Genomic DNA, 56,746 nt, shown 5'->3' with positions numbered 1-56,746 from the left:
AAGCGGCTAACGGGACCTACTATTCTGAACACCGCCTTGGTAGGTGCGATTCGCCGCAGCCGTAATCGAACAATTGCGGTAATGGCGGGGATCATCTCGGCATGGCTTGGCTTGTCACGTTACGCCAAAGAACGGCTAACGGGACCTACTATTCTGAACACCGCCTTGGTAGGTGCGATTAGCCGCAGGCGTAATCGAACAACGATGCGCCAATCACGGGGATCATCTCGGCTTGGCTGTCACGTTATGCTAAACCGCGGCTAACGTAACCGACCACTCGGCGCTGTGATTTCCCCCGTAGATCGCCATTTATGGCGACAAGCTCACAACCGTTCACCACCCCCCATCAATCCCCCCAAACAGCGTTAAAAACTGCTTTTGAAGTGCTCCAGCAGCAGGCGAATTTTGGGCGATAAATGCCGATTGTGAGGGTACACCGCCCAGATCCCATCGTCAGGCTGGCGAAACGGCGCAAGCACCTCGACCAACTGCCCGGAGTTAAGGTGATCGGCCACGTAATAATCCGGCAGCTGCACCAACCCTAACCCCAACAACCCCGCATCCAGCAGCGCCTTACCGCTGTTGCAACGCAAGCTGCCGCTGACCTTAATGCTGCGCGAACGCTCCCCTTGGGCAAAACGCCAATGCTCAATGTTGCCCACCAAGCAGTTGTGCTGGCTAAGCTCCGATAAGCTATGGGGTTCGCCGTGGGCGGCCAGATAACTGGGGGCGGCACACACAAACTGGCTGCGTTGCCCCAGCTTGCTGGCCATCATGCTGGAATCCTGCAACTGACCCAAGCGGATAGCCAAATCGAAGTTTTCATCCACCAGATCCAGCTTGCGGTTGCTGAGGTGCAGCTCCACTTCCAGATCTGGGTACTGCAAACAAAAGCGGTTTAACGCCGGAGCAATGGCTTGTTCGCCATAAGTAACCGGCGCAGTTACCTTCAGCTTGCCTCTGGGCGTGGCCTGCAGATTGCTGATCACCCGCTCCGCTTCTTCAAGCCCTTCTAACAGCGGCTTGCAGTGCTGGTAATACAGCTGCCCCGTTTCAGTAACGGTGACGCGCCGCGTGGTGCGGTAAAACAGCTTGGCGGCTAAGCGCTGCTCTAAGGCGCTCACTTGGCGGCTGACTTGCGCGGTTGAGATCCCCAACCGTTTGGCGGCCGCGGTAAAGCTCTCGGTTTCCACCACCGCGATAAATTCGCTGATCCCATCCCAATTAAACATCTATCTTTCCTGTATTCGTACGCACACCACCCTGATTATTACACCACAGTAAAAGTAATTTACCAATCAAGGTCATTATCATTGTGCCTGCCATCAATATAATGGTCGCCATTGAAGCAACCCCCGTTGCTTACCAGTTAACTGCATGAGGAATTGTTGATGACTGCTCAAACCCTTAAATCGAAAGCAATGGTTGCATGGGCCGCTGGCCAACCACTGAAATTAGAAACCGTTGATGTTGCACCACCCAAAGCGGGCGAAGTTCGAGTGAAGATCATCGCAACCGGCGTATGTCACACCGATGCCTTTACCCTGTCTGGTGACGATCCAGAAGGGATCTTCCCATCCATCTTGGGCCACGAAGGCGGCGGTGTGGTTGAGTCCATCGGCGAAGGCGTTACCAGCGTGCAAGTTGGCGACCACGTGATCCCGCTGTACACCCCGGAGTGTGGCGAATGTAAATTCTGTCAGTCTGGCAAAACCAACCTGTGCCAGAAGATCCGCGAAACCCAAGGCAAGGGCCTAATGCCAGACGGCACCAGCCGCTTTAGCATCAACGGCGAGCCAATCTTCCACTACATGGGTTGCTCTACCTTCAGCGAATACACCGTATTGCCAGAGATCTCGCTGGCGAAGATCAACAAAGAAGCGCCACTGGAAGAAGTGTGCTTACTGGGTTGTGGCGTTACCACTGGCATGGGCGCGGTAACCAACACCGCCGATGTAAAAGAAGGCGACACCGTGGCGGTATTCGGCTTAGGCGGCATCGGTCTGTCTGCCATTATCGGCGCTAAAATGGCCAAAGCCGGTCGCATCATCGCCATCGACATCAACGAATCTAAGTTCGACTTGGCCACCAAGTTAGGCGCAACCGATTGCGTTAACCCAAAGAACTTCGACAAGCCAATTCAAGAAGTAATTGTTGAGATGACCGACGGCGGCGTCGACTTCTCGTTTGAGTGTGTTGGTAACGTGCACCTGATGCGCAGCGCCTTAGAGTGCTGCCACAAAGGGTGGGGCGAATCCGTGGTTATCGGCGTAGCCGGTGCTGGCCAAGAGATCTCTACCCGTCCGTTCCAGCTGGTCACCGGCCGCGTATGGAAAGGCTCTGCCTTTGGTGGCGTAAAAGGCCGCTCTGAATTGCCAGAGTACGTTGAACGTTACATGGCGGGCGAGTTCAAGCTGGATGATTTCATCACCCACACCATGAGCTTGGAAGAGGTGAACGACGCCTTCCACCTGATGCACGAAGGTAAGAGCATTCGTACCGTACTGCATTTAGATAAGTAAGCCCGTACTTACCATTAGCGCCCCAGTCTTGCTGGGGCGTTATTGTTTCAACGGCCATGTTTTCAGGAACCCCCATGCAAGACATTACTCATTTGTCTGCCGCTAAAAGCTTTGGCGGCTGGCACAAGCAATACCAACATCGCAGCCGCGCCGTAAACGGCGACATGCGCTTTGCCATCTACCTGCCACCGCAAGCGCAAACCCAAGCGGTGCCAGTGCTGTACTGGTTATCGGGCTTAACCTGCAGCGACGAAAACTTCATGCAAAAAGCCGGTGCTCACCGCATCGCCGCCGAGTTAGGCATCGCCATTGTTGCCCCAGACACCAGCCCCCGTGGCGACCACGTGGCTAACGACGACGGTTACGACTTAGGCCAAGGCGCAGGCTTTTACGTTAACGCCACCCAAGCGCCGTGGCAGCAGCACTTTCAGATGTACGATTACGTCGTCAACGAGCTGCCTGCTTTGATCGAAGCTCAGTTTCCCGTAACCCAGCAACGCGCCATCGCCGGCCACTCCATGGGCGGTCACGGTGCATTAATGATCGCCCTGCGTAATCCCGAACGTTACCAATCGGTTTCGGCGTTTAGCCCAATCGTAAATCCTTCGGATGTGCCTTGGGGTCAAAAAGCGTTCACCGCTTACTTGGGCGACAACCCCGCCGCATGGGCGCAATACGACAGCTGTAAGCTGATGGCCGCCAGCGCCAATCAGACGCAACTGCCCGCCTTGGTGGATCAGGGCGACGGCGACAACTTCTTGCCCGAGCAGCTGCAACCACAGGCGCTGCAGCAGGCTGCCGAGGTTAGCGGCTACCCACTAACGTTGCACCGTCACGACGGTTACGACCACAGCTATTACTTTATCGCCAGCTTTATCGAAGCCCATTTGCGCTTCCACGCAAGCCACTTAGTAACAGCCTAAGCGCCATCGGTTCTGCCCAAAACGCTGCCTTAACGGTGGCGTTTTTTTATGCTAACTAAGCCGCAACGCGCACTTCTTGCTCGCTGACCGTTTTTCCTCCACCTGTAATTAACTTTCATAATGCTCTAGCCTTAGCGGCAGATACAGCAACTTTGTGTAATTTAGTTACACGCACAGCGACGGAGCAGAAGATGGATAAGATTGTGGTGATTGGCGGCGGCGCCGGCGGCATGGAGCTGGTTAAAAAGCTGGGCAACAAGCTGGGTAAGCAAGGCAGTGCCGAGATCACCTTGGTTGACGTCAGCAGCCATCACATCTGGAAACCGTTGCTGCACGAACTGGCTACCGGCAGCTTGGATGAAGGGATCAACGCCATCGACTACCAAGTGCATGGTGCCCACAACGGCTATCGCTACCAGCAAGGCAGCCTAATTGGGCTGGATAAAGCCGCCCGCAAAATTACCCTGGCGCCACTGCTGGACGCCGCCGGACAACAAGTGTTGCCCGCCCGCGAACTGAGTTACGACTACCTCGTGCTGGGCATTGGTGCCGTAACCAACGACTTTGGCACCCCTGGCGTGCGCCAATACAGCCATTCGCTGGATCTGATCAGCAGCGCCATGAGCCTGCGTGAACGCATTAAAACCCTGTTTATCCAACACGCCCACGGCCAGCGCAGCGGCCGTTTGAACATGGCCATTGTGGGCGCCGGTGCCACCGGGGTCGAGATGTCAGCCGAGCTGCACCACATGGCCAAAACCCTGCGCGACTACGGCTACAACATCAGTGACGATCTGCTTAACATCACCATCGTTGAAGCGTCCGATTCGGTGATGCCTACCCTGCCCAAAGCCAGTTTGCGCCAAGCGGTGCACAACAAGCTGCTGGAGCTGGGCGTGACCGTGCGCACCAACACCTTTGTGACCGAAGTACGCGAAGCCGGTTTGGCCACCAAAGATGGCACCTTTATCGATGCGGATCTGATCCTGTGGGCCGCTGGGGTAAAAGCCCCAGAGGTGATGCAAGAGCTGGGGCTCGACATCAACCGCGCCAACCAAGTGCTGGTGCACGGCAATGGCCGCAGCCACAGCGACGAACGTATTTTTGCCTTTGGCGATTGCGCTGCCGTTCCTCAGCCCGATGGCAGCTTTGCGCCACCACGGGCGCAAACCGCACGGCAGATGGCGCTGGTGGTGGCCAACAACCTGATCAGCCTGCACCGCGGTGAATCCACACCACTGCAAGAGTACGTTTACCAAGACTTAGGGTCGATCGTAAACCTGTCGCGCTTTTCAACCGTCGGCAATCTGTTCTCTTGTTTCCGTGGCGGATTAGCGGTGGTGGGTGGCCCGGCTCGCTTTGTGTACGCGTCGCTGTATCGTCGCCATCTGTGGACCATGCACGGCCCTGTCAAAGGGGTGTTCATGCTGGCGCTTAACGGCATGCAGCGTTATCTGCGCCCCCAGTTGAAGTTGTGGTAACCACGGCCATGACCTTGCTTATCGCTGCCGAACAACCGCCGCCCAATGGGCGGCGGTTGCGGTTTCCCCCTGCGGTTGTCCTGCCTTACTAGCTCGTTGCTTATTATTACCATTTGGTAAAAGTAATTTGCAAAAGGGGGCGATTATCATCTTCCACCACATCAATATAATGGCCGCCATCAAACACGAATTGGCAAAGGCAGATTGATGAGTTGGTTGTTCCTGTTACTTGGCGTTGCCGCCGAAGCCCTATCCCATGTGGCACTGAAGGCCACCGATGGCTTTAGTCGGCCGATCCCGGCCGCACTGGTGTTGGTTGGCCACTTATCCGCCTTTCTGTTTTTAAGCCAAGCGATGAAAGGGATGCCCGTGGGCATTGTGCATGCCCTGTGGGCGGGCTTGGCTATCGTTGCCGTTACCCTGATGTCAACGCTGATCTATCGGCAACACCTTGATGCCAATGTCTGGCTGGGCATGCTGCTGATCGCCGCTGGTGTGATGCTGATCAACCTCAGTCACGGCCACTAAGCCACTCGTTCCCCCCTATTTCCTGCCAGCAGGCACACTCTTATTGGATCCTATTATGAAAAAAATCGTCGTTGTCGGTGGTGGAGCCGGCGGCATGGAACTCGTCAAAAAACTGGGCAACAAGCTGGGTAAAAAAGGGCGAGCGCAGATCACCTTAGTGGACGTCAGCAGCCACCATATTTGGAAACCATTGCTGCACGAACTGGCCACCGGCAGCTTAGATGAAGGGGTGAACGCCATTGACTACCAAGTGCATGGCGCCCACAACGGCTATCTGTTTCAGCAAGGGGCGCTAACCGGGTTAAACCGTAACACGCAAACCATCACCCTAGCGCCGTTATACAACAGCAACGGCGCAACGGTATTAACCGAGCTCGAGCTGGAATACGATTATCTGGTGCTGGGCATTGGCGCAGTCAGTAACGACTTTGGGATCGATGGGGTCAAGCAGCATGCCTATTCGCTGGATTTAACCAGCCAAGCCATGACCCTGCGCGAACGGATCCAGCACCAATTTATGCAGCACGCCAACGGCCAGCGCCAAGGGCAAATGAAGATGGCGATTGTGGGGGCCGGTGCCACTGGGGTCGAAATGGCCGCCGAAATGCACCACATGGCTCATGCCCTTAAAGGCTATGGCTATAACATCGACGAACAGCTTCTGCAGATCACCCTGATCGAAGCTTCGGATTCGGTTATGCCCGCCTTGCCTAAATCCACGCTGCGCCAATCCGTGCACGACAAGCTCTTGGAAATTGGCGTGAGCGTACGCACCAATACCATCGTCACCCAAGTGAATCCACACAGTGTGCACACCAAGAACGGCGAATCGATCGACACCGATTTAACCCTATGGGCAGCTGGCGTGAAGGCACCAGAGGTGCTGGCCAGTTTGGGTCTAAAGGTAAATCGCAACAATCAACTGTTGGTGGCTGATAATGGCCAAAGCCACAGCGATGCTCGGATCTTTGCCTTTGGCGACTGCGCCGCGGTGCCCCAAAACGATGGCAGCTTCTTACCGCCACGAGGGCAAACGGCACGGCAGATGGCGCTGCTGGTGGGCGATAACCTGATGGCGCTATTACGCAACCCGCAAGCGCCGTTAAAACGCTACGTTTATAAAGATCTGGGCAGCTTTGTTAACTTGGCGCGCTTCACAACCGTCGGCAATATGTTCTCCCATTGGTGCGGCGGCTTGCAGGTGGCCGGTGCGCCAGCACGGCTGGTGTACGCGTCGCTGTATCGGCGCCACCTGTTAACCATGCATGGGCCAATCAAAGGCAGTTTGATGCTGCTCAGTTGCGGCATCCAATCTTGGCTGCGCCCCCAGCTGAAGCTGTGGTAACAGCAAGTGCTCCGCCGCCACGCCACAACGTTGCAGGTTGACGCCTGCGGCTAGAACCGTGGCCAGAGGACAGCTGCACCCTGCAAACACAACCTAAGGCCACCCATTTGGGGGTGGCCTTTTCTTAGGCTGTGTCTTCGTTAATTGTTGAGCCAAATTCACATGGCCGCACCACACCGAACCAAACCACACCCAACCACACCCAACCACACCCAACCATAAACTCGTTGGATTACGCCTGCGGCTAATTCAACCTACAACAGCCGCGTAGGTCACGTTAGCCGCGCTTTTCGGCGTAACGTGACAGCCACACCAAACCCAACCACACCAAACCACACCATAAACTCGTTGGATTACGCCTACGGCTAATTCAACCTACAACAGCCGCGTAGGTCACGTTAGCCGCGCTTTTCGGCGTAACGTGACAGCCACAACACACCACACCAAACCCAACCACACCCAACCATAAAATCGTTGGATTACGCCTGCGGCTAATTCAACCTACAACAGCCGCGTAGGTCACGTTAGCCGCGCTTTTCGGCGTAACGTGACAGCCACAACACACCACATCAAACCCGACCACACCAAACCCAACCACGCCAAACCATAAAATCGTTGGATTACGCCTGCGGCTAATTCAACCTACAACAGCAACACCTTGCAAAAACAACAAAGGCCACCGATTTCGGTGGCCTTTGTTGTTAATACTGCTAAAAAACCGCGGCAACCGCGCAATCCTTGCAGGGATCAATTGCGCCGTTGCCTTAGCGTTAATCGCTAATCCTAGTACAAGGGTTTAGTACTTGGTCTTGGTCAGATCACAGCGGATCTTCGCGCCGCGCAGCGCCGGGGTGTTTGGCGTAGCGGCGGATTCACACAGGCGAGTGGTGCCGTAATCGTTGCGCTTATCGTGGGCATTAGAGCGCGCCCATACCGTCACAATCGCCTTTTGTTGTGGCTGCGCGTGGCAATCGGCACCGGCGTATTCAAAGGCGTGAATGGTGTTGGGGTGGAAGTAGATCAAGTCATCTTTGCTTGGGGAGGTGGACGCCCAAAACAGGTGTTCGTTGGCCATGCCGGCGTCGAATTCCACTTCACGAATGGTGTCGGTTTCGCTGACGGTCTGCACCAGTGGGCTGTTTTCCCGCAGGGCGAAGTTTTTAAACTCGTTGGTGCAGGCGGGTTCACGGATGGTGTAGTAGATCTCGCTGATGGCGTGGTTATGGTAGGGATAGAACGAGTCGATCCGCTGCGCCACCATACCCACTTCGGCCCCCACTTTTTCGTCGTTAATGGAATCAATGCGCAGCAAGCCCCAATGACCTAACACTTCGGCGTAGGCGTAGTTGCCACGGGTTTTATCGAAGTTGCGCTGATTGCGTTCGGAATCGGCGGCGTACATCGGGAACCACCCCACCGAAGCCCACAGGTTTGGCAAGGCGTTGGCGGACACATCAAACGGAAAGGCTTTCGGCATCTGGATGTCGTCGCCGGTAACCATCTTGCTGAAGTTTTCGCTGAAATTGGCCCCAAACTCACGCACCTGATCATTGGTGTTTACGCGTTGAAAGAACTCGCTAAAGGTGGTGCGGTTTAGCCACTTGGCCACCGCCGAGCTTTGCTCCAGTTCACCACCGGGGCTGTAGATCCAGTCCACATCTTGGCGGGCACCAAAACACTGTTTGGCTTTGTCGGCGTTGTTGATGATGGCGTAGATGTGCTTCACCATCAGCTGCATATCGCGCTGATCCATAATGCACATGTACTGCGGCCCGTGCAGATCGGCGGTGTTGGTTTGCACCATGGTGTTATCAGAATTCCGGCAGTTGCCATCGGTGCTGGAAAGCGCTACTGCATAGCCTTCCAAATACTGCAAGGTTTCTGCCCACAGGGTATCCACCAGCGGCTGCTCTGCGGCGCTGTAAGTTTGTGGTTCGCCCAAGCAATGAAACTCGGCGTTGTTGATTTCGTTGGCGTCCAAAAAGTCAGGAATGTCCGCCGCTAGGGTGCTAGCACTGCACAGTAGGCTGGCCAGAATTAGGGATTTTTTCATCGAATTAATGCCTTTTTTCGTAAAAAAAAGCACCACGGTTGCGGCCGTGATGCCTTTCTTCAATGGGTGCTTGGGTTACGCCATAGTGAGGATGAATGCACTGTTGTTAACGCAACCCTAAACCCACTATCACTGCTTATGTTCAGCAAATTTAAAGGTGTGACAGCTGTTGCACATTGGCGGCTTGGCTTGGTGCTCACCGTGGCATTCGGTACAAGGCACCTCTTTGCCGTAGTGCAGGTTGTTGTGCGGGTTTTGCAGCACTTCATCACCGGCGCGAGCGGTAACCTTGGCCAGCTCGTCGATGTCGTGGCAGCTGTCACAAGCCTGATCCGATGGCCGCACACGCAGGCCGTTGTCGTGGCAAGAATCACAGCCCATGTCGTAGTTCATTTGGTGGTAATCGCGGCCCAGTTTCGGCCCCATTTTTACCAAGCTGTCACTGGCTTGCAGATCCGCCGCTTGGGCACCAAAGGCGAGGCTTAGCACCGCCGCCAGAGTCAATAATTTCTTCATAATGAGATTCCTCTAGATCGGTCAGTTAGGCTTGCATGATGCTGCGAGAGGCGGTCATGCCCATCACCACACACTCTGGGATAGAACAGCTACCCAAACGGCTAACCCCATGCACCCCACCAGTTACCTCGCCTGCGGCAAACAGGTTCGGGATCGGCTTACCGGTGAAGGAATCCAATACCTTGGCTTCTTTGGTGATCTGCACCCCGCCTTGGCAGTAGTGCACCTTTGGCCATAAGCGCACCACGCTAAATGGCGCTTGGATGTACTTGCCTTTGGCTTTGCCCATGTTCTTGCCAAACTGCTCGTCAACGCCGGACTTAACGTACTGGTTGTACTGTTCGATCTGCGCTTGCAGCGGCTTCAGCGGCACGTCAAAGTGCTTAGCCAGCGCTTCCAAGGTGTCGAACTTCCAACCCACACCGTACTTCAACACCTTCTTGGCGTTCGGGTGCTGCTTGGCGTGTTCCCAGCTGGTGACCATGATTGGGGGCAGCGGCTTGCCTTCGGCATCGCGACAGTTCAATTCGGCATCGGCACGGGTCTTACGATCGGCGATTTCGTTCATGAAACGCTCGCCGGTCATGCGGTTGATGGCGATGGAGTGAGGGAAGTTGAAGATCGAGTAGTTGGACACGTAGCCGAACCCGCCTTCATCAGGGGATGCCCACGGGCCGGATTGGATGTGCGCCATGTGCACTGGAATGGCGCCTAAACGGAACATTTCGAACATGCCTTCGCCGGTGGCGCCTTTGGCGTTGGTGCAGCCTACTTCGGCGGTAAGGGTTGGATCTTGCGCCATCCGCAGATTCACGTTCTGGGCAAACCCACCGGTGGCCATGATCACGCCGCGAGTGGCGCGAACAAAGAACTCGGTGCCGCTGTCTTCTTCGCCGAAGTAGTAGCCCCGCTTCAGTTTGATCCCTTCAACCTTGCCATCTTTATCCAACACAAAGCCATCAAACTTAATGCGATTGATGGTTTCTACGCCCTCTTTGCGTGCTTGTTTCAGCAGTGGCTGAGTAATGCCCGCGCCGCAAGACACCGAGGTTTGGTAGGTGCGCGGTACCGAGTGACCGCCCAGTTGCTGCAGGTACGGATGGAACTCAGCACCGGCGTCGATGGCCAGTTGCAACCCTTCCATGGCGTGCTCTGCCACGTGACGCAGCAGGCCTTCATCGGCGATGCCACGGCCCGCTTTCATCTGATCAGCCACCATGCGTTCAACCGAATCTTGCACGCCCTTCTCTTTTTGCATCGGCGTAGCAGGCGCCGCATACAAGCCGCCGTTGATGGCGGAGTTGCCGCCAAATACCGGCATCTTTTCAAAGATGGTTACGTTGTTCGCACCCTGGCGCTTGGCTTCAATGCCCGCTGCCAATCCAGCAAAGCCAGAGCCAATAATGGCGATGTCTACGGTTTTGTCCCACTTAACGCCATCAGAGCGCATAGAGGAAGCCAACGCTGGTGCAGCCATCGGTGCAGCAGCAACCGCGCCGGCAACACCCAGCCCTTTAAGAAAGCGGCGGCGCGCTTGTTGTGTGTTATTTGTCATATCATCATCACCCTATCTGTTAGAGATGGGGCCATGATAGAAATGGAATCGATTCCAAACTGAGGCCGAACGTAAGACGGTGACGATGGCCAGTAACCACATGTTTAAAGTGGGTTTTCACTCTAAAAGATGGCCGTTTTCTGCCATCAACAGCAGCAATCCGTTGCCACTGACAGGAAGATTCATACCCAGTAGGGGGTATTTGATGGCGTCATCCCGATCTGGAACCCATTCCAACAATCGCTCCGATTGGCGCGGCACAACGGGGCTGGCCAATCCCCTGTTGATCCACGATAACCCTGTTCGCGCCTTAAGGTGATCAGCCTGCTGCGGCTTGGCCGCGGTATTAGTGGCCGATTTGCGACAGATACGGCAGCAGTTGCAACCGCACCGCATCGGTTACGTCGCTGTGCCAAAAGCCCAGCAAGTAAGCCAACAGCGGCAACCCAAACAGCAAAATCAGCAACAGCGCCGCGATCCCAGTGGCCGACAACCGCCAGCCCCAGCGAGTAGATAGGCCCAAGGCCGCTGACTTAGGGCAAGCAGACACGCAGCGCATGCAGGCTTGGCATTCGTCGCTGCGAATGTTGATCTGCTGATGCACCTCAATCCGCGCAGGGCAAGCTCGGCTGCACTTGTCGCAGTTCATCCCTTTGCTGTTCAGGCAGTGGTTGTCGTTCCGGCGAATTTTCAATGGGCTGAGAAAACTCAATAAGCCCAACCCCGCCCCGTAAGGGCACAGATAACGGCAAAAGGCTTGCTGCTGCCATGCCGCTAGCGCCAAGATCAGCGCAATCACAATGGCGGCAATCACGCTGGGGCTGGCGAAGAACATGCCCATTTTGGCGTCGGCAATTTGGTGGTAGTTGCCCTCAAGATAATGAGGCAGCGACGCACTGGGCATGCTAACCATGATGTAACCCAAGCCCAGCAACAGCAGGTATTTCAACATACGCAGCGGCCAATCCAGCCACGCTGGGGGCAGCGCGTCACCACGGATCACCTTTTTACGCAGCCGATACAGATAGGTGCCGCCCAACCCCAGCGGACACGCCCAGCCGCAAAATGCCCGCTTGCACAGTACGCCACTTAACAACACGGTAAACAGCATCACCGCCGCCGCAGGGTGAGCGCCATCCCACAAGCCCAGGGTTAATATGGCTTTGATTTCGATGCCACCGGCGATGGGCAAGAAGCCATCGACCACATCGGGGCGGATCAAGTAGCCGCCGTAGCCGTTCAGTAACAAGGTGTGGTATGCCACGTATTGCAGCCCCACCAACACCATCGACAGCGACATAAAATGGTGAACTAACTCTCGCAGTGGGTTTTCGCGCCCCTGCCCTTGCGCCAACTGGGGCTGACGCCAATGCAACAGCGCCAACAGTGCCGCAGCAACCAGCGCCGCCAGCAACAGTGGCCATAGGGTCGCCGCCGCCAGCGCCACAAGGGTGCCCGCCACGGTGGCCGTCGCGCCCCACTTTTGCCCCGAAAAATAAAGCAGATTGGCGCTAAACAGCAGCCCCAGAAACAGCGACACCGACTCGATGAATGTCATGATAAGAAGTCGTTTAATAGCAGGTTATGGCTATAAGTGGCCGCGATTGGCAATTGGTTCCTGCGGCGACAACAACAATAATCAGACTGTGATCCTGATGCGGTTATTGATGGGCAAAAAGCCACGTTGACTAAAAAATCACATTTCAAACTGGCATCTATCCGATACCCAACTAAGCTCAATTTGATATCAACACCAACGCAAGGATCGCATCATGCACAGCCCACAAACCCACTCAGCGCCCACCGATAAGAAAGCCCGCAAAGCCAAAAGCATTCGTTTTCCCGCTTACTGGGCCGACGAATTCGACCGGCTTAACTACCACAGCAACTTTGAAAACTACATTCGCGAAGCGATATACGAAAAACTGCAACGTGACGGGGCGAAGTTGTAACGCGCAGTACGGCCGTTAAGGCGTACACGTAAACAGGGGAGCAGCCATGCTCCCCTTCTTCTTTCGTATTTGTTGTTTGCTGTTTGGCTTTGCTGCTTGGGGTATGACTGCCTAATTACTCTTTAATGTCGTCGCGGCCGATGATGGTCATCATGGTGGCGGTTAGGGTCGCCACCAGTTTTTGCTGTTCGCCGTTGATGGCGTACAGCTCGCCTTCGGTGACGGTGATGGTGCGGCCGGGCTTTTTCACCTTGCCGATGGCGATAAACCGCTGGCCTTTGGCAGGGGCGAGCAGGTTGACTTTAAATTCAATGGATAACACTTCTGCGTCCGCAGGCATCAGCGAAAATGCAGCGTATCCGCAGGCGCTGTCGATCAAGCTTGAGACGATACCGGCGTGCAAGAAACCGTGTTGCTGGGTAAACGCAGCGTTATAGGGGGCGTGAATTTCAACCTGCCCCGGTTCGATGCTGTGCAAGCTGGCGTCGAGGGTGGCCATCAGCGTTTGTTTGCCAAAACTGGCACGAACTTTTTGTTGGTAGTGCGGATCACGGGGGTCAAACATCGCCGCTCCTTGGCTGGGTTGAATTGAGTTGGGTTGGATTGAGTTGGGGTGAGCTAGGGGAATTAGAAATGGATGCAGACAAGCTACCGACAACAACGCCCCGTTGCCAGCAGCAATGGGTGGCAACGGGGCGGGTTAAGATGACGGCGCGAGGCACCCCCTGCAGTTAGCCCTCTTTGAGCAGGTCACGGCCGATGATCAGCTTCATGATCTCGTTGGTGCCGCCGTAGATCCGCTGTACGCGGGCGTCGGCGTAGGCGCGGGCAACGGGGTACTCCCACATAAAGCCGTAGCCGCCGTGCAGCTGCAAGCAAGCGTCGATCAATTCGCCTTGCAGCTCGGTTGACAGCAGCTTCACTTTGGCCGCTTCCACCGCGTCTAGCTGCTTGTTGATATGCAGCTCCATGCAGCGATCCACATACACCTGCATCATCGACAGCTTGGCTTCCAGATCCGCCAACACAAACTGGGTGTTCTGGAAACTGGCGACGCTTTTGCCAAAGGCTTTACGCTCTTTAACGTAGGCGATGGTTTGATCGAACACCCCGCGCATGCCGCCAATGGCGTTCAGGGCGATGTTGAGTCGCTCTTGCGGCAGCTCTTGCATCAGGTAGATAAAGCCCATGCCCTCTTGCCCCAACAAAGCGGTTTGCGGCACCCGCACGTCGTTAAAAAACAGCTCGGAGGTGTCTTGCGCCTTCATGCCGATTTTTTCGAGGTTTTGGCCTTTTTCAAACCCTGGTGTGCCCGCTTCCAGCAGGAACAGGCTGATCCCTCGAGCACCGGCACTGGGGTCGGTTTTGGCCACAACGATCACCAGATCCGCCATGGCGCCGTTGGTGATGAAGGTTTTGGAGCCATTGATGATGTAATCATCGCCATCTTTCACGGCGGTGGTGCGAATGCCCTGCAGATCCGAGCCCGCGCCAGGTTCGGTCATGGCGATGGCGGTGATGATCTCGCCGCTTAGGCAGCGTGGCAGGTATTCGGTTTTTTGCTGTTCGCTGCCAAAGTTAACCACATAAGGCACGCCGATGTCCGAATGCAGACCAAAGCCGATGCCCGATAAGCCCATTTCGCTGATGGTTTCGTCGACGATGGCGTTATAGCGAAAATCGAGGCCAAGGCCGCCGTAGGCTTCGGGGGTCATTGGCGCCAACAAGCCCATCTCGCCCGCTTTCAGCCACAACTGCCGTGATACTTGGCCCTCTTTCTCCCACTGGGCATGAAATGGCACCGCTTCCGCTTCTAAAAACTTAACCACCGAATCCTTAAATTGCAGGTGTTCTTCGGTGTAGATGGTTCTTGGGATCATACTGTATTCCTTTTCCGATCTGAGCCGTGGGCTTAATGAAACTCTTTCTCTGCGCTGAGGTATTCCGCCACGATGGCGGGGGCGCGAAAACGCGCGCCGTAGCGTGCGGCCAGTTGCTCGCAGCGGTCGATGTAGCGCTGTAAGCCATAGCCATTCACAAACTGGATGTAGCCGCCGGTCCAGGCGGGGGCACCAATACCTAAAATCGAGCCGATGTTGGCGTCGGCGACGGTACGCACCACCCCTTCTTGCAGGCATTTCAACGCTTCGTTAACGTTGATGAACAGCAACCGATCTTTGATGTCGGCATCGCTTACCGTGACTTCTGGCTTGTAATAGCAGCTCAGCAGTTGCGGCCACAGGGTTTTGCCCCCGTCGTGGTAATCAAAGTAGCCGCCGCCGTGATGGCGCCCTTGGCGGTTGTCTTCGGTCACCATGGCGCGGATCAGGGCGTTGCCTTCGGGGAAGGGATCTTGGCTGGGATCCATCAAGCCCATGGCGATCTGAGTGTTGGCCACATCAAAGGCCAGCTTTTGGCTGACTTCGTCTTGAATGGTTAATGGCCCCACGGGCATGCCGATGGCTTTGCCCAGCGCGTCGATCCGCTGCGGGTGCAGCCCTTCGGCCACCATCTGCGCGGCTTCGGCCAGCTGCATGCCAAAGGTGCGCGAGGTGTAAAAGCCGGTGCTGTCGTTAACCACAATCGGCGTTTTGCCGATCTGCTGCACGTAATCAAACGCCTTGGCGAGGGTGTCGTCGGAGGTATTGGCACCGCAGATCAGCTCCACCAGCGGCATCTTGTCTACCGGCGAGAAAAAGTGAATGCCGATGAACTTCTCCGAATCGCGACTGCTTTTGGCCAGTTCGGTGATCGGTAGGGTCGAGGTGTTCGAGCCCCAAATGCCATCGGCGGCCAGCATCGGTTCGGTTTGCTGGTTGATCTGATGCTTTAACTCCACCTTTTCAAACACCGCTTCGATGATCAGATCGCACCCTTGCAGATCCTCATCGACGGCGGTGGCGTGGATCCGCTGCAGCAGCGCCTGTTTCTGTTGTTCACTGGCGCGACCACGGCTGATGCGCTTATCCATCAAACTGGCGCTGTAGCCTTTGCCTTTATCGGCGCCCGCTTGGCTGGTGTCTTTTAGCACCACCTCAATGCCCGCCTTGGCCGAGGAGAAGGCGATGCCCTGCCCCATCATCCCAGCACCGATGATCCCCAATTTGCCAATCTTCTGCTTTGGCGGCGCGGGCGGACGGCTGGCGCCGCCATTAACCTTGTTCATCTGGAAGAAGAACGTAGAGATCATGTTCTTGGCCTGTACGCTGCGCACCAAGCTGGTGAAGTGGCGGCTTTCCACTTCTTGGGCCAAATCAAACGGCAGCTTCAGGGTTTCCAACACCACATCTAAGATCCGCTCGGGTGCGGGCAGCAGCCCGCGGGTTTTCTGTCGCAGCATCACCGGCGCCATCATGGCCAGCTGCGCCATTTGGGGATGGTTAAAGCCGCCACCGGGGATCCGGTGCTTGGGTTTATCCCACGGCTGCACGCTGGCTTCGGGGTTATCTTGGTTGGCGAGGATCCACGCTTTGGCCGCCGGCAGCAGCTGTTCGGGCTCGCTGACCAGTTGATCCACCAACCCCGCTTGCTGCGCCTTCGCCACCGCCAACGGCTTGCCTTCAAGCAAGTAAGGGAGTGCCTGTTCGGCCCCAAGCAGGTGGGTCATTCGCACCACGCCACCGGCGCCGGGCAACAGCCCAAGGGTAACTTCTGGCAGGCCGATGTTCACCTTGGGCTTATCCAGCGCCACTCGGTAGTTACACAATAAACACAGTTCCCAGCCGCCGCCCAAGGCCGCGCCATTGATGGCAGCCACCACTGGTACCGGCAGGGTTTCAATCCGGCGAAGCATCGCTTTATTGGCCAGAAAGTTACTTAATAGTTGATCGGCCTCGGCGCCATTGGCCGCCAGTAAAACATTCAGATCGCCACCGGCAAAAAAGGTCGATTTGGCCGAGGCAAACACCACCCCAGTGAGGTTGTCTTGCGCTTCAAGTTGCGCCACGCAGCGGCTAAAGGCTTGGTCAAATTCGGCATTCATCGCATTCACTGGACCGGTCATGTCCATGGTAATGGTTACAATGCCGTCGGCGTCTTGTTGGTAGTGAAATCCGCTCATCATGCTGCCCCTTAAACCCGCTCAATAATGGTGGCGATCCCCATGCCACCGCCAATGCACAACGACACCATGGCGGTGTTGAGGTTGCGTCGCTCCAATTCGTCCAACACCACCCCCAGCACCATGGCGCCGGTAGCGCCTAACGGGTGGCCCATGGCGATGGCGCCGCCATTAACGTTGGTGATGTCGGCGCTGATGTCGAGATCCTGCATGTAACGCAGCGCCACCGAAGCAAAGGCTTCGTTGATCTCCCACAAATCGATATCGGCGGTGGTCATGCCCGCCAGTTTCAGCGCCTGCTTTGCCGCAGGGCCTGGGCCGGTCAGCATGATGGAGGGCTCGGTCGCCAGCACCGTGCCCATGATGATTTTTGCCCGAGGGGTGAGGTTCAGATCGCGCCCCGCCTGCGCCGAGCCAATCAGTACCGCACTGGCGCCATCCACGATCCCCGACGAATTGCCCGGGGTATGGACGTGGTTGATCGCCGCCACTTCGGGGTATTTGCTTAACAGCATTTCATCGGCGCCCATGGCCCCTAATTTGGCGAACGACGGCTTCAGCGCCGCCAATCCGTCCATGCTGCTGTTGGCTTTAATGAAATCGTCTTTGGCCAAAATGACGCTACCGTTGCTGTCGGTTACTGGCACCACCGAACGGTCAAAATAGCCGCTGGCTTGGGCATGTGCAGCCCGTTGCTGCGACTGCAAGGCGTAGCTGTCTACCGCCTGTCGATCCCAACCGCCTAATGTTGCGATGAGATCGGCGCCTATGCCTTGGGGCACCGATTTTTGCTGCAGCACAAAATCCGGATCGGTGAACATGGCGCCGCCATTGCTGCCCATCGGCACCCGCGACATCGCTTCAACGCCGCCAGCCACCATCAGCTGCGTCCAACCGGACATCACTTTTTGGGCAGCGGTATTCACCGCCTCTAACCCCGACGAACAAAACCGATCCAGCTGCACCCCAGCCACGCTTTGATCCCAACCGGCGTGCATCGCTATCGCTTTCGCGATGCACGAGCCCTGCTCGCCCACCGGCGTAACACAGCCCATGGCGACATCATCGACGTAAGCGGTATCCAAATCGTGGCGGCGCTGCAGTTCCCGCAGCAGCCCAGCACCAAGATCGATTGGCTTAACCTGATGCAGGCTGCCATCGGCCTTGCCTTTGCTGCGCGGCGTTCGCACCGCATCAAAGATATAGGCGTGATTCATTCAAGCTCCCTTGTTGACGTGGGCCAGTCATTGGCCATCCCAAAAGACACAAACTTTTTTCATTCTGGGATACAAGCGGGGGGCAAACAATGACAAGATAAGGACAAGAAATAGACAGTATGTGACAAACGGAATTGACTAAAAACAGCGTTCAACCCACCAAGGATGGTGATCCGACTCAGGCTGAGCAGCACCGTGCCACTGCGGCGCGATTGACCATTTGCGCCAGCTTGCTGAACCACTCGCTCCAGGCGGCACGCCAGCAACAGCTTGATCTGCCGCGGCTGCTGGCCAAGTGCCGCTTAGATCCAGCGCTGTTGCAGCAGGCCGACGCTCGCATTCCCGTCGAAAAGGTGGTGCAACTGCAGCGTACTCTGGCGGGGCTAATGGATTGCGAAATGTACGGATTGCTGCATCGACGCTGCCCCATTGGCACCTTTGCTTTCTTCGCCCGCTCGGCGGTGCACTGCCGCACCATTGGCGATGCGTTTCAGCGGTTGGTGCATTTTTATAACCTGTTTGATAACAGCTTTCGCTACCACTTTGGCCTGCGTGGCCGCCAAGCGGTGCTGCGGTTAGAGCGGCTTGAGGATCAGGCCATTGTTGATAACTACGCGGTCGATTCGCTACTCACGGTGTTCCACCGATTTGGCAGTTGGCTGTGTAACGACCGCATTTTATTGAATCAGGTTAATTTGGATTACCCGATCGCGGAGTATGCGCCGGAGTATCGCTACATGTTTTATGGGGCACCGGTGCTGTTTAATCAGACCGAGATCAGCCTCTGTTTCGACAAAAGTTACCTAGATCATTTGGTGGTGCAAAACGAAGCACGGGTAGACACCTATCTGCGCCGTGCGCCGCTGGACATCTACTTGCCGCTGGATGCGGCTGGCGCCATCACCATTGCGGTACGGCAGCAAATTAAGGATCACTTTACCCAGCACGACAACTTGCTCAGTTTGGGGGATACCGCCAGCCGCTTAGGCTTTCATCCACAAACCCTGCGACGACGACTAAAAGCGGAGAGCACCAGTTTTGAAGTGGTGAAGGCGCAAATTCGCCGCGACATTGCCATTCACTACTTAAGCGATCCCGAACACCGGATTGAGCTTGTTGCAGAGCGCTGCGGCTACAGCGAAACCAGCGCCTTCATTCGCGCCTTTAAGCAGTGGACGGGTTACACCCCGCTGCAGTTTCGCAAGGGCTTGGCCGGTTAACACACCCCTTGTTGTTGCAGCGCGGCGATCTCTGCTGGGGTTAACCCCAGTTGCGCCAAGATGGCTTGGTTGTGCTGACCATGTTGGGGAATGGTGCCCGCTTGGGTGGGGGTGGCACTGAACTGCGGCGCGGGGGCGGGCTGACTGACCCCATTGGGGCTAACAAAGGTGCCACGGGCTTGGTTGTGGGGGTGCGCTTGGGCTTGTTCAAAATCCAAGACCGGCCCTAAGCAGGCGTCGGTGCCGGCAAATCGGTCGCACCAGTGGGCTTGGGGCTGGCTGGCAAACAGCGCACTAAGCCGTGCCGTTGCGGCTGACCAATGGCGTCGATCCCATTGCTGTTGCAATAGGGGATCGTCGTTCAGCTGCAACCCCTGTAACAGCGCCTGATAAAACTGCGGTTCCAGCGCGCACACCGCCACATAGCGGCCATCGGCGCAGCAGTAGGTTTGATTCCACGGTGCAGCCCCATCGGCCCAGCCGTGGCCAAATTCGCTGTCGATGTGGCCGATCTGTTTTAGGCTCCACATCAAGGTCGAGATGTACGCGGAGCCGTCGCTGATGGCACTGTCGATCACCTGCCCTGGGCCCCCATTTTTCACGTGCAGCAGCGCGCTTAAGATCCCCATTATCAGCACCATCGAACCACCACCCACATCGCCCATGCTGGTTAACGGGGCGCTGGGCGCATGCCGCGGCTGCGCTCCCTGCGCTGGGCGGCCACCGTAATAGAGCGCGCCGGATAAGCCGGTGTAGTTGGGTTCGTGCCCCGCCATCTGCGCCAAGGGGCCGGTTTGGCCATAGCCGGTTAAGCGACCGTAGATCAGCTTAGGGTTGATGCCTAAAGCGATATCGGGCCCCAACCCTAGCCGTTCCATCACTCCGGGACGAAACCCTTCAATCAGCACATCGGCTTGCGCCAGCAACTGCCGCACCAATGGCACCGATTCGGGCTGTTTGAGATCCAGCGCCAGTGCCTGTTTGCCACGATGAAAAAGGTTGCTGCCGCGCTGATCTAAGCCTGCGGCGGCGTTGTTACTGGCGTGCTTGCGCTCAATTAAGATCACCTTGGCGCCTAAGTCGGCCAAGGCCATGCCAGCAAAAGGCGTGGGCCCAATGCCCGCCATCTCAATTACGGTGATCCCTTGTAGCGGCCCCATCGCTGCGCTCCTGTCGATGCCCAAACAAACATTGTGACAGTGGCAGCGCCGGACTCAATGACCGCTGCGCTCAGGCAAAACAGACCAAACCGTTAGTTTTTAACGGATCGTTCCTTTTGGTAGGCCGCGGTGCCCCACAGCGATACCGTTGACAGCGAGTGCTTGTAGCTGCCTTCGGTCTCTTTGGTGGAGTAAGAGAGGTACAGCAGCGTTTGGTTTTCCGAATCATAGATGCGGCGCACTTTCAGCGACTTAAACAGCACCGATTTACTCTGCTTAAACACCAGTTCGCCGTTGTCGGACTTGTCGATGTCGGTGATGTTGGCTAAGAAGATCTCGTCGGTTTGGCGACAAGCAATCGAAGAGTTGGAAGGATCCGCCAGCGACAGATCCGCTTCAATCGAGGCCACGTGGCAGGTTACCCCTGGCACTTTAGGATCTTGGAAATCGCGGATCACCACATCTTTGGTGGTAAACCAGCCCAAGCTCACTTCGCCTTTGTTATCACCACAGCCTGTTAACGCTAACGTGGCCAATAACGCTGCCCCTGTCAGTTTCCAATTCATTTTATTCACTCCTATTTAGTTCCCACTGTATTTGTAACAGACGGATGCAGTTAACATTTTTTCAGACCAGCTACGATTCGCCGTGATTAAGCTAACATTTCTAATGCACCAGCCAAGACATATCACTCTTGCGCTGGTTAGATCACGACATCAATAGCATGACAGCAAGGATATTCCTGTGATCAAAACCATTTTGAAATTGGCCAGTGTGGCCCTATTCGCTATCTCTACTAGCGCCGCAGCGATGCAATTACCGCACCAAGGTGAGGTGCTGGAAACCATGAACAGCGGCGGTTACACCTACGTAAAGATTAACGAAGCCGGTAAAGATGTTTGGGCGGCAGCGCCACAAACCAACGTGAAGAAGGGCGATGTGATTCGTTTTTCTGAGCAGATGACCATGCCATCGTTCACCAGCAAAACGCTGGAACGCACCTTTACCCCGCTGATCTTCGCGAACGGCTTCAACGTTCGCAAGTAAGCCAAATCGTGCAACAGTACACCGCAACGGCGCCTTTTTAGGCGCCGTTTTGTTATGCCAGTATTTATCGCCGACGTTGGCGGCGCTCGGTATCATAACGGCCCTGTTATTGATCTAGGCCTACCCCCCTCTGATGTGGATCCTCTTTACCCTGTTGGCGGCATTCGCCCAATCTTGGCGAAATGCCTTACAAAGTCGGCTCAGCACCGAAGTGAAGGCCAGCGGCGTTACCTTGGCGCGCTTTCTCTACGCGGGCCCCATCGCTGCGGTGTATCTGTCGGGCCTGTATTTGTGGCGTCCAACCGATCTGCTCAGCCCCAGCTGGCCCCTGGTCCAATACGTTATTGGCGCGGCGTTGATGCAGATTGTGGCAACGGCGTTGATGGTGCGGCTGTTCCAGATGCGTAATTTTGCCGTGGGCGCAGGGCTGGCTAAATCCGAAGCCTTAATGGCGGCGGTGTTGGGCACGCTGTTTTTTGGCACCAGTTTGTCGTGGCTTGGGTGGTTAGGGGTGCTGCTCGGCGCAATCGCGGTGATGCTGCTGTCCAGCAAAGGCGGTCTGAAGCAGCTTTCGCTGTCCACCATAGTCACCGGGCTGCTGTGCGGTACTGCCTTTGCGTTAACGTCGTTGTGGGTACGCCAAGCCAGCCTGACCATCAACTTGCCCTTTCCCCATCGCGCCGCCTGGGTACTGTTGCTGGTGATTGGCCTGCAAACCTTGCTGCTGTTGGCTTATCTGCGCTGGCGCGACCACGCCACCTTACAGGCGCTATGGCAACGACCCAAGCTGACCTTAGCGGTCAGCGTAACCAGTTGCGTCGGCTCGATTGGCTGGTTCAGTGCAATGGCGTTAGAGGCGGTGCCATTGGTGAAAACCTTGGGGCAGATTGAGGTGTTCTTTACCTTGATGATCGCCGCGCTGTGGCTAAAGCAGCGCCCCAAGATCAACGACGTATTGGGGTTGGGCTTAATTGCCGTGGCGGCGATTTTGGTGATGTGGAGCTAAGCACCGCCAAGCTCCACTCTGGGCGCCCGCTCAGGGGATCAACTCAGCGGCAGCAGTTCGGCTAACGTTGGGCCGCCATTGGCTGGGTAGATAATGTACTCACCGTGGTATTTCACCAGCGACTTGTAATCGGTGACTTTGTGCAGCAACAGCTGCTGCTGGTAAGCCAGCTGCAGCAGCTGCTTTATGTCGCCACGGGCGTAAACCGAGATCGGCTTGATCTGCACTCCGTGTTCATTCAAGCCCTGCGCCCACTGCTCGCTGCAGATCACCACGCTGTTTTGACCATCGGTATGGTGACTGACTTTGCGCGTAACCGGATAATCCCGCTCCACATACCAGTGGTTCTGCTCTAAAGCCGCAAACACCCGTTCAAACTGATCCGCGCCAGTGGCCCTCATCTGGGCCGCGTCATCCAGCAGCGGCGCGTAAGTCGCCACAATCTGTTCAAACAGCACTTTTAAACCGGCGTTTGCCCCTTGGGTTCGAGCCGTTTTTTGCCACGCAAAGAGTTGTTTCGCCACGCAATGGGGGAAACGATGCTGCTTAATAGCACGGGTAACCCAAGCACTAAAGTAGTGCGCTTCTGACGTGGGGTTACGTGGCACCTTGCCACTTTGTTTGCCCTGCTCTAATTCATCCAGCCCAGTTTGAGCCAGCGCCGCAATGGCAAGATTAAATCCGGTGGCCATGATGTCCTCATTTATCAGTGATTAACGCGGCTGATGTTGGCCCCGTTAAGATAGGTTAATCACAAAAACAAACGCTTGGGCGTGATCTCAATTCCAATGCGCTATTTTTGTTGACCATAACCGCAATAACCCGCCTTTGGTGACCCACTTTGCAGAGTGGCAGTCGCTTTGCTGAACAGATCAATTTTATGCGATCTGCCCAAACCGTCGCGGTGCAGATTGTCGTTGTCGTCACAGTTGTAACGCTTGCTAACGGGCAGTATTAGCCCATCTTATTCACTTTTATGGCGTCAACTTAAGCCTAAGTTTACGACCAAAGACGGAGCAGCGATGACCCTTTCAGAACGACTAGACTATCTGTTTTTGCAATTATCACGCTGTTTAAGCTACAGCGTCAGTTAAAGTGAAAAAACTGCAGCCTAGGGCTGCATTTTTTTGGTCTCAACCCCAAGTTGATTAAGCGGCTGCGCTATTTTTAAGCTTGGCTGCAATATGGCGTAACAGCCACAGTTCGCGCTGCACACTTAAGCCCGCTTTGTCGCTGGATGCGATGATCTGCTCATTATGGGCAATGGCGTCCGCTAAGTTCATCCACAGCGGCTTCATGCCGTTGGCTTGTTCGTAATCTTCCAATCGCGTTTGCCCCAGCGTGGGATCCGCACTGCACCAGTAGCAGTACGAATGCATGCGCACATTGTCGTGGCTGGCTTTGTACCACGGACGCAGCTCTTCATAACGGCCAAGTTCAGCTTTAATGGTCACATTACGGGCGCCGGTTTCCTCTTCCACTTCGCGCACGACCGCCGCAGCTAAAGATTCCCCTTCATCCACACCGCCGCCGGGCAGGCTGTAATCGTCATAACGGGCGGTGTAAAGCAGCAGGATCTGATCCTGATGGGTAATGATGGCGCGCACCGCATGGCGAGTAAATTCACTGCCGCCAACAACCGCTTGGGGGTGCTCGCTGTAGTGCAAGGTGGGCATGGTGGCGTGCATCGGCCAACTCCTATCTGGGGTTTAAACTAAGCAAAGCGGCGGATTGTAACCATCCCACCGCAGTAACGCCATTACTCCCATCACAACAACACCCGCCCAGATCTTGGCTTGCATAATTACCCGCAAGGCCACCCCATTCAAAACCGCTTTTGAGCCCCGTTATGGTGGGATTTTTGCCGTCAAACAGATCAGACCAGTCCGCATAAAAAAGCGTTTAGGTTAGCTATTAAACGGATGTTTGAATTCACTTTATGGCTGGCACGCCAATCCAAGCAAAGGGAGTCTCCATGTACTCAGATCTCGCGCAGATGTTTCAGGAAACCTGTAAGAAATACGATAAGTTACCCGCCTTCACTTGCTTGGGAAGTACCCTCACATTTGCCGAAGTTGGCAGCCAAGCAGAAGCCTTTGCGGCGTGGCTGCAGCACCATACACAGTTGCAACCTGGGGATCGGATTGCCATTCAGTTGCCGAACTTAAACCAATACCCAATTGCCGCCTTTGGTGCCCTGCTTAGTGGCTTGGTGGTGGTGAACGTTAACCCGATGTACACCCCCCGCGAGATGCGCCACCAGTTGATCGACAGCGACGCTCAGGCGATTGTGATCTTGGGGGATCTGCTGCCCAATCTGGCCAAGGTGATTGAGGACACTCAGATCAGCAAAGTGGTGGTGACCGATCCCGCCGATCTGCTGGGCGCCCCAGTCCGGCAGCTCACTGATCCGGCGCACGTCGGGCTGATGCAGATCCTCAGCGAAGGCGCCAACTTGCCATTTACCCGAGTGATCCCTGAAAGTCTCGACAGTTTGGCGCTGCTGCAATACACCGGGGGCACCACTGGCCCCTCTAAAGGCGCAATGCTGTCTCACGGTAACGTGTTGCACAATGTAGAGCAGGTGGTGGATTCCATCGGCGAGCGCTGCCGTGAAGGCGCTGAAACCTTTATCGCGCCCTTGCCGCTGTACCACATCTACGCCTTTAACCTGAATATGGTGATGTTCTTCAGCCGCGGCTGTCACAATGTGCTGATCCCCAATCCGCGCGATCTCGACAGCTTTATTGCCACCATGAGCCAGCATAAATTCACCGCCTTTGCCGGTTTGAACACCCTATTTGTTGGCCTGTGCAATCACCCTGAATTTGCCAAGCTGGATTTCAGCCATCTGCACCTTACCTGTTCTGGCGGCACCGCCTTAACCGAAGCCGCCAATAACGCGTGGATGGCCACCACCGGCTGCGTGATCAGCGAAGGCTACGGCTTATCCGAAACCGCCCCCGTGGTTACCTTTAACCCGATGAATGGCGAACGCATGGGGTACTGCGGGATCCCGCTGATCCGCACGGAAGTGAAGATGGCCGACGCCTTGGGTAATGCCGTACCACAGGGGGAAGCGGGCGAACTTTGGGTGCGCGGCCCACAGGTGATGCTAGGCTACTGGAAACGCCCCGACGCCACCGCTGAAGCCATTGAAAACGGTTGGTTTAAAACCGGCGACATCGCCCGCTTCGACAGCGATGGCTACATCCAAATTGTCGATCGCAAGAAAGACATGGTGATCGTGTCTGGCTTCAATGTGTTCCCGAACGAAATTGAAAACGTGTTGTCTCTGCACGAAGCGATTTTTGAGTGTGCCGTGGTGGGGGTGCCCGATGAGCAAACCGGCGAAGCGGTGCGCGCTTACATTGTGTTGAAACCCGGTGCCAGCATCGATAAAGAGGCGATCATCGCTTACTGCCGTGAAGAACTGACCGCCTATAAGGTGCCAAAACAAGTTGAGTTTATTGCCGAGCTGCCCAAATCCACTGTGGGCAAAACCCTGCGGAATAAACTGCGCGAGCAAGCGGTGGCCTAAGCCTTCACCGCTGCTTAACCAGTGGCGTTAAACCGCTGCCGTTATACCCCATACGCCCCGCGATGCGGGGCGTATTTATTGGGCGGTGCATTGGGCTGATTCGGGCCCAATCACCGCGCGGCTCAATCCGTGCTGCTTAACAGGTACAGTCTTAACTGAGCACCCCAGAGCGTGCCAGCGAGCGGGAATACAGCGCCAGCAATAACGCGATGATAAAAATCACCACACTGAAGGCGATGGATACCGGATCGCCCATCACCTTCATGCCATCGCTAAAGCCGTAGTTACGCACGGCAGTGAAGGTCATGCAGGCCCACGACAGCGCCAACACGGGCGCGGCCAGCTTCATTCGCAACAGCAACAAGATGCAGCCCAGTACCCCGCCCCAGACGGCCACCGCCCAGCAGATCACCACCACCGTGGGCAGATCGTAAAAAAACGCTAACTGCGCTTCGGTAAATTGCGCCATGTATTCGGCATTGCGACTTTGGGTCATGTAGTAATCAAAGCCGCCGCCGCTGTTCCAAATGGCGCCCAATACCGCCACGATATACAGGTGCCACGGGGCTTTAGGGGATGGTGATTGCATCGGTTCTCTCCTGTTAACGGGGGCAACGAACGCGCATCAGCGCGTCATCTTGTTGTCTTAACCTCGGTTATCATTGCAATAAGATCAAGCCACTGGCGTAACGTGAAGCACCACTTTGGGCTGCAGCGGGCTCAGCCGCCTTCACTGCATATGAAGAATCAAATATAGTAGTCACTCATTTAGGTTCAACGAACCGTCACCCTGTGGTGCTGCGCCAATAGGCTCACCACACCTCGGCCGAGTAATAGCGATGGACTCCGTTCAGTTTTTTAAAGCGATGGCAGACGAAACCCGACTGTACAGCATCTTATTGATAGCCCAAGAACAGGAGCTGTGTGTGTGCGAGCTCACGACTGCGCTGGAGCAAAGCCAGCCGAAGATCTCGCGTCACTTAGCGCAGTTGCGTCAGGTGGGCTTGTTGCAGGATAGGCGCCAAGGGCTGTGGGTGTTCTATCGTATTCACCCGCAATTGCCCGCTTGGGCACAACAAGTGATCAGCGTTGCCCAGCAGGGCTGCCAGACAACGCTACAAGCCGCCAGCTCTCGCTTACAGTCGATGGGCGATGATCGCCCCGAACGCGTGGCCAGCTGCTGTTAACCGAATAAGTTAGGACGGCATCGGCTTAGGTTGCGGCAATGGACGTGGCCGTCCATCGTCGTCAATGGCAACGTAGGTGAACACCGCATCGGTTACTAAGTAGTGCTCGTCACTGTCGTAGTTTATCGGCCGTACCCACGTTTCTAGGTGCAACTGCAAACTGCTGTTGCCGCGTTTGAGCACCGCCCCATACACACACACCGTATCCCCAACCGCCACCGGCCGATGAAAGGTCATCTTATCGACGGTAACGGTACACACCCGCCCTCGAGCCAGTTGCTTCGCCTTAAGGCCACCGGCGATGTCCATTTGGCTCATGATCCAGCCGCCAAAAATATCGCCGTTGGCGTTGGTATCGGCGGGCATTGCGAGGGTACGCAACACCAGTTCACCTTGGGGAGTAGACGAGCTATCCATCGGCTTCACACCTCGTTTGTTCATGCATGGGGCGCTGAGAAACCGCGCAGATGAGATCCGTTTGATCGCACGTGGCGTTGGCTCAGCTTAACGTTCAAAGCGTGCCAAGCTCGCCAACAGGCTATCCACGCCTTCGCGGCTGATGTCTTTGTGCAGCACTAAACGCGTATTTTTGCCCACCGAGGCTTTGATGCCATCGGCCAGCAGCTGTTGGCTTAAGCTGTTTAAGTCACTGTGATTAAAGGTAGCAAACACCATATTGGTGGCACAGCTTTGCACCTCTACCTGTTGCAGCTGGGCTAGGCCTTCGGCCAAGTAAGCGGCATTGGCGTGATCGTCAGCCAAGCGTTCTACTTGTTCCGTTAACGCCAACTGCCCTGCCGCCGCTAAGATCCCCGCTTGGCGCATGCCGCCCCCAAGCATCTTACGCCAGCGCCGCGCTTTGCTGATCAGCACTTCATCGCCCACCAACAATGACCCCACTGGCGCGGCCAAGCCTTTAGAGAGACAGATGGTAAAGGAATCAAAGTGCTGAGCGATGGTGGCTAAGCTCACCCCTTGCGCCACACAGGCATTAAAAACTCGGGCTCCATCAAGGTGCAGTTTCAAGCCGTTATCAAACGCTAACTGCTGGGCTTGCGCCAGATATTCCAACGGCAGCGCCTTGCCGCCAATGGTGTTTTCAAGGCTGAGCAGTCGGGTTTGAGCAAAATGGATATCGTCGGGCTTAATCGCCGCAACAATCTCGTTCAGATCCAAACTGCCATCGGCCAGATTAGTGAGTGGCTGCGGCTGGATCGATCCCAGCACCGCGGCGCCGCCCCCTTCAAATTTGTAGTTGTGCGCCTGTTGGCCACAGAGGTATTCATCCCCGCGGCCACAGTGCGACATCAATGCCAGCAGGTTGGCTTGGGTGCCAGAGCTGATAAACAACGCCGCTTCAAATCCCGCCATGTCGGCCGCTTGCTGCTCTAACGCATTCACGGTGGGATCGTCACCATAAACGTCATCACCGACAACGGCAGTGGCCATGGCATCGCGCATCGCCTGAGTTGGCTGAGTAACGGTATCAGAACGGAAATCAAACATCGGAAGCTACTGTATTGAGAAGGATTCGCATCAGATTATCACAGCATTTTGGCCAACACTGTGATCTTATCTGCGCGTTATTGGAGCCAAAAGACGAATAATTTTCAGCAGCCAATGCCGCTCGAATGAAACAAATGGTAACGAAATGGGTTTTTCGCAGTGGGAATAACCACAATGTGGGTGTGCCTGTTGTTGCCGAAGGTTTCGCACAAAACAGATTCATGCGAATGTTATTTTTGTTCGCTGTTGTTCTTACCGCGCTTTAGGCAAACTTAATCCCGTCGATGAGCTCTTGGTTGTGATTCGTTCATCATCATCCTGTAGGTTTGAGTTAGCGCCTTTCCTATGGTCTCTGATCGTAACCATGAGCTGGCAATTTCAGTAAGTCGAACTTAAGTTGCCAATAACAAAGCCTCACCCCGCCAGGTGAGGCTTTGTTGTATCTGCACTACGGTGAATGGTGCAGCGTCAGCATTTACTGAGTTGGCAGCTGCTGTACGTGCAGATCCATCTGTGGGAATGGAATGCCAATGCCTGCTTTATCCAACTCAAGCTTCATCGCCGCTTGTAAGCCAAAGTACACCGTCCAGTAATCGGCAGTTCGTACCCACGGGCGCACCACAAAATTCACTGACGAATCGGCCAGTTCAGCCACTTCAATCGTAACGCCAGGCTCAGCCAAGACCAATTCGTTGGCGGCAACCACCTTGTTGAGCACCTGCTTCACTTGTTGCAGATCCGCATCGTAAGCAACCCCAACGGTCATATCGACACGGCGTGTGTCTTTGGCACTGTAGTTCACAATCACCCCATCCATAATGGAAGAGTTCGGGCAGGTAATGCGCTTATTGTCTGGCGTAACCAAAGTGGTCGAGAAGATGCTGATCTCCTCTACGGTACCGGCCACCCCAGCGGCTTCAATGTAATCCCCCGCTTTGCATGGGCGAAATGCCACCAGCAACACCCCAGAGGCAAAGTTCGACAGAGACCCTTGCAGCGCCAAGCCAACGGCCAAGCCCGCTGCACCCAACACCGCCACTAACGAGGCGGTTTGCACCCCAAGCTGCCCCAAGACCGCAATCAAGGTCATGACCGTTACTACGGCACTGACGATGTTGCCCATAAAGCCAACGACGGTGATGTCCAAACCGCGCTTGGTTAACAGGGTGCGAACTACGTTAGCCAAGATCTTGGCGACCCAGCGGCCAATCACAAAGATCACCAACGCCAATAAGATTTTGGTGCCGTAAGCAATCAGCAGATCAGGCGCTTGCGCTAGGTACTTTTCTATCTGTTCTTGTTCCATTTTACTCTCCCGAAATAAGGGTTAATCCATGATGTTGCCGATAAAGTACTGCTGGGTTGAGCTTGCCGCTCGTACCACGGCGATGAGCAGAATCGCCGTTACTGTAATCCATAAGGCTGTGCCTAACTTAAGTGAATGAGAACGACTTTGCGCTGATCATTGGTGCAGCATTGCTGCTTTGACTGTCGGCCATTAGGCCGAATGCCACAGCAGTTCAGCGCTCAACAGCCACTCGGCCAGAGGTTGACGGCTCAAACACTTGCGAGGATAAGTCTAACACCAAAAAATGCCCATAAAATTCAAATGCTTTTCATTTTAACTAGAGAAAATGTAGTCGAATTTATACGCTTTCGTATGAGAGAAGAGTCGCGAGGGCGATGGGGCGATGGCCACCAATAAACACCTGCGGCATCGGTTATGGCAAAAAGTACGCAAAGAAAAAGGGAGACCAAATTGGTCTCCCTTCATTTTTATTATTAGTGCAGGCTAATTTATTATTCTTACTGCGGCCTGTCGCTATAAATTACCACCACCGCTATTAGAATTTTGTAGGGTACGGAGTGTGTAATTTTCAAAAAATACCCCAGCAAAACGCTGGGGCAGTAGTCCAGATGATGGATTGTTACATCCACACAAACAATCACCATTGTTTGCTATCAAACACGGCTGAGAATGGTTACTCACGAAGGGGTCAATTCCGTTTGCGGCTATCCTCGTTTGATGGAGCCATTCTAGCGTGTCACTGGATACTGACAAGTCTTTGATTTTTAAGATTTTACAAATCGGCAACGATTGGACTGAAATAGAAAACAGTGCTCAAACATCAAAAAACCTTAAATATCATCATCTTGAAATATCTGAATGTTATTTGTGCCTGGCACTGTTTTCAATAAAGAACAATGATTCCAGCCTAATTCGGGCTTGTGTGCTATGGAAGCTGCTCTTTGCCGAAGTGGGCTCGCACGAAATCAACAAAAGCCCGCACCTTAGGCGGCAGGTGTTGTCGACGCGGATACACCGCTTGCAGGCTTAATTGGTGATCCAACTGCCACTCTGGCAGCAGTTCAACCAGTTCACCGTTTTTCAGCTCATCCTCAAGCAGGTACGTAGCCAGATAAACGATGCCCATGCCTCGGCTCGCTGCATCTTTGAGCGCTGGGGCGTCATCCACTCGGTAATTGCCTTTAACGCGGATCTCGCACTTATCTTCCCCTTGGCTGAATTCCCAAGTGGCGTGTTCGTACCATTCACTTTTATAGATAAGGCAGTTGTGCTGACTTAGCTGCTCTGGGTGATAAGGCACCCCGTGCTCGGCCAAATAGTCTGGCGATGCAACCAGCACAAAATCACAGGCTAAAATGGGTCGGGCGACCATGCCCAGTGGCAGCTGCTCTGACATGGTTAACAACAGATCCAAGCCCTCTGCAACCACATCGACTTTGTGATCCAAGAAGCTCACTTCCAGCTCTAACTCTGGGTGCTCTTCCATAAACTTTGGCAGCAACGGCATCAGGTGCAAGGCACCAAAGGCTTGGGTGATCCCCACTCGCAGTACGCCGCGGATCTCTTTTTGCAGATCCTGCACGCTGGCAATGGCCTGATCTAAGTCTCGCAACAACACTTCACTGTGGCCATACAGCAACTCGCCACTTTCCGTGAGGCTGAGCGAGCGAGTAGTCCGCTGTACCAGCTGCACGCCAAGGCGCTGCTCTAGCATGCTGATCTGGCTGCTTACCTTCGACTTAGAGATACCCAGCTTTCGAGCCGCAGCCGAAAACCCTTGGGCCCGGACTACATGGGTAAAAATAACGATCGGCTCCAACAACTCGCGCATAACACTCCCCTTTAAGACTGCTGCTATTGTGGCCTGTGTATCCCCCAAAAGAAAAGCGGTGATATTGATATCACCGCTTTTTTTTAACTTTTCCGACTATTTTTTAGCGTAAAAACGCGAGCTCGTTTTGTTCTGCAGTCACCAGTTCATATGGTTGCAGTTGCGGCACTAAATCGTGGATCCGCTGCTCCTGCAGATCCAATTTTTGCCATTGGCTACACAGCTGCTCAGCTTGCACCTCTAAGTTGTCGGCGCGCAGCTCAACCTGTTGCTCAATACGCTCGCCCATGTTTTCCATTGAGCTGGCAAAATTTTCCATCCGTTGCTCGAAGCTGCCTTCGCCGTTGCTCATGGATTCGCCCAAGCTCATCAACAGTTGGCCGATGCCTTCGCTCATCAGCTGCTCCATTTGCGATTCAACCGCTTCGCCAATCTCATCACCGGCTTGATCAAACGATTGGCTTAATAATTGATAGCTGCCATCTTCGGCGCTGACCGCTTTGGCTACTTCTTGCTGCAGGCTAGCCATCAATTGCTCTGGGGTGTCACTGTCGATGTTCAGTTCTTGGAATACTTGCGAGATCACATCCGCCGCCAACGACAGGGCGCTGTTGACGATCGCCACCAGATCTTTCGAACCAATCAATAACTGCTGCTGAAACTGTTCAAGCTGGTAGCGCTGTTCTGGGGTAAGTGCCACCTTTTGACCATCAACCAGCAGCTGGCCATCTTCAAAATGGTACAGGGTCTGCTGTTTATCACTGATAACTAACTGCTGTGGACTGACTTGCAGATCGTAATTCAGCTCCACCTGACATTGATTACCATCAACATCAATCTGGGCGCCAAAGGCCAAAGAAGGAACAAGTAAGCAGCAGGCAAGCAGGCGTTTAAACATAATCAACATCCTTTTATTTATCGGGTGGCGGCCAATCACTGCTGATTAGCACGAATGCTTACCCATAAGCCACAATCATGCCAACATTTAAGCTGTTGATTTTATTGAGTTACAGATAATAAAAAACCACAGTCACTGGCGAATATCGCCAATAACTGTGGTTTTAATCTAGACCGCTGGCCAAGGCTTGCGCTAAAAAATAGAGCGTCCTAATCGTTTGCCCAGCATCTCTAAGATGGCGATGCCAGCTAACGAGTTACCGCTCTCATCCAATTCAGGGCCCCAGACGCATACGCTCATCTCGCCGGGCACCACGGCAATAATGCCGCCGCCAACGCCACTTTTACCGGGCATGCCAACTCGATAGGCAAATTCACCCGCACCATCGTACAAACCAGAGGTTGCCAATAAGGCGTTCACCTGACGGTTTTGCTTCTCCGACAACAACCGGCGATCGCCTAGGCACACCCCCTTGTTGGACAAGAAGAAAAACGCCCGCGCCAGATCAGCACAGCTCATCCGTACCGCACAGTGGTTAAAGTAGGTTTGCAGCACCTGATCAACGTCGTTATTAAAGTTACCAAACGATTTCATCAAGTACGCGATGGCAGCGTTACGCGCCATATGCTGATATTCCGACTGCGCCACCGCTTTATCCGACACAATTTGCGGGTTGCCAGAGAGATCTCGCACCAGCTCAAGCATCCGCTGTCGTGGGGCACTTAATCGGCTTTGCAGCAGATCGGTGATCACCAAGGCACCCGCGTTGATAAAGGGGTTACGGGGTTTACCGCATTCGTGTTCCAGCTGTACCAGCGAATTAAAGGCGTTGCCCGAAGGCTCTTTACCTACCCGACTCCACAGCTCGTCTTCGCTGTAGAGGGTCATCGCTTGCACCAAGGCAAACACCTTGGAAATACTCTGGATCGAGAACGGCTGCTGATAATCACCCGCCCCCACCACACCACCATCGGCGGTGCACACGGCGATCCCAAGCTTATTGCCATCCACTTTGCTTAGCTCGGGAATGTAATCAGCTACCTTACCCTGACCTAAAAGGGGTGCTGCATCCGCCAGCACCCCCTCTAGCAGGCTAACGTCCGGCACTTAGCCCCACCAAACGTCGTATAGCTCGGTAACTTTTACGTCACTTACCGGCTTATCGTTGAAGAAAGCCACAATCGCTTGGCGGTGGGCGTCGGTGCATTTGCCGATATCACGGGTGCAAACCAAGCCTTCCCACGCACGATGGCCAGAACCAGAGAAGCCCAGCTGCTGTGGCTCGATGACGTCGTCGATCAGCTGACCAACCACTTGATCGATCTGCGCTTCGCTGGCTTCAGCATTGAAAGTCCAGAAGACATCAAAGCCCAGCTCTTGGAATTCACCGGTACGCAATTTCTTGTGAATGCGCGCGTTACGTTTTGCGTTTTGCTTAATCGCCATGGTGCTTCCTTCAGTTAACTTTCTTGTAGATCAGATCCCAAACACCGTGACCTAAGCGTTGGCCACGGGCCTCAAACTTGGTCAATGGGCGGAAGTCAGGGCGTGGTACAAAGTTGCCATCGGTGGCAGTGTTAGCGAAACCAGGGGCTTCGTTCATCTCTTCAACCATGTGCTCACTGTACGGTTCCCAGTCGGTCGCCATATGGAACCAGCCACCCACCTTCAGCTTGCTGCGAATGGCAGCAATGAACTCTTCTTTTACGATACGACGCTTATGATGACGTTTTTTGTGCCACGGATCAGGGAAGTACAGCTGCACTCGATCCAAGCTTTCATCGGCGATGCAATCGGCCAATACTTCTACCGCATCGTGCTCGTACACTTTCAAGTTGGTGACTTCCAACTCTTCGGCGTACAGCAGGCAGGCACCAACACCGGGGCCATGCACTTCAATACCAATAAAGTTTTTTTCCGGTTCGGCCTTGGCCATCTCAACCAGAGACTTGCCCATGCCAAAACCAATTTCGAGTACCACTGGCGCGCTGCGGCCAAAGGCGGCATCGATATCCAATTTGCCATCCACGTGGTTCAAACCCATGGTTGGCCAGTACTGCTCCATCGCGCGGGCTTGACCTTTGGTCATGCGGCCTTCGCGCTTAACGAAAGAGCGGATTTTCCGCAGGCGCAGATCTTCGTTAGATTCTGACGCTTTTTGCTCTTCACTCATCTGTTCTTCTCGCTTGAGGCATCGGACGCTACACTGTCGCCCACAAAAACGCGTGATTGTATTTTAGGTTGCCCATCGATGGAAGCGAACCCGACTAGCTTTGCTAGCCAAATCTTATCTTGGTATCACCAACACGGACGAAAAACCCTTCCTTGGCAGCATAATCGCACCCCATATCGGGTGTGGTTATCCGAGGTTATGTTGCAGCAGACGCAAGTCGCTACGGTGATCCCGTACTTCGAGCGCTTCACTGAGCGCTTTCCCACCCTAACCGATTTGGCTAACGCCGACATCGATGAGGTGCTGCACCTGTGGACTGGGCTCGGCTACTACGCCCGTGGCCGCAACCTGCATAAATGCGCGCAAGTGATCCGCGATCAACACAACGGCGAGTTCCCAACCGACATTGACACGGTAATGAGCTTGCCGGGCATTGGCCGTTCCACCGCCGGCGCCATTCTAAGCTTATCGCTGAATCAGCCCCACGCCATTTTAGATGGCAATGTTAAGCGGGTGCTGGCTCGCCACAACACCATCGACGGTTGGTATGGGGTGAAGGCGGTAGAGAATAAGCTGTGGCAAGTGGCCATCGCCAACAGCCCCAGCACTGAGATCCAGCCTTATAACCAAGCGATGATGGATATGGGGGCGATGATCTGCACCCGCACTAAGCCAAAGTGCGACCGGTGCCCCGTTGCCGCCAGTTGCCAAGCGCGGTTAACCCATCGCATCGCCGACTTTCCCGGCAAAAAGCCCAAGAAAGACAAACCCGCTAAGCGCGGCATGTTACTGGTGCTGTTGCACGACAATCAGATCTATCTAGAGAAACGCCCACCCAGCGGCATTTGGGGGGGGCTGTGGTGCATGCCACAATTTGACAACGACACTGCGCTAGAGCGCTACCTTGCTAACCTGCCACTGGCGGCAGAGCCAGAGCCACTGGCTGCGTTTCGGCACACCTTTAGCCATTACCACTTAGATATTGAGCCCATGGTGGCACTGCTCACGCACAAGCCGAATCGGGTTGCCGAGCAACAAGGCGATTGGTACGCCCTTGGCGAGCAGCACAGCATCGGCCTTGCGGCCGCCACGGAAAAGATCTTAGCGCAGCTGTAACGCGGCTCAATCGCCACCCAACCATCACATCGTAAGCAAAGCGATCAACAACCAACAAAAAGCCCACCGAATTCGGTGGGCTTTAGTGATTGCGCTTAGCTGTAGTAACTCAGCGCGCGGTACACACTTAGCGCATTAGAAGTAGTAACCAACGTTGATGTTAAAGCGCTGATTGGTGCCATCCGTGCCCACCAAGCTGCCGCCAACAAAGGGTTGGTTTTCCGCAACCACAAAATCAACGTAGGTAAACAAACCGCCAGCGGCGATAGCCACCCCAGTTACGTTCATAAAGGTGTCTGCTAAGTTGCCTGATTTTTCAGTGATGATGCTGTAATCGTTGTAGAAGGTCAGGTTGGATACAGGCCCAATGCTGACTGGCAAGCTGTAAGCGATGTTGGCCATGTAGCTGGTGGCTTCCGCGGGGATCGAATCAAAGAAGGCGTAAGCACCAACCACCATCTGCGCCACATCCATGCCGTCCACGTCGTAACCGTAATCGGTTAGCTGCAGCTTCAGGTTCCAGCGATCGTAATTGACCACACCGTGCACGGCGGCAGCGTAGTGATCGCCATCGTTGTTATCCAGCTCTAATTGGCCAAACTGGCCAGAGCCGCCAAATTCTAACGCCACCTCATCCCAGTTGAAGTTATGCACGTAACGCACGTTAAAGGTGTTGGTTTCACCGGCGGCCATGCTTGGCGCAGCAAAGGTGCCTTCGCCATCCAAGCGCACGCCGACGACATCGTAAGAGTAACGATCGGCGCGGTCGCCTACGTAGCCATCAATGCCGCCCTGTTCGTCGTTTTTATAAAACGCCAGATCTAAGCGACCACGGTCATTGGTGTAGGTGTAGTTCAACCCCAGATCGTAATCGTCTTCCAAGCCGGTGTAGAAGTTAGAACTAAAGAACCAGCTGTTCGATGCCCAAGTTAAGATCCCGAACGGCACCTGAGTAACACCGATTTTGCCCTGCTGGTGTTCATCAAAGTGGTAACCAACGTAAGCGTGGTGCACCACATCCATGTACTGATACCAGCGGTATTCCGCCGATAAAATGACCCCATTGATCTCGCCATCCACACCAATACGGAACAGTTCAAAATCGATGTCGCCACCGCGATCTTCGTTGTCGTTATCGTAATCGGTGTAGGAGTAGGTAAAACGCGCCGCGCCACCAAATTTAAACGCGCTGTCTTGGGCTTTACTGGTTTCGGCTTGTTCCGATTCCAGCTGCTCAATTCGTTGCTTCAGCGCATCGAGCTCTTGCTCAACGTTAGTGCTATTCGCGGCATAAGCGCCGCTGCTGGCCAGCGCTAAGCCAACGAAAGTGGCGGCTAGTGAAATACGCACAATCAAACATCCTTTTGGTCGTCGTTAGTTGGGGAAGGCTTGTCGGCGTCCTCTTCATAGAAGTCCGCCAATACTTCGGCCAAGTGGCCGCGAGACAGCTCCCCTTGAATGTCACCGTCTGCATCAACCACAGGCAGTGGGAAATCAGCACCCATGGTGCCGGGAATAACACTTTCCAGTGGCGCATCCGGCGCAATGGCTGCAACTTGTTCCAGCTCAAACTCATCCATCGGCAGCTTGTGGTTGTCTTCAACCGCCACCTCCAGCGCCTGCTGGCACACCACCCCTTGATAGCCATCATCGCTAACGTAATAGGCGTAATCGGCGGTGGTTTTCTTCATCTGCTTCAGAGCTTCACCAATGGTGTCGGCGGTTAAGCGCAGCGCCGGTGGCCGCATCACGGTTTCTACCGTTAGGGCGCGCGGGCGGTTGACGTCTTTAACAAAGGCTTCCACGTAGTCGTCGGCAGGGTTCATTAAGATGTCCACCGGCTGGCCCACCTGCACCAAGTTGCCATCTTTCAAAATGGCGATGCGATCGCCAATTCGCAGGGCTTCATCCAGATCGTGGGTGATGAAGATGATGGTCTTATTCAACTGCTGTTGCAGTTCAATCAGCTGATCTTGCATCTCGCTGCGGATCAGCGGATCCAGCGCCGAGAAGGCTTCGTCCATCAGCAAAATTTCTGCGTCGGTACACAGGGCACGGGCTAAACCAACCCGTTGCTGCTGACCACCGGAAAGCTGCGATGGGTACTGTTGTTCGTACCCCGCTAAGCCCACGGTTTCCAGCCACTGCTTGGCGGTGGCGTTGCGGCTCTCTTTTGCCACCCCTTGTACCTTCAGGCCGTAGCTGACGTTGTCCAACACGGTGCGGTGTGGCAGCAGGCCAAAGCGTTGAAACACCATCGACATCTTGTGACGACGAAACTGCTCTAGCTGTTTTTGCGACAGCTGCATTACGTCTACACCGTCCACCAAAATTTGGCCTTCGGTAGGATCAATCAAGCGATTAAAGTGGCGGATAAGGGTGGATTTGCCCGAGCCCGATAACCCCATGATCACGAAGATCTCACCGCGATTAATGCTGAGGTTAATCTCTTTAAGGCCAACGGTATGGCCACTGCTGGCGAGGATCTCGTCTTTGCTTAATCCCTGCTTCACCTGCGGCATGATCTGCTGCGGATTTTTGCCAAACACCTTATACAGGTTGTTCACTTCAATCAGTGGTTGCTCACTCATGGTGGCCTCCCTGCATGTGTTTCTGGGTACGCTTGGCGTAAGCCTGAGTGGCGCGATCGAAGATGATCGCCAACGCCACAATGGCTAAGCCGTTGAACAGGCCCAAGGTAAAGTATTGGTTGGTGATCGACTTCAGCACCGGTTGGCCTAAGCCCTTAACCCCAATCATCGAGGCGATAACCACCATCGCCAGCGCCATCATGATGGTCTGGTTGATGCCAGCCATAATGGTTGGCCCAGCCAGCGGCAGCTGCACCCCAACCAAGCGTTGCCAAGCGGTTGCGCCATAAGCGGTGGCGGCTTCCAGCACCTCTTTATCCACTAAGCGAATGCCCAAGTTAGTCAGGCGAATTACCGGCGGAATGGCGTAGATCACCACCGCGATCACCCCTGGAATTTTGCCAATCCCCAGCAACATCACCACCGGAATCAAGTACACGAACGCCGGCATGGTTTGCATAATGTCCAGCACCGGAGTCACTATCGCTTGGGCGCGGTTCGAGCGCGCCATTAAGATCCCTATCGGCACTCCTAGGGCGATAGCCAGCATGGTACATACCGTAATAATGCTGAGGGTTCGCATGGTGTCTTGCCACATGCCGAAGTAGCCGATCAGCAAAAACGCCACCACCACCGACAGCGACATCTTCCACGAACGGCTGGCCAGATAGACCAAGCCGGTGATCACAATCAGCACCGCCCACCAAGGCGATTGCACCAACAACTTTTCGAACCAAATAAGAAAGTCCAACAGCGGACTAAAAAAGCCTTCAATAGCATCGCCATACTCGCGCGAAAAATCGCGGTAGGCGCCATCTAAGTATTTGCGGATCTCCAACAGATCGGCACGGTCCATCTTAGGGAACTTGCTCAGCCAAGAGGAATCAGCCATGGGTTGTGCACCTCATAGTCTTTATTTTTATGGGAGGAAAAGGCGAGGCGCGGTGGCCTCGCCAGAAGCAGTTACAGTTCGTCGATTGCCGACAGAACGTTTTGTGCAACTGCGGCTGGAACCCACTGGCTCCAGATGGCTTGGTGATTGATAAGGAAGTGTTCAGCGGCAATGCCGCCATCGGCTTGGTTCTCTTCCATCCAAGCCAGCAGACCGTTCATCTGTTCGTTAGTGAAGCTGCGCTTGCCTAAATACGCAAATACCTGTGGCGACTTATCAGCAAAGCCGTAGGTGGTTACCGTGGCCACCTCTGCCGATGGGTACATCGAGACCTTAGGCTCAGCACACTCTTCTTTGGCTAAACAGCTGCGGAAGTAATCGGCATCAACCCCGGTGCCAAAATCGACTTTAACCATTTTGTACTTACCCAAAATGGCGGTGGGTGCCCAGTAGTAACCAAACCACGGTTTTTCACGTTCGTACGCTCGGGCAATGGCACCGGCTAAGCCTGCACCTGAACCTGGATCAACCAGATCAAAGTTGTGTTGTTCCAGCGCTAACGCATTAAACAAGTTCTGTGCTGAGAGCTGGCAACCCCAACCGGCAGGGCAACCATAAAAGGCGGCGCGGCTTGGATCCTCTGGGTGCTTGAACAGCTTCGCGTTGGCGATAACCCCTTCGATGGTGGCCAAGCTTGGATCTTTATCGACCATATACTGCGGTACCCAGAAGCCCTCTTCGCCGCCATCGGACAGCGAATGCCCCGCCAGCGCCAAACGCTTATCTTGGATGCCGCGATCCACCAACAGCTGCACCGTGTTAAACCACATCTCTGGGGCAATGTCCGGTTCGCCTTTCTCAATCATGGAGGTGCTGGTGGGCATGGTGTCGCCCGGTACCAGCTCGGCTTCACAGCCAAAGCCGTGCTCCAGGATAAAGCGATCAACATTGGCGATAAGCGATGCCGAGCTCCAGTTCATGTCGGCGATGGTGACTTGCCCGCACTGCGGTGCGGCAAGGGTTGGCAGGCTAAATATTGAGGTTGTCAGTAACAACCCAGCGATAATAAATGGATTTTTCATTTGAGCTCCCTGCCCTTTACTGCATTTTTGCAACCGCAAAATGTTACAGACCAGAGCGTCCGAGTACAAATTTATCTACTTTTTTGTTATTTATTCGCAAATAAATCCACTTAAATTGACACCAAAAGGCAACAAATTAAACCAAGTAAAAAACCAAAAAACGAAGGCCATTCGCGTTAACAACCATGGGGCTCGGCTGGCTGACGCTGAACCCAAACCGCGAACAAAACACGATGACCGCAACAAGCCGCGCCAGCCGTTTCAGTGGCTGCCAGCGCCAATATCGAGAAGCCGCCCAGCGTTGCTGCCATTCACCGCAAGTCAACGTCAAGTTAATCCGGGTTAACAACCGCAGCGGCTCGCCCTTTTTCCTTCGCAGCATGTGCAGCGCTGGCGCGCATCTGGTATAAACAGCAAGGAATTTATTTTAGGAAGCAGCATCATGGCACGTACCGTTTTTTGCCAATATCTGAATAAAGACGCCGCAGGGTTAGATTTTCAGTTTTACCCTGGCGAGTTGGGCAAGCGCATCTTCGATAACATCAGCCAAGAAGCGTGGGGTTTGTGGCAGAAGAAGCAAACCATGCTGATTAACGAGCATAAATTGAACATGATGAACGCCGACCATCGCGCCATGTTAGAAGAAAAAATGCAGGCGTTTTTGTTTGAAGGCGCTGAAATTGAAATTGAAGGTTACAAGCCGCCAGAGGCTTAATGCCGTCGCGTCTCGATTAACAATCGACGTCGCCAGCAATGGCAAAAAAGAGGAGCTTAGGCTCCTCTTTTTGTTGGGCGTTATCCGGCGAATTGATTACCGCGTTAATCAAATCACCCAGCGCTGAAACCGAACCAGATTGGCCAGCAGCGCCAATGCCAACCACAGCAGCAACCCCGCCAGCAGCATCATTACGCTAACGCTCGAGGTGGTGACAATATTCAACACCCCCACCATCGAATCGTGGCCAACGTACAGCAGGTTGGTTAGCCGAAACAGATCGACCGGATTGGCTAGGATCAACACTTTTAACCACAGCGCCTCGCCACCGGCGACGATCATCGCCAACAACGCTAAATCGTACAGCAGCACCAACAGGAACCACAGCAGCAACCCTGCCGCCAGCGCCCGTCCCTTACTGCTTACCGACAGACTGATCAGGTAACTGAATAGCAAGAACAGCCACGACAGCAGCGTGGCGCTAACAATAAACAGCGCAAACGCGGCAATCAGCAGCGGCCACGCTACCGCACTGAACAGCATCATCATCAGCGCCGTGGTGCCAAAACCCAGCACGCAGGTGGTCGCGAGTATTGCCCCTTGGCCAACAAACTTACCCAACAACAGCTGGTTGCGGCTAATGGGGTAGGACAGCAACAGCAACAAGGTGCCGCCCTCTTGCTCGCCCACCACGCTGTCGTGGCCAAGCAGCAGTGCAATCAACGGAATAACAAAGGCGGCTAAGGTGGCCAGTGCCGAGATGGCCGGGGCGAGTTCAGGCACCACCAGCTGGCCGTTTACCGCCGAGCCAAAAAACGTCACCGCCAACGACAGCAAGGCAAAAATAACCGCGGCACACAGCAACCAGCGCTGGCGCCAGCCATCGGCAAACTCTTTTTGGGCAATGATCAACATCGGATTGGGCATCAGGCCACCTCTGCCGCAAGTGCTTGGCGCTGGCAGTGGTGATAGATCTGCGCCAGCGACGGCGGCACCACATTGAAATCGTAAACACCGTGGTATTGGGTTAGCCGCTGTAACAATGGTGTTCGCAGCTCGTCCGCCACCATAAACGCCTGCACCTTGGGATCATAAAACGGCGCGAGCTGGCTGTCGCTGGCGGCCAGCTCTGCTGCGGCGGTTGCCTCTACCCGTGTCGGCAAACTATGTTGCTGCCGCAGCTGCGCCATGCTGCCCTGCGCCGCCGTGTGGCCGCGAGCAAGAATGAGCACTTGATCTAGGTAGTGGTCGATTAAGTTGAGTTCGTGGGTGCAGATGATCACCGCGCAACCCTGCTGCCGCAGCGCATCCACTTGCTGATACAACATCGCTGACGCGGCGGGATCTAACCCGACTGTGGGCTCATCCAAGATCAGCACCTGCGGCTTGGCTAAGATCGCCTGTGCCAACCCCAGCCGTTGCCGCATCCCTTTGGAGTAAGTGGCTACTTTGCGGCTTTGCACCTCGGTCAGCTGGATCTGCGCTAATACGTCGTCCACGCGCTGGCTGGTGATCCCGCGTAAACGGGCAAAGAAGGTAAGCAGTTCACGGCCACTGAGGTTGCCATACAGGCTAACTTGCTCCGGCAGATAGCCAATCGACAAGCGCTGGCGATTGCGCGCCAGCACCGGATCTTGCCCCTGTACCCGCACCCTGCCCGCATCGGGCTGGCTTAACCCCAAGATCAATTTAAGTAGGGTGGTTTTACCGGCACCGTTATGGCCCAGCAGCCCCAACAGTTGCCCCGATTGTAGCGCCATACTGACGCCACTCAGCGCCTCGACTCCAGCAAAGCGCTTTACTGCGCCAGTTACCGACACTGCACTGTCTGCCATGGTTATTACTCCAGCTGCGACGTCAGCGACACTTGCCTCTGCGTCTTCATTTGCGCCGTGATTGGTGGCGTCATTAGCGGATGAGAATCGTGGATCCCGCTGCCCTGTTCCTGTTGGAATTGCCGTTGCAGCCAACGCAGCACGGTGATCACTGGGCTGTTCATCAAAAAGCGCCCTTCGGGGTAGATCCAGAACAGCCGATCAAGGGCATCGTTGGGGCGATAGCTTTGATCGCCAATGCCATCACCGTTGAGATCCCAGCCTGAATAGCTGCTCCAGTAGTTGCCGACGCCATCATGGCTCCAATCAAGCACTGCAGTGCCGACGTACTTCACTTGGGTGCCATTGTGAACAAACTGATTGCCATCAATGCGGTTGCCCTCGCCCCCCATCGCCATGGAGATGCCAATTTGGCACTGTTGCAAACGGTTTCCGCTAATGGTGTTGTTCTGCGCGCCATAGATAAATACCCCTTTGCCTTCGCCATCAAACACGTGATCGGCACGGGGGTTGGTTACTCGCGCCACATCGTTGTGCAGCAAGCGCGAGTCGGTGCTCATGTTAAGCAGCAAGCCAAATTCGATGGCATCGCGCAGCCGATTGCCAATCACATCAATGCGCTTAGAGCCCATAATGGCGTAGCCACCAAGCACTTGTTGGCTGTCGTTACCGCTGGCACTTGAATCCTTGGCGTACATAAAGTGCACCGGATATTGCTGCTGGCTCATGCGGTTATCGGTAATCACCACATTGTCGCTGGACTCCAGATACACCCCATCACGACCGCCTACCAAGGTGTTGGCGGTAATGCGAGTGGCACTGACATTTTTTAGGTAGATGGTGTCGCCACGCTGCAACAGTGCCCCTTGCAAGGCACCGGTGATCTGATTGCCGCGAATATCAACGTTTGATGCGTTATCGAAGCGGATCCCAAAGCCGGGGCCGCTAAGCTGATTATCCAGCAGCTGAATATTGGCGATATCGCGGCCGCGAATGGCCGCATCGTGCTGATACAGATCCGCGCCCCAGTTACGAATAGACAGGCCGCGAATGGTGATGTCATTGCTGCCCAGCACCAAAGCGCTGCCACGGCCGCCCGCATCGATGATCGCCGCGGCGCTGCCCGAGACAATCAGCGGCTTATCGATCTGCACCTGGGTGTGGTACACCCCTGCCGCCAGCACCACTTCATCCTGGGCACTGGCTTGGCTGAGCGCCCGTTGCAGCTGTGCGGTGGTGGCCACCAAGTGCTGCTGTGCCCAGCCACTGGCGGACAGCAGCAACAGCAACAAACCGCAGCAAGGCCAAGGCCAAGACCGAGACCGAGGCCAACCCCCAGAACAAATGCCGCCACGACTGGCCATCAGCACTCGGCCTTAGTTGCCGTGGCTCTGGCCGTGACCGTGGCCTTTATGAGCTAGGGTGCCAAGGTTGTTCAGTGTCAGCTGGGCATAGGGCAACACCACCCCGCCATAGGCGCTGGCAAACTCTGTTGCTGCTTGCTCAGAGCTAAAGCTGGCCAGCGTTGGCCCCATCGCGCCGTGGCGAGACGAGCTGGTGACATACCAAGCGTCCTTGGCGTGGATAAAGGCCGAGTCTGCCGGTTTATCCCAGTCGGTTATGGCCAGATCATGCACCCAAGCCTGCGCCACTTGGCGCTGGTTCTGTGGTTGCAGCAGAAATTGGAACATATCGCCGCTAGAGCAAAACGCCAGCTGCGCGGGCTGCCCCTGCAGTTGCACAACGCCTTTGGGGCCGGGATAACGGGTGATGGCCATGCCACATTGATGGCAACGACGCTGATCGTCGATGGCGTCTACCACGGTAACGGTGGCAGCCGCAGAGTTTGGCTCGGCTCCGGTTTGGCCGCAACCCGTCAACATCAGGGCGAGAAACAGCAAAGAAAAAATACGCATAACGATTCTCAAAAAAAACAGAGGGGCAAATGATCCCCCCCGTAAGGGCAAAATCAGAAGCTGTAGATCTGGCCGGCGTACAGCAGAAACAAACGCAGGCACATCATGCCGCAAACCACACTGGCGCCGGTTAAGTAGAAGGCTTTATTGGAGTGGGCAAAGCGTTGCCCAAAGGCAAAGTTAGCCAACAGCGGTAGCGCAAAGCCCAAGCCAACCACCCCAAACCAGAACAAGCCAGACCAACTGCCTTGAACGAAGGCTTGGGTGGCCGCCTGACTGCTGGCATCGCCGAAGATCAGCCCGCTAAACAGCATAAACAGGAACATCGCTTCCACCGCCATCAGTGGCCATTCCGCCCCGTGCAGTAGTTTTAGATCGCTGCTGTGCAGCGGCTCTTTAAACCACATCACCGCCACCATTTTCGCCATCGCCGTTCCCGCCGATAGGCCAGAGACAATAAACAGCGCTGGCAGCAACGAGGTATTGATGATCGGGAAGCTGATTAACGCCGAGATCAGAAAGCCGGTGTAAGCACAAACCGCAACCGCCAGCACCAACGACAGCTTTTCAAGGGGCAGCCGCCAAGCACTTAACCACTCAAGCCAGGGCGCCATAAACGCTAATTTGCTGTTCGCCGTTAACGCTTCCTGCAGTGCCAACGCCAACAACAGCGCCGTCAATGGGATGTAAATCAGCAGCACGATCACCCCCAGCGACATCACTGAATTCAGGTTGTAGTAAACCAGTATTCGCCAGAAGAACAGCGGGTTGGTTAGATCCAACACCAAGCACAGCATCCCCAAACAGATGGTGACAAAGGCCACCACCGTGGCGGCTTTCAACAGCGGCGTGTTGCCGCTTTGCTGCTTAAACAGCCGCAGCAACAGCGCCACCGCTAAGGCCCCCCCGGAGATCCCAGCAAAGAACAGATACACCGCAATGGGCCAAGGCCAAGCGATGCCGTCGCTCAGGCCGGTAGAAAAATCGATTCCGTTCATAATGATCACACCTCAGGCTTAGTGATGGTGATGTAATAAAGGTTCGGATCGGTGCCAAGGTGTGGCTTAACCCGACTGGTATTCTTAACCTGCAACAGCTTGCTGACGTAGGAATCTGGATCGTTGGCATCGCCAAACACCAACGCCTTAAATTTGCACTGAGACACGCAGGCCGGTAGCTCGCCTTTGGCCAGTTTGCTGTTGAGGCAAAAATCGCAGTTGTCGGCCACATCGGTGTCGCTGTTGATGTAGCGCACGTTGTAAGGGCAAGCGGCAATGCAGTACTTGCAGCCGGCGCACTTATCGCCATCCATGGTGACGATGCCGGTGTTCGGATCGCGATTGGCCGCGCCCGTGGGGCACACCATGATGCACGGGGCGTTGTCGCACTGCTGGCACGACACCCGCACGTATTTGCGGTCGCAATGGCAATCCGTTTTGCCGCATTTTTTGCAAACCGCGCCTTCAACCCGATCACTTTGCCGCTCTAACGTCAGTCGTGCGATCCCGGCCGGCAGATCATTGGCCTGATTACAGGCGTCTTCACAGCGGCCGCAACCAACGCACTTGGTTTGATCGAACACCATGACGTACTTGGGGCCGGCTTTGGTTGCGCTTGGATCGGTTGATCCACACCCCGCCGTAGCCAGTGCCAACGAGCCAGCACCGATGCCTTTCAGCAGATCCCGTCTCGGTAAATTGATGTGTTTCACATCACCCTCCACCATCTCTATTGTTATTGTCACAAGCCAATTCAGCCGTTAGGGCTGTCATTGCGTCCTGTCTAACTTGGCCTGAGCCCGAGTGATAGCGCCCTCAATCGTGCGCCGATAAGCGCCGCCATTGCCGCTATCAAGCAGCTGCTGCCAGTGTTCGATTGCCGTTTTATAGTCTTGTTGGCGGTAGGCGTAGGTGGCCATGAATTCCAAGGTGGTCACGTCGCTGCTATCCAATTGCAGTGCCGCGGCCAATGCCTGCTTGGCTTCGTTGCCCAGAACCCGCCCGTCGCGGTAGTACCGATATTTGGCGGTTAACCCCAACCACGGCGCCGTTTCACCGTGCTGCGAGCGCAGCTGCTGCAGCACCTTGAGCGCGTCATCGTATTGGCCGCCAGCGGCGTGATCTTTAGCCAGCTGCAACAGCACCTGCTGATTTTGTGGCTGCTCGGTTACTTCTAAGCGGCTTTTATTGATGGCCGCTTGCAGCAAATAGTCGGTGTGCACGTCAGCTACGCCGCGGTGCCAGTCGCCATAGCGGCCGAGCTGGCCATACAGCAACGTGGGTAAAGCGAGCAGCACCAGCAGCATTGTCGGCAGCCACCAAGACGGCAACGCTGCGGTTGGCTTGTTCGCCTCGGCCACCAGCGCTAATCGCGCCTGTTGGTGGCAACGCGCTACCACGGCGACCAGCACCAGTCCAATCAAAATCAACGCCACCGTTAAGCTATTCATCATCTGCAACCGCCTATGGCCACTTCGGGGTTAGCCCTTGGGTTGGCTGTGCTGCAGGGTTGGCGACGACATCATGCCCATGTTCATCTTCATCCCCCCCATGCCCATGCCGCCCATGCCTTTGCTCATGTCCACCCCTTGATGGGCTTGGCCGGGCTTTTTGGTGTCCAGCAATTCGATATCAAACACCACGGCTGCGCCCCCTGGGATCGCCCCCATGCCCTCGTCGCCATAGCCCAGCGCGGCGGGAATGGTGAAACGGTAGGTGGAGCCCACGGGCATCAGTTGCAGCCCCTCTTCCCAACCGGCGATGGTATTAATCAGCGCCACCTTTTGTGGCTCGCCCGCTTGGTGGGTGTCTTGGAACACGTTGCCGTTAATAAAGCTGCCCTTGTAATGCACCGTTACTGCGTCTTCGCGAGCGGGTTTAACGCCATCGCCGGCCACCAGCACTTCATACTGCAGCCCAGACTCGGTCACGGTTACCCCAGCTTTTTCGCTGTTGTTGGCAAGGTAATCGCGGGACTCTTGGCTCAGCTGTTTGCGCAGCGCCGCTTCGCGTTCTTGCTGGCGCTGGTTCAACAGTTGGGCGCGGTCGTTCAGCAACCCCACCAGCGCGTCTTTATCCATCTTTTCCAGCCCATTGATGGCGTCGGCAAAGCCGGCGATCAGCGGCTCGGATTCAAAGCTCAGGCCAAACTCTTGCTGGCTGGCCATCTGCCCTACTACGTACTTGCCCATGGAAGCGCCAATGGCGTAGGACTCTTGTTGCAGATCGGACGTTTGTGCCATTACGGCGGCGCTGCAGCCGCCAGTCAGCGCGAGCGATACAACTAGGGGTTTGATAATTAGCTTCATAATTTGTGTTCTCGTTAGCTCACTGCACAGGAATGTTAATTAAGGCTTTTCGACCACACGGCCAGACATGCGCCAGCCATAGATGCCATCGGGCATCTGCCGCACGTTGGTGTAACCCAGTTGCATCACCGAATAGGCGGCGATTTCGCTGGCGTTACACAGGCGGTTAGCGCAGTAAAAAATCAGCGCTGCGTCTTTGTCTTGTGGCAGCAGTGATTTCCAATCTTCAGTAAAAAAATGAACCGCTCCGGGGATAAATCCTTCCGCCCAAAGCTCCAAGGTATTCACGTCAAAAAAATAAACATCGTTGTTGCCAACCAGCCGCTCGGCCTCCTGCATGCTGATGTAGTTCAGTTCCAGCCGGTATTCATCAGCTGGGCGGATCTCGTCAGCCCCACCGGCCAGCGCTAAGGGCGCAAACCAAAGCAGTGCCACACTCAGCGCAGTAATGAATCGTTGCATTGTCCGCTCCTTAACTTGCCCCCAGCAACGCTGCTGGGGGCCGTTCGGGTTAGTTGTTGTAACCAGCGTCATCCATGATGGACTGCGCTTCTTGGACGTAGATCCAAGCGTCGTTCATCAAGCGTTTGGATAGGCTTGGGCCGTGCACGCCCCAAGAACCGTCCTTAGCAATCTTGGCGACGGAATCGCGAGCTTTATCCACCATCATCAGCACTTTGGCTTGGTCAGATACCGACAGGCGGGTCACGTTCATCAGCTCATCAATGCGTTCTAACTGCTTGATGACCTTGGCGTGTGTCTCCTTAACCGGCTCTTGCCACTCCACCACTTCGCCGTAGATCTCTTGCTGGTCTTCAAAGTGCAGCCCTTCATCCAATTCCGATTGGAACTGGCTGTGACAGCCTTTGCCGTTCACCACGGTCAGATCCAGCGCCGAGGTACGGGCACAGGTCCACATCAGATCCAGGTAGGAGTAGCCATCTTCATCCTGCGCCACGGTCCAGCCTTTGGTTTTGGAGGAGCGCGGTTTGCCTTCTGGCGGATTCAACGTCTTCTTGGTGGCACTGACATTGATGTTCCAGATGTGAGAGGCACGAACGTTGTCGAAGCCAGCTTCATCAGGGAACTGAATGGCGGTGAACTTTTCACAGCTGCCCATGTTGGGCATGTGACAAGAAGTACAGTCGTTATCGCTGTGGGGCTTGGATGAGTTGTGGAACTCCGCCTGCACTTCGTGGCAGTCGGCACACTCTTTCTTCAGCTTGGTTTTGGTGACGCCAGACAGGTAGCTGCCATCCGTCACTTCGTGGGGATCGTGACAAGTAGAACAGCGCATGCCTTTGTCGTAGTGCGCCGAATTGAACATCTGGCCACCCTCGGTACCACAGGATGGACAAGCGCCCTTCATCTTCACGGTAAAGGCATCTTCTGGCTTGGCATTCGGGCCTTCAGCCATCTCTGCCACGTAGTTGAAACGCTGGTGACAACGTTCACAGTTGGACGGCATGCCGCCCCCTACACCACCGTCAAGGTGGGCACCGGCACCGTGACACTCTTCACAAGCGATGCCCTTGGAGATGGTGTGCTTACGCAGCTCCTCTGGCTTGCCCAAGGCGTCGAAGAATTCTTGCTTGTTTTTGAAGTCGAACTTGAAGGTGTGGCACACCTCGCAGTAAGACGACGCCGGCTGGAACAAGAACACCTTATCTTGCTTAGCACCGTAGGAGTTGACCCCCCATACGTTCGAACCAGAATCACCAAACTCCGCCATGGTGGCCGGGAAATCTGGGATCACTTCTTTAATTTCACGGGCTTTTTCTGGGGTTAAGAAGGTCAGCCAGTTTACCGAGAACTGGTTGCTGCCCGCGTGCAGGGTGCCGGTGCCGTCTTTAAGCAAGCCATCACGCACACTGTAGGAACCACGCACTAAGAACGGATCGATGTAGCCGTATTTGGTTCGCGGCGTGCCAATCAAGGCATAGATGTAATCCTGGGTGATCCCCGACGGCAGCAGCGGCACATCGGTGCCATACATGCCCTTTTTCAGATCGCCACCGGCTTCCACCACTTCCTCTGGGAAGCGAACGGTTTTAGCGTGACGGGAGCGTTTCCACTTTTCAAACTGAACCCCGTGGCATTCGCCGCATTTCTCCGGGCCAATAAACTTGTTGGGGTAATCCAGAATCGACTTAGCTCCCAAGCGGTACTGAGCCGCAGTCGGCCGTCCGGTCTTTTCGCTGTAATCTTCAGAATTACCGGTATGCAGGTACTCTTCGCCACGATCAGAGATATGGGGCTTGCCCACCATTCGTCCTTCCGGCGCGTAAGTTTTGAACACCGGGTGGTTCTCAAACAAGAAATCCCACAACTCTTTTTCTTGCACGATATAGTCGTGTAACGACTTAACGCCCTTCTCTTCCTCGGTTCCATCGGGGTTAGCCAATATCATCCGAGCTTGAGGTGACTGTTTATAGCCTTGGTCGCTTTGCGCTGCATCGGACGCTTGGGCAGTGGCTGCCCCAATACAGAGCATGGCGCCTAACGAAGCCTTTATTTTCCAGCCTTTCATCATCATCTCCTACAAAAGGTATTTAGTTCCCGGCTTGGCAACCACCATTTGCAAACTGGCTATTGCCAATTTTAAATCTGCTTTAGCCAGGAATCTGAAACTAATAAGGCCAGAAAAATACCGCTAAATTCGTGAGCGCAGACACGAACCCACTTCAGTTTATTGTCAGCAGTGACACATTTAGAAGGAAAAGGCAATTTCCAAACAAATACAATCACTTAGACAAAGATAAAGGAATGCAGCTTTATTATTTAAGAGTGTTTTTGATTGAACTAATCAGATAAAAAAAGATAAAAGCCACAATCTGAAACCATAAAAAAACATAATTTCAAATAAAATCATCTCGGTTTATGGTTTATTTGAGTAATTGTCGCCAACTTATTTTATTGATCACAGTTTTACTCACTCACCATCAAGCGGGCATTTATTCAGTGCTAAAGTGGTTGCACTCAAGCCATTGCATTGACTGTTGTCGTAATGAGTTCCTCGATGTCGCTGCAGCCATTTATTCCTAAGCGTGATTCCAATCGAAACAACTGGGTTTCGCCTAAATGCTGCATCCCTAATAGAATAAGGGGCCCGCTGTGATTCCTGAGATCGGTCACTTCTTACTGATTGTTACCGCCGCACTGGCGCTCGTGCTCGCCAGTTTCAGCCTTTGCTGGGGGCGAGCCACGGAAGCCTATGTTGCTCGGCTCACGCCAGCGCTCGCCAATTTGATGGCCTGCGGCGCGCTGTTGGCCTGCGCCACCTTGGTGTATGCCTTTATAAGCAACGATTTCTCGGTGGCGTATGTGGCGCACCATTCCAATACCCATCTGGCTTGGTACTTTAAGGTTGCGGCGCTGTGGGGGGGCCATGAAGGCTCAATCCTATTTTGGACATTGGGGCTGATCGGCGTTACCGCCATGGTGGCAGGCAAGCGCCAGCAGCCAAGCCATTTTGACTGCCGCAGCAGCCACATCTTGGCGCTGTTGAGTTTTGGCTTCTTACTGTTTGTGCTGCTTACCTCGAACCCCTATCTGCGCTTGCTGCCCCAGATCCCCATCGAAGGACGGGATCTCAACCCAATGCTGCAAGACATTGGCCTGATCCTGCACCCGCCGATGGTGTTTCTGGGCTATGTGTCGCTCACGGTGCTGTTCGCTGGTGCCATTACCGTGCTGCTTAGCCGTGGTCAGTTGCAGCAACACGTTGACTGGTTTCGCAGCTGGAACCTAAGCGCTTGGTGCTTTTTAACCTTGGGCAATTTGTTTGGCGCGTGGTGGGCGTACAACGAGCTGGGCTGGGGCGGCTGGTGGTTTTGGGATCCGGTGGAAAACGCTTCGTTTATTCCGTGGCTTATTAGCAGCGCCTTGCTGCACACCTTGTACTTAAATCGACAACGTAACGCGCAGATCCTCACCTGCTTACTGTTATCGCTCGCGGGCTTCAGTGTTTGCCTTATCGGCACCTTCTTGGTGCGTTCTGGGGTGATCCAATCGGTGCATGCGTTTGCCGCCGATCCCAATCGCGGCATCGGCATTTTGTTGCTACTGTTAAGCGCCATTGTCCCTGCGCTGATTGTGTTCGCGATTCAGGCACCACGGTTGCAACGCAGCCGCGCATTGCCCAGCGGCAGCAGCCATTGGCTGCTGATGATTGCCGCCCTGTTGCTTAATACTGCCGCCATATCGGTGCTGCTTGGCACCTGTTACCCCTTTATCTTCAATGTTTTAGGTTTAGGGGCGATCTCTGTTGGTGCGCCCTACTTTAATAGTGTGTTCATTCCCATTGTTAGCCTGTGTGCGGCGCTGTTGGGCTGGATAAACTTGTCTCGCGCCTACTGGAACCGCAAAGCCAAACTGATGCTGGCGGCGGTTGTGGCCAGCGCGGCCTGGATGATCAACCTCTGCCAACCCAGCAGCGAACCGCTGTGGATGTGGCAGGGGTTCGCCGCTGCCTTCTGGCTTGGCAGCAGCTTGTTTATCGCCACGATTGCTCACGCTAAGCGCGCCAGATTGAGCTTAAAATTGCCGGCCTTGGTGACCCACAGCGGCATTGCCATCTTTATTCTTGGGGCTACGGTGCTGTCCAATTTTGAACAAGCGGCGATGGTCAAGATGGGGCCAGGCAACGGCAAAGTGGTGGCGGGCTTTACCGCCATCTATCAGCAAACCGATCGGCTGCAACAGCGCAGCTATCAAGCGATGCAGGCCACCATTCGCATCGAAAACAACCAGCAAGAAACCCTTGGCTACCTCTATCCACAGCGGCGCACTTACATAGATGATTTAAGTGAAATGACCATCGCTGGGGTGCATCACTCACCGCTGTCTGATCTGTATTTGTCGATGGGGCCGGCGCTCAGCGACAGCGAATATCTGGTGCGGATCAGCTACAAGCCGTGGGTGCGGCTGCTGTGGTTTGGCGGGGTGATTGGCGCCATTGGCGGTGGGCTGGCGTGGCGCCGTGCCCGCAAGCAATCGACACAATCTGAGCAATCCATGCAAGGATCTTCTTTATGTTGAAAACATTACTGTTAACGCTGCTGTTGTTGGCGGCCCCCCAAGTCGCGGCAGAGCCGCAACCTGCACCGGAAAAGCTCGATGCTGGATCGGCCCACTCAGCACCAACCGGCGCGGAATTGAATGACGCGGTTAACGCCATTGCCGCCGAACTGCGCTGCCCAGCCTCGGTTAATTTAAATCTATTGGAGTCGGAAGCGCCCATCGCTTATGAGCTGAAAGGGCAAATTGCGGCGCAGTTACAGCAAGGCAAGAGCAAACAGCAGATCATCGACCGCTTGGTGCTGCGTTATGGCCCGCAGATCCACTATCAACCGGCATTTGCTGCAACCACTGCGCCGCTGTGGATCCTGCCGCTGGTTCTGGTTGGGCTTATCCTATTGATGCTGCTGCGGCCAACCTTACGTTCAACATTCGGCTCAACCAAATCGCCCCATCGCCCTCGCCATTAATCCGGAGTCCACCATGAAGTTGCGCCCTGTTATCCTTTCCTTAGCCGTGGCGTGTGCCCTGCCGATGCTGGCTCAGGCATCCAATTTGGCTAAGGCTTACCCCACCGGTGAACTGATTGATAAGCCGATGATCATGACCAAGTTTGTCGAGTTCAGTAATGCCCGCACCCCGCCAGAGCTGATCTTTAACGACCGCCAAGGCCAGCCGGTTTCCATGGATCAGCACCAGGGTAAGCTGGTGTTAATCAACATCTGGGCCAGCTGGTGCGGCCCCTGCATCAAGGAGATACCGGCGCTGCGGCAATTGGAACAACAGTTCAGTGATAAACCGGTCAAGGTTGTGCCGGTGTCGATAGATGATCTGTCCAGCGACGAGGTTTACCAAGTGTTGGCCAACTATCAGCTGCAACACATCGATTCGCTGTTTGATCGAGGCCACGCCATGAATGGCGTGATGCCGGTGAACGTGGTGCCCGCCACCTATGTACTCGACAGTAATGGCAACTTAGTTGGCTTTGCCCGTGGTTATCTGGACTGGCAAGACCCACAAGTGGCGCCCTATATGGCGCAACTGATCGACAAGTACACCCACATTGGCGTTGCTTCCTCCACCGAGGATCAGCACTAGCTTCAGTACATTCCCCACAAAAAGGCGACCGGTTGGTCGCCTTTGTTTTTGCCGTGGCATTACATCGACATGGTCGATTGCTTCATCCACGCCATGGTGTGGCCGTAAAACGGGATCACCCACGCCGCCGAATGCTCATCTTGGTAAAAGCGGTAAAAATAGAGCGCATCATCGGACAAACTTTGGCGCCGTAATTCGCGATAAAAAGGCAAGGCCGCGGGGGTAACCACTTCCGGCTTATGCAAATTGCGGCTGCTGGTTATCACCTTAAACACATCCACATGTTGCTCACCGATGTTGGCATCAAAGCGCACAAACTCCCCTTCAAAGTCGTACTTAATTGGCGATGTTTTGCAGTCTTGATCGGTCACGCAGAAGGAGGCAAAAAACAGCCCTTGGCTGTCGTCTTTATAGACCACCGAAATATTGTGATCGACCCGCACCAACAGCTTATCGTTGCGGGGGAAGTACAGATCGGCGCTGTACATGTGCTCGGTTAGTTCGCCCTGGCTGTAGGGAATAACCGGCAATTCGATGCGGTTGTAGCGGATCCGCTGCTCCATGATCTTGGCCAGCTCAAAGAACAGCGGCAGATCCATGTTTATCTTTTCGGTGGCGGGGAAACTGATGTTGACGATGTCCTTGCCGGGACAACCATTGCCGTAATCTGGGCAGATAGCGATGGAATCGGTTTGACCATCGGTAAGCGCAAACGCCCGATAATCACTGAGCAGCGGATGGGCGCTGCTATTGCCACTGAAGTGGCGTTGCCAGCGCAGCAGTTGAGCACCGTTGCCCGCAGGCGAGGCCAATACATCAACTTGACCGATGCCGTTGCCAATGGCTAAGTCACCAGACTCTAACCACAGCCAATCTTTGACGCTGTTACTGGCATGAATGCGCGGGACAACCACCACCATCACCAATGCCAGTGCCGACACCAGCACAACACTGAACAGCAACCCACGCCGAGCCCGCTGCCACACTCGCGCCATGGCGTGGTTTGCCAGCAGCGGCTCATCGCATTCGGTCTCGGCAATTGGCAGCGGCGCACTATCCTCGGCGATCACTAACTGGTAACCGCGGCGGGCAACGGTCTTCAAATTGAATTCGGGGTAGGCTTCGAGCTTCTTACGTAGGGTGCTGATGCACTGGATCAATGACGACGGTGCCACCACTCGTTCTGGCCACCCTACCGCTAACAGCTCATCCTTGGTGCAGATGTCATGCTGACTGACCACCAAATGGTGCAGTACCGCAGATTCCGCAAAAGAGAGCCCCACCTGGTTGCCCGTGCGCTGGTCAACTAAGCAAAGCTGTTGATTATCCAAGATAAGATAATTGGTTAGCTGCAAGTGTTTCACTACGATCGCCTAATCCATTTGGGGATGATGAGCACCGTAAAAGTACCCAGTCGAAGCCACTGATCGCTCCGAGCCATAATTATGCCTACAGAATAACCCTAGTCTTGTGATGGTTTTCTCAGAATCGGAGTTCGCAGCAGGGCAGATCTTGATGGCGCAACAGTTCGTACTCCGAAAGGCTGCAAAAACGACACAACAAAATCCCAAACGAGGTTTTTTTCATCAAACAGATCTGATGCCACTAAAATTGTTTGACTGCCGCAACACAAAGCCGTTTAATAGCGCCCCGTCGCCTCGTTAGCTCAGTTGGTAGAGCAGCGGATTGAAAATCCGCGTGTCCCTGGTTCGATTCCGGGACGAGGCACCATCTTTCGATTGACTGATTCAGTTCGGTTAGTCAAAGTTGTTGCTAAATATATGTTTCGCGACAACTTGCCTCGTTAGCTCAGTTAGTAGAGCAGCGGATTGACTGGTTTTGAAGATCAGCGCATATCCCTGATTCGACTCCGCAACGAGGCACCATTTTTAAGCTGGAAACAGCTGCGGTGTTAAGTGGTTTCACTTACTCCATCGCCTCGTTAGCTCAGTTGGTAGAGCAGCGGATTGACTGATTTTGAAGATCAGCGCGTATCCCTGATTCGACTCCGCAACGAGGCACCATTTTTAAGCTGGAAACAGCTGCGGTGTTAAGTGGTCTCACTTACCCATCGCCTCGTTAGCTCAGTTGGTAGAGCAGCGGATTGAAAATCCGCGTGTCCCTGGTTCGATTCCGGGACGAGGC

The 56,746-nt window shown here is 54.8% G+C and carries 53 protein-coding genes and 3 tRNA genes; 19 read left to right on the top strand and 37 right to left on the bottom strand.

Annotated elements, in window-relative coordinates:
• Nucleotides 1-365 precede the first annotated feature (365 nt).
• Nucleotides 366-1,232: a LysR family transcriptional regulator gene (locus tag Q0796_RS15845; RefSeq protein ID WP_298444897.1), complete on the bottom strand. Its 867-nt coding sequence runs from the start codon at nt 1,230-1,232 to the stop codon at nt 366-368.
• Nucleotides 1,233-1,391: 159 nt separating this feature from the next.
• On the opposite strand from Q0796_RS15845, the gene Q0796_RS15840 reads away from it, so the two are divergent.
• The 5 genes from Q0796_RS15840 (at nt 1,392) to Q0796_RS15820 (ending at nt 6,799) form a co-directional block, all read left to right on the top strand.
• Nucleotides 1,392-2,522 (top strand): S-(hydroxymethyl)glutathione dehydrogenase/class III alcohol dehydrogenase, encoded by a 1,131-nt coding sequence (locus Q0796_RS15840; RefSeq protein ID WP_298444896.1) that lies wholly within the window; start codon nt 1,392-1,394, stop codon nt 2,520-2,522.
• A gap of 74 nt (nt 2,523-2,596) precedes the next feature.
• A complete protein-coding gene (gene fghA / locus Q0796_RS15835) occupies nt 2,597-3,445 on the top strand; it encodes an S-formylglutathione hydrolase (protein WP_298444895.1) in 849 nt (282 codons plus the stop codon).
• A 191-nt stretch (nt 3,446-3,636) separates the two neighbouring features.
• The gene (locus Q0796_RS15830) at nt 3,637-4,926 is read left to right on the top strand and encodes an NAD(P)/FAD-dependent oxidoreductase (protein ID WP_298444894.1); all 1,290 of its coding nucleotides are present in this window, start codon (nt 3,637-3,639) and stop codon (nt 4,924-4,926) included.
• 207 nt (nt 4,927-5,133) lie between these two features.
• Complete coding sequence (locus tag Q0796_RS15825; protein WP_298444893.1) at nt 5,134-5,454, top strand: multidrug efflux SMR transporter; 321 nt, start codon at nt 5,134-5,136, stop codon at nt 5,452-5,454.
• A gap of 55 nt (nt 5,455-5,509) precedes the next feature.
• Nucleotides 5,510-6,799 carry an NAD(P)/FAD-dependent oxidoreductase gene (locus Q0796_RS15820; RefSeq protein WP_298444892.1) on the top strand — a complete coding sequence of 430 codons (1,290 nt, stop codon included), beginning with the start codon at nt 5,510-5,512 and terminating at the stop codon, nt 6,797-6,799.
• 796 nt (nt 6,800-7,595) lie between these two features.
• On the opposite strand, the gene Q0796_RS15815 is transcribed toward Q0796_RS15820, so the two are convergent.
• The 4 genes from Q0796_RS15815 to Q0796_RS15800 all read right to left on the bottom strand — a co-directional run bounded on the left by Q0796_RS15815 (nt 7,596) and on the right by Q0796_RS15800 (nt 12,481).
• Entirely contained in the window at nt 7,596-8,852 is a 1,257-nt protein-coding gene (locus Q0796_RS15815; protein WP_298444891.1) for a hypothetical protein, read from the bottom strand.
• A gap of 129 nt (nt 8,853-8,981) precedes the next feature.
• Nucleotides 8,982-9,368 carry a cytochrome c3 family protein gene (locus tag Q0796_RS15810; protein WP_298444890.1) on the bottom strand — a complete coding sequence of 129 codons (387 nt, stop codon included), beginning with the start codon at nt 9,366-9,368 and terminating at the stop codon, nt 8,982-8,984.
• Nucleotides 9,369-9,393: 25 nt separating this feature from the next.
• A complete protein-coding gene (locus Q0796_RS15805; RefSeq protein WP_298444889.1) occupies nt 9,394-10,923 on the bottom strand; it encodes a flavocytochrome c in 1,530 nt (509 codons plus the stop codon).
• Nucleotides 10,924-11,269: 346 nt separating this feature from the next.
• A complete protein-coding gene (locus Q0796_RS15800; protein WP_298444888.1) occupies nt 11,270-12,481 on the bottom strand; it encodes a 4Fe-4S binding protein in 1,212 nt (403 codons plus the stop codon).
• Nucleotides 12,482-12,695: 214 nt separating this feature from the next.
• Here Q0796_RS15800 and Q0796_RS15795 point away from each other — a divergent pair, with 214 nt between their 5' ends.
• The gene (locus Q0796_RS15795; RefSeq protein WP_298444887.1) at nt 12,696-12,875 is read left to right on the top strand and encodes a hypothetical protein; all 180 of its coding nucleotides are present in this window, start codon (nt 12,696-12,698) and stop codon (nt 12,873-12,875) included.
• A gap of 115 nt (nt 12,876-12,990) precedes the next feature.
• On the opposite strand, the gene Q0796_RS15790 is transcribed toward Q0796_RS15795, so the two are convergent.
• The 4 genes from Q0796_RS15790 to Q0796_RS15775 all read right to left on the bottom strand — a co-directional run bounded on the left by Q0796_RS15790 (nt 12,991) and on the right by Q0796_RS15775 (nt 18,152).
• The gene (locus tag Q0796_RS15790; RefSeq protein WP_298444886.1) at nt 12,991-13,440 is read right to left on the bottom strand and encodes a PaaI family thioesterase; all 450 of its coding nucleotides are present in this window, start codon (nt 13,438-13,440) and stop codon (nt 12,991-12,993) included.
• Between the two features lie 166 nt (nt 13,441-13,606).
• On the bottom strand, nt 13,607-14,755 hold the full coding sequence (locus Q0796_RS15785) for an acyl-CoA dehydrogenase family protein (protein WP_298444885.1): 1,149 nt from the start codon (nt 14,753-14,755) through the stop codon (nt 13,607-13,609).
• Nucleotides 14,756-14,787: 32 nt separating this feature from the next.
• The gene (locus tag Q0796_RS15780) at nt 14,788-16,935 is read right to left on the bottom strand and encodes a 3-hydroxyacyl-CoA dehydrogenase NAD-binding domain-containing protein (RefSeq protein ID WP_298444884.1); all 2,148 of its coding nucleotides are present in this window, start codon (nt 16,933-16,935) and stop codon (nt 14,788-14,790) included.
• A gap of 11 nt (nt 16,936-16,946) precedes the next feature.
• The gene (locus Q0796_RS15775; protein ID WP_298444882.1) at nt 16,947-18,152 is read right to left on the bottom strand and encodes an acetyl-CoA C-acetyltransferase; all 1,206 of its coding nucleotides are present in this window, start codon (nt 18,150-18,152) and stop codon (nt 16,947-16,949) included.
• Nucleotides 18,153-18,286: 134 nt separating this feature from the next.
• Here Q0796_RS15775 and Q0796_RS15770 point away from each other — a divergent pair, with 134 nt between their 5' ends.
• A complete protein-coding gene (locus Q0796_RS15770) occupies nt 18,287-19,372 on the top strand; it encodes an AraC family transcriptional regulator (protein WP_298444880.1) in 1,086 nt (361 codons plus the stop codon).
• Here the strand turns inward: Q0796_RS15770 and Q0796_RS15765 are convergent.
• Nucleotides 19,369-20,532: a CaiB/BaiF CoA-transferase family protein gene (locus Q0796_RS15765; RefSeq protein ID WP_298444878.1), complete on the bottom strand. Its 1,164-nt coding sequence runs from the start codon at nt 20,530-20,532 to the stop codon at nt 19,369-19,371. The genes Q0796_RS15770 and Q0796_RS15765 overlap by 4 nt on opposite strands.
• Nucleotides 20,533-20,624: 92 nt before the next feature.
• Nucleotides 20,625-21,098: a CreA family protein gene (locus tag Q0796_RS15760; protein ID WP_298444875.1), complete on the bottom strand. Its 474-nt coding sequence runs from the start codon at nt 21,096-21,098 to the stop codon at nt 20,625-20,627.
• Nucleotides 21,099-21,276: 178 nt separating this feature from the next.
• Here Q0796_RS15760 and Q0796_RS15755 point away from each other — a divergent pair, with 178 nt between their 5' ends.
• Both Q0796_RS15755 and Q0796_RS15750 read left to right on the top strand, forming a co-directional pair.
• Nucleotides 21,277-21,579 (top strand): NrfJ, encoded by a 303-nt coding sequence (locus tag Q0796_RS15755; RefSeq protein ID WP_298444873.1) that lies wholly within the window; start codon nt 21,277-21,279, stop codon nt 21,577-21,579.
• A gap of 133 nt (nt 21,580-21,712) precedes the next feature.
• Nucleotides 21,713-22,585, top strand: a complete 873-nt coding sequence (locus Q0796_RS15750; protein WP_298444871.1) for a DMT family transporter — start codon at nt 21,713-21,715, stop codon at nt 22,583-22,585.
• Between the two features lie 38 nt (nt 22,586-22,623).
• Here Q0796_RS15750 and Q0796_RS15745 read toward each other — a convergent pair whose 3' ends face one another.
• On the bottom strand, nt 22,624-23,277 hold the full coding sequence (locus tag Q0796_RS15745) for a DUF2913 family protein (RefSeq protein ID WP_298444869.1): 654 nt from the start codon (nt 23,275-23,277) through the stop codon (nt 22,624-22,626).
• Nucleotides 23,278-23,733: 456 nt separating this feature from the next.
• Nucleotides 23,734-24,273, bottom strand: a complete 540-nt coding sequence (locus Q0796_RS15740; protein WP_298444867.1) for an NUDIX domain-containing protein — start codon at nt 24,271-24,273, stop codon at nt 23,734-23,736.
• A gap of 287 nt (nt 24,274-24,560) precedes the next feature.
• On the opposite strand from Q0796_RS15740, the gene Q0796_RS15735 reads away from it, so the two are divergent.
• Nucleotides 24,561-26,126 (top strand): AMP-binding protein, encoded by a 1,566-nt coding sequence (locus Q0796_RS15735; RefSeq protein ID WP_298444865.1) that lies wholly within the window; start codon nt 24,561-24,563, stop codon nt 26,124-26,126.
• A 151-nt stretch (nt 26,127-26,277) separates the two neighbouring features.
• Here Q0796_RS15735 and Q0796_RS15730 read toward each other — a convergent pair whose 3' ends face one another.
• Nucleotides 26,278-26,715: a hypothetical protein gene (locus Q0796_RS15730; RefSeq protein WP_298444863.1), complete on the bottom strand. Its 438-nt coding sequence runs from the start codon at nt 26,713-26,715 to the stop codon at nt 26,278-26,280.
• Between the two features lie 250 nt (nt 26,716-26,965).
• Here Q0796_RS15730 and Q0796_RS15725 point away from each other — a divergent pair, with 250 nt between their 5' ends.
• On the top strand, nt 26,966-27,313 hold the full coding sequence (locus tag Q0796_RS15725) for a metalloregulator ArsR/SmtB family transcription factor (RefSeq protein ID WP_298444861.1): 348 nt from the start codon (nt 26,966-26,968) through the stop codon (nt 27,311-27,313).
• A gap of 9 nt (nt 27,314-27,322) precedes the next feature.
• Here the strand turns inward: Q0796_RS15725 and yciA are convergent, their stop codons facing one another.
• From yciA to trmB, 8 genes are all read right to left on the bottom strand, one after another.
• Nucleotides 27,323-27,730, bottom strand: a complete 408-nt coding sequence (gene yciA / locus Q0796_RS15720; protein WP_298444860.1) for an acyl-CoA thioester hydrolase YciA — start codon at nt 27,728-27,730, stop codon at nt 27,323-27,325.
• An 87-nt stretch (nt 27,731-27,817) separates the two neighbouring features.
• Nucleotides 27,818-28,819: a low-specificity L-threonine aldolase gene (gene ltaE, locus Q0796_RS15715; protein WP_298444858.1), complete on the bottom strand. Its 1,002-nt coding sequence runs from the start codon at nt 28,817-28,819 to the stop codon at nt 27,818-27,820.
• 475 nt (nt 28,820-29,294) lie between these two features.
• Entirely contained in the window at nt 29,295-30,125 is an 831-nt protein-coding gene (locus Q0796_RS15710; protein WP_298444856.1) for a mechanosensitive ion channel domain-containing protein, read from the bottom strand.
• Nucleotides 30,126-31,053: 928 nt separating this feature from the next.
• Nucleotides 31,054-31,959 carry a LysR family transcriptional regulator gene (locus Q0796_RS15705; RefSeq protein ID WP_298444855.1) on the bottom strand — a complete coding sequence of 302 codons (906 nt, stop codon included), beginning with the start codon at nt 31,957-31,959 and terminating at the stop codon, nt 31,054-31,056.
• 103 nt (nt 31,960-32,062) lie between these two features.
• Entirely contained in the window at nt 32,063-32,857 is a 795-nt protein-coding gene (locus tag Q0796_RS15700; protein ID WP_298444854.1) for a DUF2884 family protein, read from the bottom strand.
• A 192-nt stretch (nt 32,858-33,049) separates the two neighbouring features.
• On the bottom strand, nt 33,050-33,964 hold the full coding sequence (gene glsB / locus Q0796_RS15695) for a glutaminase B (RefSeq protein WP_298444852.1): 915 nt from the start codon (nt 33,962-33,964) through the stop codon (nt 33,050-33,052).
• Nucleotides 33,965-34,303: a 50S ribosome-binding protein YggL gene (locus Q0796_RS15690; protein ID WP_298444851.1), complete on the bottom strand. Its 339-nt coding sequence runs from the start codon at nt 34,301-34,303 to the stop codon at nt 33,965-33,967. It abuts the gene before it with no gap.
• A gap of 10 nt (nt 34,304-34,313) precedes the next feature.
• A complete protein-coding gene (trmB, locus tag Q0796_RS15685) occupies nt 34,314-35,030 on the bottom strand; it encodes a tRNA (guanosine(46)-N7)-methyltransferase TrmB (protein WP_298444850.1) in 717 nt (238 codons plus the stop codon).
• A gap of 78 nt (nt 35,031-35,108) precedes the next feature.
• Here trmB and mutY point away from each other — a divergent pair, with 78 nt between their 5' ends.
• Complete coding sequence (gene mutY, locus Q0796_RS15680) at nt 35,109-36,146, top strand: A/G-specific adenine glycosylase (RefSeq protein WP_298444848.1); 1,038 nt, start codon at nt 35,109-35,111, stop codon at nt 36,144-36,146.
• A gap of 135 nt (nt 36,147-36,281) precedes the next feature.
• Here mutY and Q0796_RS15675 read toward each other — a convergent pair whose 3' ends face one another.
• The 4 genes from Q0796_RS15675 to Q0796_RS15660 all read right to left on the bottom strand — a co-directional run bounded on the left by Q0796_RS15675 (nt 36,282) and on the right by Q0796_RS15660 (nt 40,711).
• Nucleotides 36,282-37,499, bottom strand: a complete 1,218-nt coding sequence (locus Q0796_RS15675) for a carbohydrate porin (protein ID WP_298444900.1) — start codon at nt 37,497-37,499, stop codon at nt 36,282-36,284.
• Entirely contained in the window at nt 37,499-38,737 is a 1,239-nt protein-coding gene (locus tag Q0796_RS15670; protein WP_298444846.1) for a glycine betaine/L-proline ABC transporter ATP-binding protein, read from the bottom strand. Before Q0796_RS15670 ends, Q0796_RS15675 begins: the two co-directional genes overlap by 1 nt.
• A complete protein-coding gene (locus tag Q0796_RS15665; protein ID WP_298444844.1) occupies nt 38,730-39,629 on the bottom strand; it encodes a proline/glycine betaine ABC transporter permease in 900 nt (299 codons plus the stop codon). Before Q0796_RS15665 ends, Q0796_RS15670 begins: the two co-directional genes overlap by 8 nt.
• A gap of 71 nt (nt 39,630-39,700) precedes the next feature.
• Entirely contained in the window at nt 39,701-40,711 is a 1,011-nt protein-coding gene (locus Q0796_RS15660) for an ABC transporter substrate-binding protein (RefSeq protein ID WP_298444842.1), read from the bottom strand.
• A 442-nt stretch (nt 40,712-41,153) separates the two neighbouring features.
• On the opposite strand from Q0796_RS15660, the gene Q0796_RS15655 reads away from it, so the two are divergent.
• Nucleotides 41,154-41,426: an oxidative damage protection protein gene (locus Q0796_RS15655; protein WP_298444840.1), complete on the top strand. Its 273-nt coding sequence runs from the start codon at nt 41,154-41,156 to the stop codon at nt 41,424-41,426.
• A gap of 108 nt (nt 41,427-41,534) precedes the next feature.
• Here the strand turns inward: Q0796_RS15655 and Q0796_RS15650 are convergent, their stop codons facing one another.
• The 10 genes from Q0796_RS15650 to Q0796_RS15605 form a co-directional block, all read right to left on the bottom strand.
• Entirely contained in the window at nt 41,535-42,353 is an 819-nt protein-coding gene (locus Q0796_RS15650) for an ABC transporter permease subunit (RefSeq protein WP_298444838.1), read from the bottom strand.
• The gene (ccmA, locus tag Q0796_RS15645) at nt 42,353-43,261 is read right to left on the bottom strand and encodes a heme ABC exporter ATP-binding protein CcmA (RefSeq protein WP_298444836.1); all 909 of its coding nucleotides are present in this window, start codon (nt 43,259-43,261) and stop codon (nt 42,353-42,355) included. Before ccmA ends, Q0796_RS15650 begins: the two co-directional genes overlap by 1 nt.
• A 5-nt stretch (nt 43,262-43,266) precedes the next feature.
• Nucleotides 43,267-44,550, bottom strand: a complete 1,284-nt coding sequence (gene nosD, locus Q0796_RS15640; RefSeq protein WP_298444834.1) for a nitrous oxide reductase family maturation protein NosD — start codon at nt 44,548-44,550, stop codon at nt 43,267-43,269.
• 87 nt (nt 44,551-44,637) lie between these two features.
• Nucleotides 44,638-45,177 carry a nitrous oxide reductase accessory protein NosL gene (locus Q0796_RS15635; RefSeq protein ID WP_298444832.1) on the bottom strand — a complete coding sequence of 180 codons (540 nt, stop codon included), beginning with the start codon at nt 45,175-45,177 and terminating at the stop codon, nt 44,638-44,640.
• A gap of 53 nt (nt 45,178-45,230) precedes the next feature.
• Nucleotides 45,231-46,175 (bottom strand): NrfD/PsrC family molybdoenzyme membrane anchor subunit, encoded by a 945-nt coding sequence (nrfD, locus tag Q0796_RS15630; RefSeq protein ID WP_298444830.1) that lies wholly within the window; start codon nt 46,173-46,175, stop codon nt 45,231-45,233.
• Between the two features lie 5 nt (nt 46,176-46,180).
• Nucleotides 46,181-46,903: a 4Fe-4S dicluster domain-containing protein gene (locus Q0796_RS15625; protein ID WP_298444898.1), complete on the bottom strand. Its 723-nt coding sequence runs from the start codon at nt 46,901-46,903 to the stop codon at nt 46,181-46,183.
• Nucleotides 46,904-46,945: 42 nt separating this feature from the next.
• Nucleotides 46,946-47,629 carry a tetratricopeptide repeat protein gene (locus tag Q0796_RS15620; RefSeq protein ID WP_298444828.1) on the bottom strand — a complete coding sequence of 228 codons (684 nt, stop codon included), beginning with the start codon at nt 47,627-47,629 and terminating at the stop codon, nt 46,946-46,948.
• 27 nt (nt 47,630-47,656) lie between these two features.
• Complete coding sequence (locus tag Q0796_RS15615; protein ID WP_298444827.1) at nt 47,657-48,484, bottom strand: FKBP-type peptidyl-prolyl cis-trans isomerase; 828 nt, start codon at nt 48,482-48,484, stop codon at nt 47,657-47,659.
• Between the two features lie 39 nt (nt 48,485-48,523).
• Nucleotides 48,524-48,946 (bottom strand): rhodanese-like domain-containing protein, encoded by a 423-nt coding sequence (locus Q0796_RS15610; protein ID WP_298444826.1) that lies wholly within the window; start codon nt 48,944-48,946, stop codon nt 48,524-48,526.
• A gap of 49 nt (nt 48,947-48,995) precedes the next feature.
• Nucleotides 48,996-51,014: a cytochrome c3 family protein gene (locus Q0796_RS15605; protein ID WP_298444825.1), complete on the bottom strand. Its 2,019-nt coding sequence runs from the start codon at nt 51,012-51,014 to the stop codon at nt 48,996-48,998.
• Between the two features lie 584 nt (nt 51,015-51,598).
• Here Q0796_RS15605 and nrfE point away from each other — a divergent pair.
• Genes nrfE through Q0796_RS15590 form a run of 3 tightly spaced genes read left to right on the top strand, consistent with a single transcriptional unit; the run spans nt 51,599 to nt 54,601 of the window.
• Nucleotides 51,599-53,524, top strand: a complete 1,926-nt coding sequence (nrfE, locus tag Q0796_RS15600; RefSeq protein WP_298444824.1) for a heme lyase NrfEFG subunit NrfE — start codon at nt 51,599-51,601, stop codon at nt 53,522-53,524.
• Entirely contained in the window at nt 53,518-53,973 is a 456-nt protein-coding gene (locus tag Q0796_RS15595; RefSeq protein WP_298444822.1) for a cytochrome c-type biogenesis protein CcmH, read from the top strand. The genes nrfE and Q0796_RS15595 overlap by 7 nt, the downstream gene beginning before the upstream one ends.
• Nucleotides 53,974-53,986: 13 nt before the next feature.
• On the top strand, nt 53,987-54,601 hold the full coding sequence (locus Q0796_RS15590; protein ID WP_298444820.1) for a TlpA disulfide reductase family protein: 615 nt from the start codon (nt 53,987-53,989) through the stop codon (nt 54,599-54,601).
• Nucleotides 54,602-54,660: 59 nt separating this feature from the next.
• Here the strand turns inward: Q0796_RS15590 and Q0796_RS15585 are convergent, their stop codons facing one another.
• Nucleotides 54,661-55,965 carry a winged helix-turn-helix domain-containing protein gene (locus tag Q0796_RS15585; protein WP_298444819.1) on the bottom strand — a complete coding sequence of 435 codons (1,305 nt, stop codon included), beginning with the start codon at nt 55,963-55,965 and terminating at the stop codon, nt 54,661-54,663.
• Between the two features lie 291 nt (nt 55,966-56,256).
• On the opposite strand from Q0796_RS15585, the gene Q0796_RS15580 reads away from it, so the two are divergent.
• The 3 genes from Q0796_RS15580 to Q0796_RS15570 all read left to right on the top strand — a co-directional run bounded on the left by Q0796_RS15580 (nt 56,257) and on the right by Q0796_RS15570 (nt 56,746).
• Nucleotides 56,257-56,332 (top strand) — tRNA-Phe (locus tag Q0796_RS15580).
• 67 nt (nt 56,333-56,399) lie between these two features.
• Nucleotides 56,400-56,487, top strand: a tRNA-OTHER gene (locus Q0796_RS15575).
• Nucleotides 56,488-56,674: 187 nt separating this feature from the next.
• Nucleotides 56,675-56,746, top strand: a tRNA-Phe gene (locus tag Q0796_RS15570).

Source organism: uncultured Ferrimonas sp., assembly GCF_947489035.1.
GTDB lineage: Bacteria > Pseudomonadota > Gammaproteobacteria > Enterobacterales > Shewanellaceae > Ferrimonas.
The sequence above is the reverse complement of the archived record's forward strand: the minus strand, read 5'-3'. Positions and strand labels throughout refer to the sequence as shown.

Excerpts from the sequence above, each read along its gene's own strand:
- Q0796_RS15845 (WP_298444897.1), bottom strand. The coding sequence starts at position 1,232 with ATGTTTAATTGGGATGGGATCAGCGAATTTATCGCGGTGGTGGAAACC.
- Q0796_RS15840 (WP_298444896.1), top strand. The coding sequence starts at position 1,392 with ATGACTGCTCAAACCCTTAAATCGAAAGCAATGGTTGCATGGGCCGCT.
- fghA (WP_298444895.1), top strand. The coding sequence starts at position 2,597 with ATGCAAGACATTACTCATTTGTCTGCCGCTAAAAGCTTTGGCGGCTGG.
- Q0796_RS15830 (WP_298444894.1), top strand. The coding sequence starts at position 3,637 with ATGGATAAGATTGTGGTGATTGGCGGCGGCGCCGGCGGCATGGAGCTG.
- Q0796_RS15825 (WP_298444893.1), top strand. The coding sequence starts at position 5,134 with ATGAGTTGGTTGTTCCTGTTACTTGGCGTTGCCGCCGAAGCCCTATCC.
- Q0796_RS15820 (WP_298444892.1), top strand. The coding sequence starts at position 5,510 with ATGAAAAAAATCGTCGTTGTCGGTGGTGGAGCCGGCGGCATGGAACTC.
- Q0796_RS15815 (WP_298444891.1), bottom strand. The coding sequence starts at position 8,852 with ATGAAAAAATCCCTAATTCTGGCCAGCCTACTGTGCAGTGCTAGCACC.
- Q0796_RS15810 (WP_298444890.1), bottom strand. The coding sequence starts at position 9,368 with ATGAAGAAATTATTGACTCTGGCGGCGGTGCTAAGCCTCGCCTTTGGT.
- Q0796_RS15805 (WP_298444889.1), bottom strand. The coding sequence starts at position 10,923 with ATGACAAATAACACACAACAAGCGCGCCGCCGCTTTCTTAAAGGGCTG.
- Q0796_RS15800 (WP_298444888.1), bottom strand. The coding sequence starts at position 12,481 with ATGACATTCATCGAGTCGGTGTCGCTGTTTCTGGGGCTGCTGTTTAGC.
- Q0796_RS15795 (WP_298444887.1), top strand. The coding sequence starts at position 12,696 with ATGCACAGCCCACAAACCCACTCAGCGCCCACCGATAAGAAAGCCCGC.
- Q0796_RS15790 (WP_298444886.1), bottom strand. The coding sequence starts at position 13,440 with ATGTTTGACCCCCGTGATCCGCACTACCAACAAAAAGTTCGTGCCAGT.
- Q0796_RS15785 (WP_298444885.1), bottom strand. The coding sequence starts at position 14,755 with ATGATCCCAAGAACCATCTACACCGAAGAACACCTGCAATTTAAGGAT.
- Q0796_RS15780 (WP_298444884.1), bottom strand. The coding sequence starts at position 16,935 with ATGAGCGGATTTCACTACCAACAAGACGCCGACGGCATTGTAACCATT.
- Q0796_RS15775 (WP_298444882.1), bottom strand. The coding sequence starts at position 18,152 with ATGAATCACGCCTATATCTTTGATGCGGTGCGAACGCCGCGCAGCAAA.
- Q0796_RS15765 (WP_298444878.1), bottom strand. The coding sequence starts at position 20,532 with ATGGGGCCGCTACAAGGGATCACCGTAATTGAGATGGCGGGCATTGGG.
- Q0796_RS15760 (WP_298444875.1), bottom strand. The coding sequence starts at position 21,098 with ATGAATTGGAAACTGACAGGGGCAGCGTTATTGGCCACGTTAGCGTTA.
- Q0796_RS15750 (WP_298444871.1), top strand. The coding sequence starts at position 21,713 with ATGTGGATCCTCTTTACCCTGTTGGCGGCATTCGCCCAATCTTGGCGA.
- Q0796_RS15745 (WP_298444869.1), bottom strand. The coding sequence starts at position 23,277 with ATGGCCACCGGATTTAATCTTGCCATTGCGGCGCTGGCTCAAACTGGG.
- Q0796_RS15740 (WP_298444867.1), bottom strand. The coding sequence starts at position 24,273 with ATGCACGCCACCATGCCCACCTTGCACTACAGCGAGCACCCCCAAGCG.
- Q0796_RS15735 (WP_298444865.1), top strand. The coding sequence starts at position 24,561 with ATGTACTCAGATCTCGCGCAGATGTTTCAGGAAACCTGTAAGAAATAC.
- Q0796_RS15730 (WP_298444863.1), bottom strand. The coding sequence starts at position 26,715 with ATGCAATCACCATCCCCTAAAGCCCCGTGGCACCTGTATATCGTGGCG.
- Q0796_RS15725 (WP_298444861.1), top strand. The coding sequence starts at position 26,966 with ATGGACTCCGTTCAGTTTTTTAAAGCGATGGCAGACGAAACCCGACTG.
- yciA (WP_298444860.1), bottom strand. The coding sequence starts at position 27,730 with ATGGATAGCTCGTCTACTCCCCAAGGTGAACTGGTGTTGCGTACCCTC.
- ltaE (WP_298444858.1), bottom strand. The coding sequence starts at position 28,819 with ATGTTTGATTTCCGTTCTGATACCGTTACTCAGCCAACTCAGGCGATG.
- Q0796_RS15710 (WP_298444856.1), bottom strand. The coding sequence starts at position 30,125 with ATGGAACAAGAACAGATAGAAAAGTACCTAGCGCAAGCGCCTGATCTG.
- Q0796_RS15705 (WP_298444855.1), bottom strand. The coding sequence starts at position 31,959 with ATGCGCGAGTTGTTGGAGCCGATCGTTATTTTTACCCATGTAGTCCGG.
- Q0796_RS15700 (WP_298444854.1), bottom strand. The coding sequence starts at position 32,857 with ATGTTTAAACGCCTGCTTGCCTGCTGCTTACTTGTTCCTTCTTTGGCC.
- Q0796_RS15690 (WP_298444851.1), bottom strand. The coding sequence starts at position 34,303 with ATGGCGATTAAGCAAAACGCAAAACGTAACGCGCGCATTCACAAGAAA.
- trmB (WP_298444850.1), bottom strand. The coding sequence starts at position 35,030 with ATGAGTGAAGAGCAAAAAGCGTCAGAATCTAACGAAGATCTGCGCCTG.
- mutY (WP_298444848.1), top strand. The coding sequence starts at position 35,109 with ATGGAAGCGAACCCGACTAGCTTTGCTAGCCAAATCTTATCTTGGTAT.
- Q0796_RS15670 (WP_298444846.1), bottom strand. The coding sequence starts at position 38,737 with ATGAGTGAGCAACCACTGATTGAAGTGAACAACCTGTATAAGGTGTTT.
- Q0796_RS15665 (WP_298444844.1), bottom strand. The coding sequence starts at position 39,629 with ATGGCTGATTCCTCTTGGCTGAGCAAGTTCCCTAAGATGGACCGTGCC.
- Q0796_RS15660 (WP_298444842.1), bottom strand. The coding sequence starts at position 40,711 with ATGAAAAATCCATTTATTATCGCTGGGTTGTTACTGACAACCTCAATA.
- Q0796_RS15655 (WP_298444840.1), top strand. The coding sequence starts at position 41,154 with ATGGCACGTACCGTTTTTTGCCAATATCTGAATAAAGACGCCGCAGGG.
- Q0796_RS15650 (WP_298444838.1), bottom strand. The coding sequence starts at position 42,353 with ATGCCCAATCCGATGTTGATCATTGCCCAAAAAGAGTTTGCCGATGGC.
- ccmA (WP_298444836.1), bottom strand. The coding sequence starts at position 43,261 with ATGGCAGACAGTGCAGTGTCGGTAACTGGCGCAGTAAAGCGCTTTGCT.
- Q0796_RS15635 (WP_298444832.1), bottom strand. The coding sequence starts at position 45,177 with ATGCGTATTTTTTCTTTGCTGTTTCTCGCCCTGATGTTGACGGGTTGC.
- nrfD (WP_298444830.1), bottom strand. The coding sequence starts at position 46,175 with ATGAACGGAATCGATTTTTCTACCGGCCTGAGCGACGGCATCGCTTGG.
- Q0796_RS15625 (WP_298444898.1), bottom strand. The coding sequence starts at position 46,903 with ATGGTGGAGGGTGATGTGAAACACATCAATTTACCGAGACGGGATCTG.
- Q0796_RS15620 (WP_298444828.1), bottom strand. The coding sequence starts at position 47,629 with ATGATGAATAGCTTAACGGTGGCGTTGATTTTGATTGGACTGGTGCTG.
- Q0796_RS15615 (WP_298444827.1), bottom strand. The coding sequence starts at position 48,484 with ATGAAGCTAATTATCAAACCCCTAGTTGTATCGCTCGCGCTGACTGGC.
- Q0796_RS15610 (WP_298444826.1), bottom strand. The coding sequence starts at position 48,946 with ATGCAACGATTCATTACTGCGCTGAGTGTGGCACTGCTTTGGTTTGCG.
- Q0796_RS15605 (WP_298444825.1), bottom strand. The coding sequence starts at position 51,014 with ATGAAAGGCTGGAAAATAAAGGCTTCGTTAGGCGCCATGCTCTGTATT.
- Q0796_RS15595 (WP_298444822.1), top strand. The coding sequence starts at position 53,518 with ATGTTGAAAACATTACTGTTAACGCTGCTGTTGTTGGCGGCCCCCCAA.
- Q0796_RS15590 (WP_298444820.1), top strand. The coding sequence starts at position 53,987 with ATGAAGTTGCGCCCTGTTATCCTTTCCTTAGCCGTGGCGTGTGCCCTG.